The 57,211-nt window shown below is 68.0% G+C and carries 52 protein-coding genes and 1 pseudogene (2 of these 53 running past the window's edge); 24 read left to right on the forward strand and 29 right to left on the reverse strand.

The annotated features are described in order from the left end of the window. A protein-coding gene (locus KEG57_RS12520; protein ID WP_272419882.1) for an acyl-CoA dehydrogenase family protein crosses the window boundary here: on the reverse strand, positions 1–154 show its 5' portion. Its footprint begins 1,016 nt before the window's first position; only the first 154 of its 1,170 coding nucleotides appear in the window; the start codon lies at positions 152–154; its stop codon lies off the left edge, out of view. A 192-nt stretch (positions 155–346) separates the two neighbouring features. Here KEG57_RS12520 and KEG57_RS12525 point away from each other — a divergent pair, with 192 nt between their 5' ends. Together KEG57_RS12525 and KEG57_RS12530 are read left to right on the forward strand one after the other, a co-directional pair. Beyond that, a complete protein-coding gene (locus KEG57_RS12525) occupies positions 347–1,363 on the forward strand; it encodes an ATP-grasp domain-containing protein (RefSeq protein ID WP_272458493.1) in 1,017 nt (338 codons plus the stop codon). Then, complete coding sequence (locus KEG57_RS12530) at positions 1,360–2,118, forward strand: enoyl-CoA hydratase/isomerase family protein (protein WP_272458494.1); 759 nt, start codon at positions 1,360–1,362, stop codon at positions 2,116–2,118. Before KEG57_RS12525 ends, KEG57_RS12530 begins: the two co-directional genes overlap by 4 nt. Before the next feature lie 4 nt (positions 2,119–2,122). Here the strand turns inward: KEG57_RS12530 and KEG57_RS12535 are convergent, their stop codons facing one another. After that, on the reverse strand, positions 2,123–3,880 hold the full coding sequence (locus KEG57_RS12535) for a WD40 repeat domain-containing protein (protein ID WP_272419879.1): 1,758 nt from the start codon (positions 3,878–3,880) through the stop codon (positions 2,123–2,125). 235 nt (positions 3,881–4,115) lie between these two features. Between KEG57_RS12535 and KEG57_RS12540 the strand changes: the two genes are divergently transcribed. Next, the gene (locus KEG57_RS12540) at positions 4,116–5,285 is read left to right on the forward strand and encodes an STAS domain-containing protein (protein WP_272419878.1); all 1,170 of its coding nucleotides are present in this window, start codon (positions 4,116–4,118) and stop codon (positions 5,283–5,285) included. 60 nt (positions 5,286–5,345) lie between these two features. Next, a complete protein-coding gene (locus tag KEG57_RS12545) occupies positions 5,346–6,497 on the forward strand; it encodes an STAS domain-containing protein (RefSeq protein WP_272458495.1) in 1,152 nt (383 codons plus the stop codon). 522 nt (positions 6,498–7,019) lie between these two features. On the opposite strand, the gene KEG57_RS12550 is transcribed toward KEG57_RS12545, so the two are convergent. The 5 genes from KEG57_RS12550 to KEG57_RS12570 all read right to left on the reverse strand — a co-directional run bounded on the left by KEG57_RS12550 (position 7,020) and on the right by KEG57_RS12570 (position 10,694). Beyond that, positions 7,020–7,475, reverse strand: a complete 456-nt coding sequence (locus tag KEG57_RS12550; protein ID WP_272419876.1) for a hypothetical protein — start codon at positions 7,473–7,475, stop codon at positions 7,020–7,022. Between the two features lie 186 nt (positions 7,476–7,661). Then, on the reverse strand, positions 7,662–8,126 hold the full coding sequence (locus KEG57_RS12555; protein WP_272419875.1) for an SUKH-3 domain-containing protein: 465 nt from the start codon (positions 8,124–8,126) through the stop codon (positions 7,662–7,664). Positions 8,127–8,400: 274 nt separating this feature from the next. Further along, positions 8,401–8,976, reverse strand: a complete 576-nt coding sequence (locus KEG57_RS12560) for a hypothetical protein (RefSeq protein ID WP_272419874.1) — start codon at positions 8,974–8,976, stop codon at positions 8,401–8,403. 7 nt (positions 8,977–8,983) lie between these two features. Continuing rightward, a complete protein-coding gene (locus KEG57_RS12565; RefSeq protein ID WP_272419873.1) occupies positions 8,984–9,724 on the reverse strand; it encodes a hypothetical protein in 741 nt (246 codons plus the stop codon). A gap of 211 nt (positions 9,725–9,935) precedes the next feature. Next, positions 9,936–10,694, reverse strand: coding sequence for a hypothetical protein (locus KEG57_RS12570; protein ID WP_272419872.1), 759 nt, complete (start codon positions 10,692–10,694; stop codon positions 9,936–9,938). Between the two features lie 307 nt (positions 10,695–11,001). Between KEG57_RS12570 and KEG57_RS12575 the strand changes: the two genes are divergently transcribed. Continuing rightward, positions 11,002–11,553: a hypothetical protein gene (locus KEG57_RS12575; protein ID WP_272419871.1), complete on the forward strand. Its 552-nt coding sequence runs from the start codon at positions 11,002–11,004 to the stop codon at positions 11,551–11,553. A gap of 50 nt (positions 11,554–11,603) precedes the next feature. Continuing rightward, positions 11,604–12,485, forward strand: a complete 882-nt coding sequence (locus tag KEG57_RS12580) for a DUF6968 family protein (RefSeq protein WP_272419870.1) — start codon at positions 11,604–11,606, stop codon at positions 12,483–12,485. A gap of 21 nt (positions 12,486–12,506) precedes the next feature. Here the strand turns inward: KEG57_RS12580 and KEG57_RS12585 are convergent, their stop codons facing one another. The 3 genes from KEG57_RS12585 to KEG57_RS12595 form a co-directional block, all read right to left on the reverse strand. Further along, a complete protein-coding gene (locus tag KEG57_RS12585) occupies positions 12,507–13,541 on the reverse strand; it encodes an SDR family NAD(P)-dependent oxidoreductase (protein ID WP_272458496.1) in 1,035 nt (344 codons plus the stop codon). 77 nt (positions 13,542–13,618) lie between these two features. Next, positions 13,619–15,145, reverse strand: a complete 1,527-nt coding sequence (locus KEG57_RS12590; protein WP_272419868.1) for a mechanosensitive ion channel family protein — start codon at positions 15,143–15,145, stop codon at positions 13,619–13,621. Between the two features lie 32 nt (positions 15,146–15,177). After that, a complete protein-coding gene (locus KEG57_RS12595) occupies positions 15,178–15,690 on the reverse strand; it encodes a hypothetical protein (RefSeq protein ID WP_272419867.1) in 513 nt (170 codons plus the stop codon). Positions 15,691–15,773: 83 nt separating this feature from the next. Here KEG57_RS12595 and KEG57_RS12600 point away from each other — a divergent pair, with 83 nt between their 5' ends. After that, positions 15,774–16,283, forward strand: a complete 510-nt coding sequence (locus KEG57_RS12600; RefSeq protein ID WP_272419866.1) for a hypothetical protein — start codon at positions 15,774–15,776, stop codon at positions 16,281–16,283. 32 nt (positions 16,284–16,315) lie between these two features. Beyond that, the gene (locus KEG57_RS12605) at positions 16,316–18,646 is read left to right on the forward strand and encodes an ankyrin repeat domain-containing protein (protein ID WP_272419865.1); all 2,331 of its coding nucleotides are present in this window, start codon (positions 16,316–16,318) and stop codon (positions 18,644–18,646) included. Between the two features lie 41 nt (positions 18,647–18,687). Here KEG57_RS12605 and KEG57_RS12610 read toward each other — a convergent pair whose 3' ends face one another. From KEG57_RS12610 to KEG57_RS12630, 5 genes are all read right to left on the reverse strand, one after another. After that, positions 18,688–19,479, reverse strand: coding sequence for a hypothetical protein (locus KEG57_RS12610; RefSeq protein WP_272419864.1), 792 nt, complete (start codon positions 19,477–19,479; stop codon positions 18,688–18,690). A 221-nt stretch (positions 19,480–19,700) separates the two neighbouring features. Continuing rightward, positions 19,701–21,944: an ATP-binding domain-containing protein gene (locus KEG57_RS12615; protein WP_272419863.1), complete on the reverse strand. Its 2,244-nt coding sequence runs from the start codon at positions 21,942–21,944 to the stop codon at positions 19,701–19,703. 195 nt (positions 21,945–22,139) lie between these two features. Next, positions 22,140–22,520, reverse strand: coding sequence for a hypothetical protein (locus KEG57_RS12620; RefSeq protein ID WP_272419862.1), 381 nt, complete (start codon positions 22,518–22,520; stop codon positions 22,140–22,142). Between the two features lie 252 nt (positions 22,521–22,772). Then, a complete protein-coding gene (locus KEG57_RS12625; protein WP_272419861.1) occupies positions 22,773–24,080 on the reverse strand; it encodes a monooxygenase in 1,308 nt (435 codons plus the stop codon). Positions 24,081–24,100: 20 nt separating this feature from the next. Then, on the reverse strand, positions 24,101–24,721 hold the full coding sequence (locus KEG57_RS12630; RefSeq protein ID WP_272419860.1) for a TetR/AcrR family transcriptional regulator: 621 nt from the start codon (positions 24,719–24,721) through the stop codon (positions 24,101–24,103). An 88-nt stretch (positions 24,722–24,809) separates the two neighbouring features. Here KEG57_RS12630 and KEG57_RS12635 point away from each other — a divergent pair, with 88 nt between their 5' ends. Beyond that, a complete protein-coding gene (locus KEG57_RS12635; protein ID WP_272419859.1) occupies positions 24,810–25,589 on the forward strand; it encodes an enoyl-CoA hydratase/isomerase family protein in 780 nt (259 codons plus the stop codon). A gap of 129 nt (positions 25,590–25,718) precedes the next feature. Beyond that, on the forward strand, positions 25,719–26,228 hold the full coding sequence (locus KEG57_RS12640) for a hypothetical protein (protein WP_272419858.1): 510 nt from the start codon (positions 25,719–25,721) through the stop codon (positions 26,226–26,228). A gap of 3 nt (positions 26,229–26,231) precedes the next feature. Here the strand turns inward: KEG57_RS12640 and KEG57_RS12645 are convergent, their stop codons facing one another. Together KEG57_RS12645 and KEG57_RS12650 are read right to left on the reverse strand one after the other, a co-directional pair. Further along, a complete protein-coding gene (locus KEG57_RS12645; RefSeq protein WP_272419857.1) occupies positions 26,232–27,413 on the reverse strand; it encodes a PAS domain-containing protein in 1,182 nt (393 codons plus the stop codon). Between the two features lie 98 nt (positions 27,414–27,511). Beyond that, positions 27,512–29,248, reverse strand: coding sequence for an aldehyde dehydrogenase family protein (locus tag KEG57_RS12650; RefSeq protein WP_272419856.1), 1,737 nt, complete (start codon positions 29,246–29,248; stop codon positions 27,512–27,514). 156 nt (positions 29,249–29,404) lie between these two features. Between KEG57_RS12650 and KEG57_RS12655 the strand changes: the two genes are divergently transcribed. From KEG57_RS12655 to KEG57_RS12665, 3 genes are all read left to right on the forward strand, one after another. Beyond that, positions 29,405–30,619, forward strand: a complete 1,215-nt coding sequence (locus tag KEG57_RS12655; protein WP_272419855.1) for a hypothetical protein — start codon at positions 29,405–29,407, stop codon at positions 30,617–30,619. Positions 30,620–31,107: 488 nt separating this feature from the next. Beyond that, on the forward strand, positions 31,108–31,314 hold the full coding sequence (locus KEG57_RS12660; RefSeq protein WP_272458497.1) for a hypothetical protein: 207 nt from the start codon (positions 31,108–31,110) through the stop codon (positions 31,312–31,314). Positions 31,315–31,330: 16 nt separating this feature from the next. Next, positions 31,331–32,194, forward strand: a complete 864-nt coding sequence (locus tag KEG57_RS12665) for a hypothetical protein (protein ID WP_272419853.1) — start codon at positions 31,331–31,333, stop codon at positions 32,192–32,194. Positions 32,195–32,204: 10 nt separating this feature from the next. Here KEG57_RS12665 and KEG57_RS12670 read toward each other — a convergent pair whose 3' ends face one another. Beyond that, positions 32,205–32,831, reverse strand: coding sequence for a hypothetical protein (locus KEG57_RS12670; protein WP_272419852.1), 627 nt, complete (start codon positions 32,829–32,831; stop codon positions 32,205–32,207). Continuing rightward, the gene (locus KEG57_RS12675; RefSeq protein ID WP_272419851.1) at positions 32,828–33,181 is read right to left on the reverse strand and encodes a hypothetical protein; all 354 of its coding nucleotides are present in this window, start codon (positions 33,179–33,181) and stop codon (positions 32,828–32,830) included. The genes KEG57_RS12670 and KEG57_RS12675 overlap by 4 nt, the downstream gene beginning before the upstream one ends. A gap of 464 nt (positions 33,182–33,645) precedes the next feature. On the opposite strand from KEG57_RS12675, the gene KEG57_RS12680 reads away from it, so the two are divergent. Beyond that, positions 33,646–34,416 (forward strand): hypothetical protein, encoded by a 771-nt coding sequence (locus tag KEG57_RS12680; RefSeq protein WP_272458498.1) that lies wholly within the window; start codon positions 33,646–33,648, stop codon positions 34,414–34,416. A 659-nt stretch (positions 34,417–35,075) separates the two neighbouring features. Next, complete coding sequence (locus KEG57_RS12685; RefSeq protein WP_272419849.1) at positions 35,076–35,948, forward strand: hypothetical protein; 873 nt, start codon at positions 35,076–35,078, stop codon at positions 35,946–35,948. Here KEG57_RS12685 and KEG57_RS12690 read toward each other — a convergent pair. From KEG57_RS12690 to KEG57_RS12700, 3 genes are read right to left on the reverse strand one after another with little or no spacing between them, the layout of a single operon-like run. Further along, on the reverse strand, positions 35,893–36,471 hold the full coding sequence (locus KEG57_RS12690; protein WP_272458499.1) for a DedA family protein: 579 nt from the start codon (positions 36,469–36,471) through the stop codon (positions 35,893–35,895). The genes KEG57_RS12685 and KEG57_RS12690 overlap by 56 nt on opposite strands. Before the next feature lie 23 nt (positions 36,472–36,494). Beyond that, the gene (locus KEG57_RS12695) at positions 36,495–37,316 is read right to left on the reverse strand and encodes a hypothetical protein (protein WP_272458500.1); all 822 of its coding nucleotides are present in this window, start codon (positions 37,314–37,316) and stop codon (positions 36,495–36,497) included. 49 nt (positions 37,317–37,365) lie between these two features. Beyond that, complete coding sequence (locus KEG57_RS12700; RefSeq protein WP_272458501.1) at positions 37,366–38,124, reverse strand: alpha/beta hydrolase; 759 nt, start codon at positions 38,122–38,124, stop codon at positions 37,366–37,368. Positions 38,125–38,242: 118 nt separating this feature from the next. Here KEG57_RS12700 and KEG57_RS12705 point away from each other — a divergent pair, with 118 nt between their 5' ends. The 4 genes from KEG57_RS12705 (at position 38,243) to KEG57_RS12720 (ending at position 45,270) form a co-directional block, all read left to right on the forward strand. Further along, the gene (locus KEG57_RS12705; protein ID WP_272458502.1) at positions 38,243–41,737 is read left to right on the forward strand and encodes a nitric oxide synthase oxygenase; all 3,495 of its coding nucleotides are present in this window, start codon (positions 38,243–38,245) and stop codon (positions 41,735–41,737) included. Positions 41,738–41,970: 233 nt separating this feature from the next. Next, positions 41,971–42,828 (forward strand): response regulator, encoded by an 858-nt coding sequence (locus KEG57_RS12710; RefSeq protein ID WP_272419844.1) that lies wholly within the window; start codon positions 41,971–41,973, stop codon positions 42,826–42,828. Positions 42,829–42,908: 80 nt separating this feature from the next. Further along, a complete protein-coding gene (locus KEG57_RS12715; RefSeq protein ID WP_272419843.1) occupies positions 42,909–43,616 on the forward strand; it encodes a diacylglycerol/polyprenol kinase family protein in 708 nt (235 codons plus the stop codon). A gap of 16 nt (positions 43,617–43,632) precedes the next feature. Continuing rightward, positions 43,633–45,270, forward strand: coding sequence for a glycosyl hydrolase family 28-related protein (locus KEG57_RS12720; RefSeq protein ID WP_272419842.1), 1,638 nt, complete (start codon positions 43,633–43,635; stop codon positions 45,268–45,270). An 81-nt stretch (positions 45,271–45,351) separates the two neighbouring features. Here KEG57_RS12720 and KEG57_RS56065 read toward each other — a convergent pair. The 3 genes and pseudogenes from KEG57_RS56065 to KEG57_RS12735 form a co-directional block, all read right to left on the reverse strand. After that, a pseudogene (locus KEG57_RS56065) lies at positions 45,352–45,546 on the reverse strand (methyl-accepting chemotaxis protein); the annotation flags it as partial. Positions 45,547–45,640: 94 nt separating this feature from the next. Further along, positions 45,641–45,949: a CHASE3 domain-containing protein gene (locus KEG57_RS12730; RefSeq protein WP_443689957.1), complete on the reverse strand. Its 309-nt coding sequence runs from the start codon at positions 45,947–45,949 to the stop codon at positions 45,641–45,643. 147 nt (positions 45,950–46,096) lie between these two features. After that, positions 46,097–46,693 (reverse strand): DUF4382 domain-containing protein, encoded by a 597-nt coding sequence (locus KEG57_RS12735; RefSeq protein WP_272419841.1) that lies wholly within the window; start codon positions 46,691–46,693, stop codon positions 46,097–46,099. A 196-nt stretch (positions 46,694–46,889) separates the two neighbouring features. On the opposite strand from KEG57_RS12735, the gene KEG57_RS12740 reads away from it, so the two are divergent. Next, the gene (locus KEG57_RS12740) at positions 46,890–47,675 is read left to right on the forward strand and encodes a CBS domain-containing protein (protein WP_272419840.1); all 786 of its coding nucleotides are present in this window, start codon (positions 46,890–46,892) and stop codon (positions 47,673–47,675) included. On the opposite strand, the gene KEG57_RS12745 is transcribed toward KEG57_RS12740, so the two are convergent. Then, a complete protein-coding gene (locus KEG57_RS12745) occupies positions 47,676–48,227 on the reverse strand; it encodes a CAP domain-containing protein (protein WP_272419839.1) in 552 nt (183 codons plus the stop codon). Then, the gene (locus tag KEG57_RS12750) at positions 48,224–49,933 is read right to left on the reverse strand and encodes a radical SAM protein (protein WP_272419838.1); all 1,710 of its coding nucleotides are present in this window, start codon (positions 49,931–49,933) and stop codon (positions 48,224–48,226) included. The genes KEG57_RS12745 and KEG57_RS12750 overlap by 4 nt, the downstream gene beginning before the upstream one ends. Before the next feature lie 156 nt (positions 49,934–50,089). Between KEG57_RS12750 and KEG57_RS12755 the strand changes: the two genes are divergently transcribed. Genes KEG57_RS12755 through KEG57_RS12765 form a run of 3 tightly spaced genes read left to right on the forward strand, consistent with a single transcriptional unit; the run spans position 50,090 to position 54,137 of the window. Next, complete coding sequence (locus KEG57_RS12755; protein WP_272419837.1) at positions 50,090–51,757, forward strand: DUF1592 domain-containing protein; 1,668 nt, start codon at positions 50,090–50,092, stop codon at positions 51,755–51,757. Beyond that, entirely contained in the window at positions 51,754–53,109 is a 1,356-nt protein-coding gene (locus KEG57_RS12760; RefSeq protein WP_272419836.1) for a DUF1552 domain-containing protein, read from the forward strand. The genes KEG57_RS12755 and KEG57_RS12760 overlap by 4 nt, the downstream gene beginning before the upstream one ends. Before the next feature lie 29 nt (positions 53,110–53,138). After that, on the forward strand, positions 53,139–54,137 hold the full coding sequence (locus tag KEG57_RS12765; RefSeq protein ID WP_272419835.1) for a hypothetical protein: 999 nt from the start codon (positions 53,139–53,141) through the stop codon (positions 54,135–54,137). Positions 54,138–54,140: 3 nt separating this feature from the next. Here KEG57_RS12765 and KEG57_RS12770 read toward each other — a convergent pair whose 3' ends face one another. Together KEG57_RS12770 and KEG57_RS12775 are read right to left on the reverse strand one after the other, a co-directional pair. Next, a complete protein-coding gene (locus tag KEG57_RS12770; RefSeq protein ID WP_272419834.1) occupies positions 54,141–55,175 on the reverse strand; it encodes a CapA family protein in 1,035 nt (344 codons plus the stop codon). Positions 55,176–55,227: 52 nt separating this feature from the next. Continuing rightward, on the reverse strand, positions 55,228–56,295 hold the full coding sequence (locus KEG57_RS12775; RefSeq protein ID WP_272419833.1) for a hypothetical protein: 1,068 nt from the start codon (positions 56,293–56,295) through the stop codon (positions 55,228–55,230). 149 nt (positions 56,296–56,444) lie between these two features. Between KEG57_RS12775 and KEG57_RS12780 the strand changes: the two genes are divergently transcribed. Continuing rightward, positions 56,445–57,211: the 5' portion of a hypothetical protein gene (locus KEG57_RS12780; RefSeq protein WP_272419832.1), read on the forward strand. It continues 475 nt past the right edge of the window; only the first 767 of its 1,242 coding nucleotides appear in the window; its start codon is at positions 56,445–56,447; its stop codon lies beyond the right edge, outside the window.

The raw sequence follows: 57,211 nt of genomic DNA on the forward strand, positions 1-57,211 counted from the left end.
CCAGGATGCCGAGCTCACCGGCGCGCTTGAACACCCAATTCGGGAAGCACTCCTCCGCCTCCCATTCCTCCGCGTGTGGCGCGAGCTCCTTCTCGGCGAACGCGCGGACGGTCTTCCGGAACTGCTCGTGCTCCTCGGTGAAGGGCTGCCACATGGCCACGGTCTCCTCGTTGTTGCCGGCCAGAGGGGCGCTCCTACCCCACGATTTCCCGGCGTTTCGAGAATGATTCGTACACGAAACATTCGCGAGCGCAAGAGGAAGAAATGTGAGGCTGTATCCAGGGCTGCGAAGCCGAGGGAACCGCGCGCCCCCGTCCCCAAGCTCTGCTAGCCTCGGTCCCCCCGGATGCGGTTCCTCCTCCTCTCGCGTAACGCCAATCTCTATTCGACCAGCCGGATCGTCCTGGCCGCCCGCGCGCGTGGCCACGAGGTCACGGTCATCGACCCGCTCGACCTGCAGATCGTCGTCTCCAAGGGCCGATCGAGCCTGCTCCACGAGGGAAACCCCGTGCCCCGGTTCGACCTCGTGATCCCCCGCATCGGCGCGAGCATCACGAACTACGGCCTCGCCGTGGTGCGCCAGTTCGACCTCATGGGCGTGCCCGTGCTGAACAGCGCCGTCTCCATCGCCCGGAGCCGCGACAAGCTGCGCGCGCTGCAGCTTTTGAACCGCAAAAACATCGACGTCCCCGCGACGATCTGCGCCAGAAGCCCCGCCGGCGTCGATTCGGCCCTCGCCCTCGTCGGCTGTCCCGCGATCGTCAAGCTCCAGCAGGGCACGCAGGGCATCGGCACCATGATCGCCGAGACCCCTCAGGCCGTGCACTCGCTCCTAGAGACGCTCTGGGCCATGGGCCAGGACATCGTGCTGCAGGAGTACGTCCGCGAATCGAAGGGCCGCGACATCCGCATCATCGTGGTCGGCGGCAAGGTCGTCGCCTCGATGCGCAGGGTCGCCAAGCCCGGCGAATTCCGCTCGAACCTGCACCGCGGCGGCAAGGGCGACAAGGTCAAGCTCCAGCCCGCCTACCGCAACGCGGCCATCCGCGCGGTCAAGGTGATGGGCCTCGAGGTCGCCGGCGTCGACATGCTCGAATCGAAGAAGAAGCCGAAGATCCTCGAGATCAACAGCTCCCCGGGGCTCGAAGGCATCGAGCGCGCGAGCGGCATCGACGTGGCCTCGGCCATCATCGAGCACGCCGAGAAGTACGCCCTGACGCACGGGCGCATCTCGCAACGCGAGGTCGATCTGCGCATCACGAACGTCATCCACGACGAGCGCATGCCGCCCCGGCGCATGCCGCCCATCCCCGCTCGCTTGAACGGCCGCATGAACGGCCGCGTCCGCGGAGCGCCGTCTTGAGCCTGCGGATCGAGCCCACGGGCGACGCGCTCGTCCTCTCGATCGACCGTCCGAAGACCAAGAACGCCCTCGACCGGGACCTCACGCGCCGCCTCGCCGAGGCGGTCCGCACGGCCGAGGCCGACCCTCGGGTCCGCGGCATCGTGCTCACGGCGACGGGCGAAGAGACGTTTGCCTCGGGCGGGGATCTCCACGAGATCGCCCGCGCCGTGCGGGAAGGCGCCGGCCCGTCCGGCGTGCTCGACATGTACGAGGACCTCGTGGTCCTGGAGACGTGCGAGCTACCCGTCGTGGCCGCGGTGCAAGGCGACGTTTACGGCGGCGGCTGCGAGCTCCTGCTCCTCTGCGACATGGTGCTCGTCGAGGCCCACACCTCGCTCGCGTTCCGGCACGCCCGCATGGGCCTCTCGCCGGCCTGGGGCGGGCTCACGCGGCTCGTCGAGCGCGTGGGGCCGATCGAGGCGCCGCGGCTCTTGTTCTCGGCCGAGAAGATCGGCGCCGAAGAGGCCGCGCGGATCGGGCTCGTGAACGAGGTCGTGCCGAAAGGAACGTCGCGCGAGCGGGCGCTCGAGCGCATCGGGCGCATCGCCGGGGGCGCACGCGCCGTCATCGCAGCGCAAAAACGCGCGCTCCTGGCCGTCCGCGCGGCGATGCGCGGCGACGCGATCGAGCGCGAGCGGGCCATCTTCGCCGAGGTCTGGGGCGGCCCGGCGCATCAGGCTGCGATCGACGCGTTCTTCCGCCGCCGCGGCTGACCCCTCAAGGGACGTACACGAACCCGCTGCCCCCGCGCCCCACGCGCCAGCGCCTCGTCGCCGCGTCCCAATCGAACGACGTCACGGGTCCGCTGCCTCCGGCCGTGCCCACCTTCCGCGCGCCGCGTGGGCTCGCCGTGATCTCGTAGACCTCGCCCGCGGCGTCGACGTACCCGTGCGTCTTGCCGTCCCGCTTGGCGTAGTGGCCGCCGAGCGAGGCTTCGGCGGGCGTGTCGATCGGCGCCTCGAGCCCGCCGCCGGGCGCGAGGTACACGAGCCGGATCTTGTCCTCCTTCGTGGTCACGAGCGCGCGTGTGCCGTCGTCGAAGGGCAGGATCGACCGCGTGCCGCCCCCCGGAAGCTCCCCGAGAATCTTGGTCTCCACGTCCGGGGCCGGCGCGCCGTGCGTCGCGCGGTGCACCATGCACGTCCCCCCGTCGCAGAGCACGTACACCGTGTCCGCGTCGAGCACGCTCGCCCCGAGCGTCGACGGCGCGGCGTAGTCCGCCGAGCGCAGCGACTCGCCCGAGCGTGGATCCCAGCGGAACAGCGCACGTTGAGGCGCGATGATCACGTCGCCGGAGGGCAGGAGCGCGATGCGGATCTTGAACGAGCCCACGCTGCCCACGAGCGGCCCGAACTGCGGCCCGGCCCGCCCGTCGAGCGCCACGGCGCGCACCTGGAGGTCGTCCACGGCCACGTAGGCCGTGCGCTCCGCCGCGGTTTGTCCCGCGCAGCAGGCGATCTCCACGACGTTCCCGCCGAGCTCGATGGGCGCGCGGATCGACGGGCTGCCGCGCAGGTCGTCGACCCGCCAGAGCATGTTGTCGTCGCCGCCGCCGAGCAGCACCTTCGTGACGGGATCGAAGGCGACGGCCTGCTGATCACGCATCGTGAAGAAGGACCTGCTGCTGCGCCAGCCCTCGACGAGCGGCTCCGAGCTGAACACCTTTCGGCCCTTCGACACGTCGGCGATCGCGAACTCGTCGTCGTCCCCTGCGTACGCGATTTCGGAGGGCCGATCCGGCATGGGGAAGACGTCGTTCACGTCGTCGTCCGTGTCGAACTCGGTCGTCTTGCCCGTGGCGACGTCGAGCAGGGTCACGTCGTCGCTCTCCGAGCCGGACACGACGCGCTGGCCGTCTGCGGAGAACCGGATGCGCACGGGCACGTCGATCGTGGCCGCGGCGAGCTGCTTCAGGCTCGGGTACGCGACGACACGCACGGTGCCGTCGGGGCTCGAATACGCGAAACGTGTCCCGTCCGGCGGCGCGGTGACGTCGATCGCGCGCGTGGAGACGAGGCGCGAGCGTTTGGCGAGGGTCTTCGTGTCGTGCAGCCAGATCCCGGTCGCGCCGGCCACGACGAACGAGGAGCCATCCCCGACGGGCGCCGCGGCCTCGGCCGTGTGCGGCACGAAGACCGTCTTGCCCGCCTGCGCCTGGATCGCGCCGCGGATCGGGACCCGGGCGTCGAGCTGCAAGCTCGGCCGCTTCGCGTCCCCGTGGACGGGCGCTCGTTCGGCCTGCCCCGTCTCGGGCGCGAGCGGCGCGGTCGGCTCTGCCTCCTCGGCCTCGCCACCGCCGCCCACGCCGAGCGAGGGCCCCGTCGAGGGCGGCGACGACCCCGGCCCCGGCAGGCTCTTCATCAGCGACGAGCACAGCCCCATCGGGCAGCCGCAGCACCCTGAAGCGCCGAGCACGAGAGGAAACAGGATCCCGGCCGTGACACGCGCGAGGAGGGTGAGAGCTTGCAAACGCACCCGGACATGAGAGCGAAAGGACGGCCGCGTGGGAAGGGGCCCCGCGAGCGAGGCGTGGAAAGCACGCCCTCACGGCCCCCTGCGGAAGCGGGGAGCCTGCTCCGGCGGACTGCCATTCTCATGACGGATCCATGGCATATTCCTCCGTCACCGAGGTGACATCCGAAGAATGCACATTGCAACATTGCAATGTCGCGCGGGTTGGTGGTACCCACAGAGGATGGCGGGAGAGGTCATGCAGCAGTCGTTTCTCGACGCGTGCCCGGGGATCTATTTCGTGACCAGCGCCGCGGGTGTCATTACAATGGCGAACCGCGAGGCCACGCGCGCCTTCGGCGGCCATGGCGCCGAGGGCCGCTCGCTCCTCGAGAGCGTCCACCCCGAGGATCGTGGCTACGTCGAGGCGCTCTGGACGCGCCTGCCGGAGGACGGTGAGCCGCTCCGCGCCGTGAGCCGGCTCCGGGGGACGGACGGGCATTACCAGGCGTATTCCTTCAGCGCGCGCCGGGCGGCCGAGGGCCCCGAGATTCACGCCGTGCTCCTGCCCGCCGCGCCCGCGGACCCCGCCGCCGTGCCGCGCCCCGAGGCTCCGGAGCTGCTTCTGCGCCGTATCCTCGACAGCCTGGAGCTGGCGGCCTGGATCGCGTATCCGGACGGTCATTGCAGCTTCAATGACGGCAAGAGCCTCGATACGAGCGGCATCGGCCGGGGCTACCACGTCGGCAAGAACATGTTCGATATGTACGCGTCGGATCCCCTCATCCAGGACAACCTCCGGGCCGCGCTCCGAGGCGAGGAGCGCCACTACGTCGTCGAAGCGCTCGGCGCGCTCTGGGAGAACTGGGTCTGGCCCGTGAAGGATGCTCGCGGCGAGGTCGTGGGCCTCATCGGCGTGTCGCTCGACAAGAGCGAATCGAGGCGCGCGATGCAGGAAATGCAAAACAAGCTCGACCTCATCGAACGGCAGCAGGAGGTCATCCGGAACCTCGAAACGCCGATCATCGAGGTCTGGGACCACGTGGTCACGCTCCCCATGGTGGGCGTCGTCGACAGCGAGCGCGCGGCGCGCGTGATGGACGACCTGCTCGCGGCGGTCTCCCGGAAGGGCGCGCGCTACGCGATCCTCGACCTCACCGGCGTCGATATCGTGGACACGGCCACGGCGGCCCACCTCCTCGGCCTCGTGTCCGCCCTGCGCCTGCTCGGCGCCGAGGGCATCATCACGGGCATCCGGCCGAACGTCGCGCAGACCGTGGTGAGCCTGGGGCTCGACCTCTCGCGCATGATCACGTGCGCGAACCTGCGCGAGGGCCTAAGGCTCTGCATCCGGCGCATGCACGCGCTGGCGGGCGCGGAACCTCGCAATGCCGCCCACGGCGCAATCCATTCTCCGTCAACGGGGTGACGCCCCAGAAACCGAAACGCAACATTGCAATGACGCAATGTTTGGTGGTACGCACGAACGATGGCGGGAGAGGTCATGCTGGAGTCATTTCTCGACGCGTGCCCGGGCATCTATTTCGTGACGAACGCCGAGGGCGTCATTTCAATGGCGAACCAGGAGGCCGCGCTCGCGTTCGGCGAACATGCCGCCGAGGGGCGTTCGCTCCTGGAGAGCGTGCACCCCGAGGATCGGGGTAGCTTCCAGGCGCTCTGGACGCGCCTGCCGGACGACGGCAAGGCCCTCCGCGCCGTGAGCAGGCTCCGCGGGACCGACGGGCAATACCAGGCGTACTCCTTCAGCGCGCGCCGGATGAAGCAGAGCCCCGAGATTCACGCCGTGCTCCTCCCCGCCGCGCCGAAACCCCCGCCCAGCGAAAAGGATCCGGAGAAGGTCCTGCGCGTGCTCCTCGACAACCTTGAGCTCGCGGTCACCGTCCTGGATCGAAACGGCGTTTGTACGTGGAATGAGGGCAGGAGCCTGATCACGAGTGGCCTCGGCCCGAACTTCCAGCTCGGCAAGAACCTGCCCGAGGCCTACGCGAACGATCCCGTGATCCGGGAGGGCAGCCTGGGCGCCCTTCGAGGCGAGGACAAGTACTACGTCGTCGAAGCGCACGGCGTCCTCTGGGAAAACTGGTTTGTCCCGGCCAAGGACGAGAACGGCGAGATCATCGGCGCCATCTGCTTGTCGCTCGACAAGAGCGAATCGAAGCGGGCCACGCAGGAGCTGCAAAACAGGATCGATGTGATCGAGCGGCAGCAGGAGGTCATTCGCAATCTGGAGACGCCGATCCTCGAGGTCTGGGACCGCGTGGTCACGCTGCCCATGGTGGGCGTCGTCGACAGCGCCCGCGCGGCGCGGGTGATGGACGACCTGCTCGCGTCGGTCTGCCGGCTCGGCGCGCGTTATGCGATCATCGACCTCACGGGTGTCGACATCGTGGACACGGCGACCGCGGCCCACCTCCTGAACCTCGTGTCCGCCCTTCGCCTGCTCGGCGCCGAGGGCATCATCACGGGCATCCGGCCGAACGTCGCGCAGACCGTGGTGAGCCTGGGGCTCGACCTGTCACGCATGATCACGTGCGCGAACCTGCGCGAGGGCCTGAGGCTTTGCATTCGGCGGATGCATGCACAGGCGCAGGCGGATGCGGCCGTGGGGGCGCTGGTCTGAATGTACTCAGGTGCGCGAGGCAGGAGGTGGGTGGGGGGCCGCTCCGCGTTTCGCGTCGGCACCCACCTCGGGGGTCTGTGACCTCTCCAGACTCGACCCGGAGGACCACCCCCAGGGTGGCTCTCCGCTATGGACTTACCTCGTTGAGCCTGGGAGGGGGTGCTCTCGCTCTGTCTGTCTTGCGAGAAGGACCTGCCTCAGGGTGGCGAGGCTTTATGCAGGGAGGGACGGGCGCCCTCCCCTGGGTGGCTCGGCTCTGTGCTCCCAGAGGCAGGAGCCACCCCCAGGGCCGTCATGCGCAGTGGATTGACAGAGGGCCAGCAGGCACGGGGTGGCTTCGGGGCGGAGGAGCCTGACGGAAACCCCCACGCGGGGCCTCGGCGTTGTGAGGGTCCGGGAGGAAGGACCCTGTCCGGGGTGGGTGGTGGCTTTCGGGAGAGGGGGAGGAGCCTCGAAGGGGATCGACCCGGCGTTGCCATCACACGCCGAGTTCGGACTCGGCCTCGTGCTTGAAGGATTGCTTCATGCGACCTCCCGACAAGGAAGGTACTTGCGGACATCCACCAGCCGTTCATGAGCGAAGACCACCTCGCTCAACCTCAGGTGCACCGAAAGCACCGCAAGGTCCTCGGGTAACGCGCGGGTCGTGATGGGACGAAGGGGGACAGCCATCGCCTCGTACGCATGGAGCATGTCACGCGACACGCGATGAACGTCGCTCCAGTCGTAAACGAAGAACCCACGCTCGGCCATGGCGATGAAGTCATCAGGGCGCTTCACGGTCACCAGGAGTCGACCGGATGAGGTGCTCGGGAGATCCCAAAGCCGCTCCTCGATGTCTTCAACGGCGAGAGCGGCTTGGTCGAGGGCATGCGTCGGGATCGGACCGACCCCCGCCGTGAAGAACGCGCCGATGTTGCCATTTCGATCGGAGGTGATCCACGCGCAGTCGAGGCCGCCCGGATATCGGTGATTCATTTTCCAATCTCCAGCGCGGCGCCTCCAGAACCTCAGCCTTCCGTCGTGCCAGGACCGGGCGCCGCGCCCGCGGGCGCCTCCTCGCTGCCCGCCTTGTCCTTGCTGGGCTTCGTGCTCTCCCATTCGCGGATGGGCCGGAGCATCCCAAAGGAAACCCGCCATCCGTGAAGCCGCATATGACACAGGCTATGCCCCAGCGATATCCCTCGGCAAGCGCCCCACCAAGATGGAGTCCAGCGCGCTATAGATATTGGCCCCAGCCAGTTGAATCCTGTCACCGAGAAGATAGACGCGGCCGACACCATCGATTGCGAGAAACACCTCACCATTGTATGCCTCGCCCAGTGGGAAGAGATCACTCCCCACCGGATCCTGGAAGGCGCCGAACCGGTCCTCTTCGCCGCTCGCAAGCTCCGGGTCCAAGTCGAAGCCCGCCCGGGCGCACTCGAGACCGGGCCCTTGGCAGTCCACACGAATACCGCCAAACTCCTCCAGAGCTTTTTCGGCCGCAACCGACATTCGAAACCCGTTTGGTTTTTCCAACTTTCGCCGCCACAGTGCAACACGCTGCGTATCACTGCGACCTTTGTGCCATCCGGCGGCCACCAGTTGTGCTTCGGTTTCTGCAGACCATTCCAGAGACTTGACCATATCGCCCTCTGTTCCCCCGACTTGATCCCGAACGCCTCCTGAAGCTTCGCACAGCTAGCACACGCCGAAATTGTGGTTCCGTGATTCGGATCCCCAGGCGCTCGCACACGAGCCGCCGTCATGATGGCCCCAGCGGGATTGACGCCAGCCTCGAGAGCCCTCGTGCTGCGTCCTCGTCACGCCCCCCGGGGAGACGCGCCCCTGACGGTTCTCAGGTCGACGGCTCGCCGCCCTTTCGTTGGGCTTCGAGCTTGTCCCGGAGCTCGCCCAGGATTCAGTCTTCTTCCGGGGTGCTGCGGCGCGCCTCGTCGATCCGACGCGTCCTCTTCCCCGGGATTTGTTCGCCCCTTCGTTGGGCCAGGAGCTCGTCACGGAGCTTCCGCAGAGATTCGAGGTGGTATTCGTAGAACTCCGTGGAGCTCTGCGTCGCCCTTGCTTCTTCGAGCCCTCGCTGAAGCTCGGCGATGAGCGGCAAAAGCACGGCGAGCCCCTCCTCGGGGTTCTCGTCGTACGCGCAGCAATTCGCATAATACCAGGTCATCCTGCATTCGAGGTCAATATCCGTGAAACCGAGGAGAACGCGAGCGTTCCAAGCATCCCGACAGGTCTGGAAGGGGGGGCGCTTCGATTCTGTCAGTCTGATGATATCTTCCGCGATGCGGCGCTTTATTTCGAGCACACCGAACTCACTGTCGCCCATGCGCGCCACGAACTCCGCCTCGAGCCGACAGTAGTCTTCAACGGCCTCGGCGAAGCTGCGAGTCCGCTTCAAAGATTTAACCAAGAGAGCGCCGCTCACTTTTGCGAACTCCTGGAAAATCTGCTCAATTCTTTCGTCTTCCGTCGTCATGTTCGTCCTACCGCGGCCATCCGGGCAACCAATACTCGCAGGATCCCTTGCCGCGCGTCAGCGGAATAGATTTGGGCCACTCTTTCTCCCCTCTACACTTGTCGAAGCACATCTTGCATCTCGTTTCTCCAATGACGCTACCCGGTCTGTCCGCCAGGGGCTTGTTCAGGCAGGCGTTCAGGTGCTCTTGACACGGGTCGTCGTCATCCGGATCGTCCCTCTTTCGAACCGTCTCCACAATATCCGCCTTGCTGACCTCCAGCGAAGCGGCACACACGATGATGACGGCGGGGCCCACTTCGATGATGAGGTCGGCGAGGGCGACCGCCACGACCACGAGCACCCCGGGGTGCCCGACGAGCCCACCCTCGGCCGGCGTCTGCCCGTTCGCAGGTGCGGGCGATGCGGGCAGGCGCAGCTTGCGCAGCCGGAGCAGATCCTCCGGGACCGTCATGGCGCGCAGCGCGATCCGCATGCATCCCGCGAGATCCGCGTGGGGCACGCCCTTCGACACCACATCGACCACGCGGCCCTCTTCGTCGACCCTCACCGCGACGTCGAACACGTAGTACCCCCGGGGAAGGTCGCCACCGAACTCATCGACGCACTCTCGCAGGCGCTCCGCGGTGGCGTCCGGCACGCGCGGGCCCTCGCTCGCTTCCGGGTATCTGATCTTGGCCCCGCAGCCGAGCGGCACGAGCGCTGTCGTCGCGCAGCCGAGGAGCCCAAGGGAGAGGAGGGTTCGCACACGCCGGGACGTCATTGCCGGAATGTGACCAAGAACCCCAGTTTCTGTCAATGCGTCGAGTATCCACCCCCACAGTGCGTGCGCCCCCGCAGCGAGCGAAGCTGAGGGTGCGCGTATGCGGGGAGGGTATGCGGGAGGGGGGAACTCGCCCAGCACAGGCACGAACGCGTATCAACGCGTAACGAGCCGGACGCGTGGCGCCTTCAGAAGCTCAGCCTTCGCCCGTGCCAGGCCCGGACGCCGCGCCTTCGGGCGCCTCCTCGCTGTCCGCCTTGTCCTTGCTGGGCTTCGTGCTCTCCCATTCGCGGATGGGCCGCAGCAATGCGTCGGCGCGCGCGGCCGTCTCGGGCTTGCCGCGCTTGACCGTGCCTGCCACCTGGATCACGTACGCGCGAATCGAATCGAGCAGCGTGTCCTTGCTCTCGCGTACCTCCGGCGCCTCCTCCGGGACGTCCGTCGTACCGATGACGGCTCCATATACGGCCTGCATCTGCTTGAGCAGCCCGAGGACCGGCGCCGCGCCAATGGCGTCGATCTGTGTTCCGAGCCCCTCGCGGTCAATGGTCGCAAGCTTGGTCTCGACCGCCGCCCACTCCTCTTTCACCTTCAGGTTCACGAACCTCCGGCCATCGGCGAAGACGCGATCCATGAGGACCTGCGCGTCCTCCCCCTGCGGCAAGAACTCCGCGAGCGAGGCCCACGCCGCGCAGATATCGTGGAAGGCGCCGCCGACCTTGTCCACGCGGCGATCCGCTTCCTTGACCGTGACGAGGCCGCCGGGGGTCTTCGCGACGGCCTGATGGACGACGATGCGATCCGCGACGATCTGAGCGACGGCCTCCGTCACGCTCGCAGGAAGGTCGTTGTACTTGGATGCGGCCGATTCGACGGCGCTCGCGAGAGCGATGGCGCCATTCGAATCAACACGGGGGAGCTGGACGAGATCAACGGGAGTGAATGTACGGGACATAGGTGCCGCAGCGTACGAGCCCCGGGCGGCCCATGTCCAGCCGTTTCAGACCGGCGGCTCCTCGTTGTTTGATGCCCGTCGGACGTGAGGGTAGACACGCGCCACGTTGACAGAATCCGACATGTCTGATCGCCTTTGGTGGTGACGCCTCCACGCCTGCGTAACCTGCTCTCGTTTGGGCTCCTCAGTTGCGCAACGGCGGCGCTCGTGCCGCTCGGCTGCGGGGCCACGGTCAGACCACTGGCGCAGCAGGACGACCGCCCGCGTGTGCCGGACGCCACCGCGGAGCGCCTGCGTGAATGCGTCGATGAGTTCGGTGGCGACCTTCGCGGGGGGGTACTACACGTTCGACGTCGCGGTGAAGGTCGATGAAGAGGGCCGCGTAGTCGATGTGGAGGCGAAGGGCGTGCCCCACGCGGATCTCGCAGGGTGCACGCGGATCGCGCTGCGAGGCATGACCGTCCCGGAGGACCTGCTCAGGCTGCGCAAGCTGCGCCTGTCCGCGTCGCCCGCTCCTGCGAACGGCCAGACGCCGGCCGAGCGTGGGCTCGCCGGGCACCCCGCGGTGCTCGTGGTCGTTGCGGTCGCCCTCGCCGACCTCGTCATCGAAGTGGGTCCCATCCTCATCGTGGTGGCCGCGTCGGTGGAGATCGGGAAGGGTGATATCGCGGAGGTGGCTCGGAAGAGGCCCAAGCCGAACTTGAACCGCTGCCTCGACGCTGCCGCGGGGGGCGGTGCGCTGTGGGACGAGTTCTGCCGAGCGATCCCCGACGACATCGATCGTGCGGTATGTTGGAGCGAAGTGAATGAGAGCGAGCAGCACAAGCGCGGCTGGTGCAGGAAGAAATTCGGAAAATGATAGTATCCAAGCCTGAAAATACCACCTCAAAAACCAAACGAACACGCTGGATGGCCGAGCGCCGCCTCGAGCGACGTGATGCCGTCGGAGGCATCGTCGTGGTCCGCGTCGGTTTTCCTGAATGGCCCCCTGGCGCCGAGGAGTGGAGATGCCCCTTCAGGATCTTGGGATTGGGTGATGACTCGATCCAGCTTGCTCGCAGCGTCGACTCGATAGCCGCCATCCAAAATGCCATACGGGGCATTTACCGGAAGCTCGTGCAGAGCGGTGTTCCGCTTCGACGGGAGGGGTTTGATGACGATGACGAAAATGACACTGGGTTTTCCCTGGAAGCGGACAGAGGTTGGGGCCTCGCGTTTACACAACGTATCGAACAGATGATCCTCGACGAAGAGGCGAAGCTCCCCGGGCCCACGCGCGAGCGCCAGAAGCGGAAGGCTCGCCGCAAGGCGCCGGCGAAGCCGCGAATGAGAACCATATCCGACGCCGAACGACCACGCTGGATAGCCGAGCGCAAACTTGTGCGATGTGATACCGTCGGTAGCATCATCATGGTCCGGCTCAGTTATCCTGAATCATACGCTGACGAGAATGTGTGGAAATGTGCATTTACATTCGAGGGACTGGACGACGATTTGATTTACTTTAGCCACGGCGACGATTCGATGGGGGCGCTCCAAAAGGCCTTGAGGGGCATTCGTTCCAAGCTCGTGCAGAGCGGAGTTCCGCTTCGATGGGCGTTGTCGGGGCTCGAGGAGAATGACATTGGATTTTCCATGGAAGCGGACAGAGGTCATGGCCTCGCGTTTACGCGCCGTATCGAGCAAATGATCCTCGACGAAGAAGAAAAGTACCTCCAGCGCTCCATGCGCGAGCGCCAGGAGCACCGCGAGGCCCGCCGCAAGGCGCGGGCGAAGCCGCAACCGAAATGACGCACGACGGAGCACGGCCTTTCAGACCGGCGGCTCCTCGTTGTTCTCCCGCGCCGCCCGATCCCCGAGCTCCAGGAGGAACGACCCCGGCAGCGTCGAATTGATCTCGCGGCCCCGCCACCGCTCCTCGCTATGGCCCGGCGGCGGCAAGAGGCGCGCGATCGCCGTGGAAATCACCCCGAACAGCCGCGGCGCCAGGCCATGCAGCACCGGCAAGATCCGCCCCACGAGCCCGAGGTGCACCTCCCTTTGCCCTTCCCGCGCCGCGCGCACGATACGCTCGGCCGCGATCTTCCCATCAATCGAGAACAGCGGCAGCGACGACAGCACGCTGAACCAGGCGAACTCCTCCCTTTGCCGCCCGAGGAACTCCGCATTGTAGAACGAGCCCGTCCGCATCGGACCCGGCACCACCGTCGTCACCTTCGTCCCGCGCGCGCGGAGCTCGGCGGCGAGCGCCTCCGAAAAACCCACCATCGCGAATTTCGAGGCCGTGTAGCCGATCATGTGCGGCAGCGGCACGCGGCCGCCGACCGAGGTCACGTTCACGATCCGCGCGTCCGGCCCGAGGTGCGGGAGCGCCGCGAACGTCATGTGCGCCGCGCTCCAGAAATTCGAGCGCATCGCTTCATCGAGCTTCGCCGCGTCGATCATGTCGAGCGGGGCCACCTGGATCACGCCCGCATTGTTCACGAGCACGTCGATCCGCCCGAACCGCGAAACCACGCTGTCGACGAACGCGGCCGCTTCGGCCGGATCCCCGAGGTCCCGCGCCTCGCCGAGCACGTCCGCTCCGTGCCGGCTGAGCAAAAGCTTCGTCGCGCGGTCCACGGCGTCCCCATCTCGCCCGCAAATGGCCACGCGCGCCCCCTGCCGGACGAGCTCCTCGGCCATGAGCAGCCCGAGCCCCCGCGACCCGCCGGTCACGACCGCGACCTTGCCTCGCAGGCTAATGGCGCGCGCCCGACGAGCGAGCCAGCCGAACGACAAACCCAGCACCGCCAATCCGGCCAGCGCGGTACCCCCCGACATGCGCCCGTGTAGAAATCGCGCCACGGCTCCCTCCCTGGCTTTCGAGGGGCAAACCGCGTACCACGACGAACAGGCGACCGGGCCCGACGTCCAGCAGAATGTTATAGTTGAAAAAACTGCCGGATCTTGGCAAGCAGCGCCGAGCTCTTCGCGTCGGCCTCGGCCCGCGAGCTCCTCGATGCGCGCGCGGAAAGGTTCTCTTCCAGGGCGATCTGGCGATCGACGAGGGCGCGCGTGATCTGCTCGAGGAGGCGGGGATCCGCGGCGAGCACCTCCTGGAAGGCGCCTTTGCTCACCTCGACGAGCTCGCAGTCCGTCGTCGCTTTCACCGTGGCGGCGCGCTTCTCGCCCGTCATGAGCGACATTTCCCCGAAGAATTGCCCGGGGCCGAGACGGGCCACCTCGGCGACGCTCCCGCCCTCGCCGCGGCCCACGATCACCGCGAGCTCGCCCTTCTGCACGATGAAGAGCTCGCTGCCCATCTCGCCCTGCCGGATGACCGCCTCGCCGGGCATGAAATGGCACGTGCGCGAGAGCGCCGCGAGCCGCTCCAGCGATGCCTCGGGCAGCGGCTCGAGGAAATGAACCGCCCCGAGCGCCGCCATTCGCCGCGTCGCGTCCTGCTTCGTCTCCTCCGCGCGCGACTCCGCCGTCACCGCGTGCGTGTGCACCGTCCGCATCGGGTACGGAATCGAGATGCCGGCGCGCTTGAACGCGTACCAGATCCGGTGCCGGACCATGGAGTCGATCCGATCGCGCAGCGCGAAATCCTCGATGAAGTAGTTGACCACGTACTGGATGCCGCTGTCGGCGAAGTCGCGCGTCTGCGCCGTGGGCGCCGGTTGCGTGAGGATGCCGGGGACTTCATGCACCGCTTCGAGCAAGGCCTCCTCGACGCGGCGCGGGGAAACCTCGTAAGGCGCCTGCACCGTCACCGTGCGTCGCGCGATGTTCGTCGGCTTCGTGAAATTGCGGATCGTCGTCTTCGCGAGCACGCCGTTCGGGATGACGAGCTCGACCTGCTCCAGCGTTAGCACCGTCGTCGCGCGCCAGTTGATCTCGACCACCCGGCCGATGAGCTTCGGATCGCCGTCGATCCCGATCCAATCGCCGACCTCGAACGGCGTCTGCGCCTGGATCGCGAGCCCGGCGAAGAGGTTGCCCAGGGTCTCCTGCAAGGACAAGCCGATCACGGCCGTGAGCAGGGCGGACGTCGTGAGCAAGGAGCCGGGCTCGACGCCCACTTCGCGGAGGACGATCGCGACCGCCCCGAGGAAGACGAGCCCCTGCACGATGTCGCGGATGATCCGCGGCAGCGGCTTCGACAGCCGCGCACTGACGACCACGTCGACGACCAGCACGAAGATCGCGCGGGCCAGCGACATGAGCAGGAAAAACAGGCCGAGGACCTCGAGCCCGCGGTTGATCTTTCCTTCCGGCAGAGGCAGCCGGACGAGCACGGTCAAGGCGTGCAGCCCGAGCAGGACGAGCGGCGTGCGCAGCGTGGCTTTTCGCTCGGCGCGCGGCAGGGCGAGCGCGCAGAGCAGGAGCACCGCCGCGCCGATGCCAATGCCGATCGCGCCCGCGCCGAGGGTTTGCAGGATATGCTGTGGGGGTTCGGTGCTCATGGCTTGCAAGAAAGTTCAGGTTGACGGCGCCCTCAGGGGCAGCCCTGGCCCGCGCCGTCGCAATCGTTGAAACAGGACTGGCAAACGAGGCAGCTCGCGGTCTCGTTGTAGAGCGCGATCCCGTCGGGGAACGTATCCAGGCACTTGTCGAAGCAGATCTGGTCCTGGCAGCTCGGGAGGCAATTCAGGAGACCCTCACACGACGGGGTCGCGAGGCACTTCGTCCAGAGCCCGTTGCAGATCGAGTTCGTCCCGCACTCGATACAGAACGGGCAATCGCCCTGGTTGTCACAGCTCATGGGGCCGGTCGCGGAGCTGCTCACGACGCTCGGGCCGGAGCCAGGACCAGGGCCCGGGCCGACGCTCGACACCATGGGGCCGGGACCCACGCTCGTAATGGGCCCCGGGCCGTCGGACGAGGACTGGCTCGTCCCGCCGGCACCGCCCGCTCCCTCGCCAGGCGTGTCCACGACGACCTTGGCGCCACAACCCGCGGCGAACGCGAGCCCGAGGGCGACCATCGAAAGAGCGACGGCTTGCTTCATCGCGCGCAGCATACATCCACTCCGCCGGGAGCCAGCAGGATCTTTCTTCCCCTGGGCCCCGGTTCGAGGCATGAATGGGGGCGATGGGCGAGGCCCTCTCCCGCGTCCTGGATCCTGCCGCGCTCGACGCCTGCGACAAGCCACGCGGGCGGCTCGTGATCGAGGTGCCCCGCGGCTGGGCGGGCGCCGTGATCGAGGTCGTGATCCCCGCGCGCGTCGCCTGCGCCCGCTGCGACGGCGGCGGCTGCGACGGGTGCGGCCGGCGTGGCGGCCATCGTGTCCCGGGAGATCCGACGACACGCCGCGTGCGCGTGCGCTTGCCGAGCGAGCTCGAGAGCGGCGTCGTGCTGCGGATCCTGCGGCCCTTCGGCGAAGACGGCGCGGGGATCGCGCAGCTCCACCTCGAAGCGCGCGCGGGCGCCGCCGCGAGCGAGGGCGTCACGTGGTGCGAGCCCGCCATGACGGACGCGCCGCGCATCGAGCCAGCCGCGCCGCGTGCCAGCGCTTCGCCGCTCGACACCTGGAGGGCCGCGACGTACGCGACGATCGCCGTCGCGCTCGCCGCGCTCGTCGCGTTCGCCGTCGGCCGCTGACATCCGCGCCGAGCGGCGTGTACGATGCCGCCATGTTGCTCGCCTTCGGCACGCGCGCGCGCGCGTTCGCCTCGTGGTCTTCGCTCGTCCTCGCGGCGGGGCTCGTCGTCGCTTGCGACAAACCCGCGGCCGGCCCGCCGTCCCCGGATGCTTCCGCGTCGGCCTCCGCGTCCGCGCCCGCGCCCATCGCCAAGCCCCGGGAGCCGCGGACGGGCGAGTACGACCAGCCGCGCCGCGTCCTCGCGCGCATGCAGGGCAACCTCGAACGCGTGGTCGACGGAAAAGAGCCCGTGAAACTGCCTGCCGGCGTGGAGGCGCACCCGTTCGAAGCGCTCGTCGGGGCGTACAAGGCCGTGCTCGACGGCGATGCGAGCGCGGCGGACAAACTCGCCGCGGTGGCGAAGGAGGCGCAATCGAAGCTCGACGCGCTCGTGGGCGGCTCGAACGACGCCAAACCCAAAGACGGCAGCAATGCCGATTATGTGCGCCGCGTCGGGGCGATCGCCGCGGCGAAAGCCGAGGGGCCCGAGGGGACGATGATCCGGCTCGTGGCCACGATGCGGCTCGTCGACGCCGCGCTCGTCCTCGCGAACGGGGAGGACTTCCAGAACGCCGATTACAACCTCTTCAAGCGGTACGAGGGGGTCGTCCTCCGGGAGACGGACCGGTTCCGCGACGGCGATTGGCTGCGCCTGCCCTGCCGCACGATCCTCGGCCGTCGCGCCCTCGTCGAGGCGGCCGCGAAGCGCCTCGAAAAGGCCGCGGGTCCGGTTCTCGGCTGCCCGACGCCCAAAGGCCGGGAGCTCGATTTCGACCTGATGGAGCGTTTTGCGAAGGACCCAGCGGGGACCGTGGCGGACGTGCTCCCCAAGAAACCCGAGCCGCCGAAGGAAACGCCCGCCGCCGCCGATCCGGCGGTGCCCGCCGAGCCCTGGGATCGCGGCGACGCGATCGTGTTCATGGGAGAAAAACCCGACGCGGCGGAGAAGCCGCTCGAAGCGGCGTCGAAGAAGGACGCCGTGGGCAAGCTCGATTACGCGCTCTTCTTGCACGCGTTTCGACCGCAATCGGCGGCGCGTGACGCGAAGATCAAAAAGCTGCTCGGCGAGGTCGAGAAAGCGAGCCGCGCCGCCGCGAAGAAAAACCAGGACGAGGTCGTCCTGGAAGACAGCTCCATCGACCTCCGCGCCTACGATGGCACGGACGAGAGCTTGCTCGGCATCCTCCGGGTCGCCTCCTCGACCGAGGCCGCGAATACGACGTCGGCGTTTTATGCCATCCCCTGCGCCGTGCTCCTCGCGCGGCCGAAGATCCTCGAAGCGACGACGCCGCTCTTCGGAGGCAACCGCGACAATTTCCTCCCGCGCTCGGGCTGCGCCTGGGGACGCGGCTTCGTGCGGGGCTTCCCCGACCGGGAGCTCGCAGCGTACACGGAGGCGACCGTCGAGGCCGACGGCAATTTCTACGTCAATCACGGGGGCACGATGCGCTTCGCGCTGGCAGCCGCGCTCAAGCAGAGAGAGGAGACGATGCGGGTCGCCCCGAAGGAATTCCTCGACAAACCCGAGCCGGCCATGGCGCCTTACGAGACCTGGTCGTACATGACGCCCGAGAGCCGCGTCATCTTCGGCCGGCTCTCCCACCTCGCCGAGGCCCTGGAGAAGAAGCTCGTCGCGCATTACCAGACCCGGGGGCTCGACGAGAAGCAGGCGAAACACGCCGCGCACGTGGGACTTTTCGAGGTCGTCTGGGGCGCCTCGTGCGGCGACGCGCCGCCGCCCCGCTCCTTGCGCAAGCTCGTCGCGGATGGCGCGCCGGCCGCGGAGATCCGCGCGTTCATCGAGAAGGGCGAGCACAAGGACGCGGCGCGCCTCGCGCCGTTCGACAAATGCGCGGCAAACACGGGCCGGGATCCGCTCCTCCACATGGCGGTGCTCGATCCGGCTGCACTGCCGGTCCTGTTGGAGATCTCGGCCGAACCCGGCAAGGAGAAAGAGCTCGATCTCGAGGTCGATCCGAACGAGCGGAATGATTTTGGAAAAACCCCGCTCATGGCGGCCGCGCAGCAGGACCGCGTGGAGTCCGCGCGTATCCTGCTCCAGCGCGGCGCGCTCGTGGACGATACGACGTTCAGGTGGGGTTCTTTCAGAATCGCACACGACGCGCGCACGGCGCTCATGTACGCGGCCGCGCGCGGGTCGCTGCCGATGATCCGGCTGTTGCTCGACGCGGGCGCCGACAAATACGCGGCCGATACGAAAGGGCTGCGCGCCGTGGATTACCTGGTCGGCCACGGGCCGGTGCCGGCGAACAGCGTCCTTTCGCCGGCGGAGCTTGCCGAGGCGGTGAAGCTGCTTTTCTGAGGGAACGATTCAGGGGGGATTTGACTGGATCTGTCCGGGGCTCAGAAGAGGCGCGCGCGCACCCCCAAGTTACCTGTCGTCGCCTGGCCCGTCAGATACCACGAGTCCGTGATACGATCGCAGTGAATTTTATCGGCTCCGCTATCCAAGCTTCCGATGATCCTGGTCAAGCCGCAAGAGTATCCCTTCGTCGACCCCACATACTGTGCAAGATCGTCGGTGCCCCAGGAAACTTCACCGCTGTACGAGGGGACGGATACGCACCGCGCGCCAGCTCGGAGGGCAGGTCCGCCGGTTTTGCCTGTCATGTACCAATCCCCGCCCGACACATAGAGGTGGACCCATTCGCTGCCGTTATTGAACCCTCCCTGAATGCGGGTGAGAAAGCACACGCGACCGGTCGCAGTGCCCATGTGTTTCGGGTAGTTGTCGACTGCCGAGTCCCAGGTGTATTCCCCCGTGTAGGTGCCAGCGGCAGCGTACGCGCAGCTCGCCCAGGCGCCCACCCCCGTCTGCGCCGAGTCCACATCCAAGTACCAGGAGCCGCCGCTCGTGTAGACTCGGACACGCTCCGTAAGCCCCGCAAAGTTGCCCTTTATACCCGTCAAAAAGCAGACGCGGTCCGACGTGGGGCCCAGGCCCACCACAGGTTGCCCCTGCGCCAACCCCACTTCTCCCGTGGATTGAAGTTCCTCGCTGGCCGTGCCCGTGTCTTCCGTCGTGTCCTCGTGCCCGACTGCCAGTTCGGCGGCGAGCTCATCATCCATAGCCTCCACCACGCATCCAGAAGTACCCAGGAGCAGCACACACGCGAGATGGTACGAAAGTTTCATCGTATTTCTTGGCCTTCGAGTTCGAGCTTGGTTCGTGCGACAGGTGCGCGAGTTTCCGCGATCCCAAGAGGGATCGCGGAGTTCATCGCTTCGCACGTGTTCCCAAGTAACACGTCACCTGGGAATCAAAAAATACGCATTTATGCGTAGAAGCCCCAACACGAGCCCCCTCGTCCGCAACGCTGGTTACACCGTTCAGCTCACCAAACCAACGCGGCACCTCATTGCGAAGGCAAAATCGGCGAGGGCTCCCCGGGCGACAGGATCCACACCCGCCGCATCGCACGCGTCACGGCCACGTGGAGCGCCCGTCGATGATCCGGGGCGTCGGGCCAAACCTTCGCGCTCGCATCCGGGACGATGACGTAATCGAATTCGAGGCCTTTCACCTCGGACACCTCCGTCACCTCGATCCCCGGCCCGAACGAAAAGTCCCCGTCCCGCACGAGTCGGCACGGCATGCCCCGGGCGACGGCCTCGTGCACGGCCCGCGCAGAAGGCTCGTCGCGCGCGATGATCGCCACCGACGCATACGGATCGTCGGCGCGCAATTGCCGGAGCGCCTCGCAAAGGACCGCCGCGGCGTGCCCCTCGCCGGGTACGATCGTCCGCAGCACATCCGCGCCCTCCCGCGGCGCGCGCGGCACCTCGGCAGGCGCCTCCGCGCCGAGGATCACGTGGGCAAACTCCACGACGGGCCGCGGCGAGCGGTACGACGTCTCCAAAAACGCCGGCTCGCTCCGCACGGAAAGCGCCTCCATCACGGCCTCCCACGAGCGGAAATGGCCCGACCGATCGATTCGTTGCGCCGCGTCCCCGGCCACGGTCACGCTGCCCTGCGGATCGAGCGCCCGCCCAATCACGCGGAGCTCGATCGGCGCGAGCTCCTGGGCCTCGTCGAGCACGATGTGCGCATACCGGGAGAGCGTGCCGGCCTTCGTCGCGCCCGCGCCCGTCCGGCGGTAGAGCAATTCGAAGAGGATCGCATAATCCTCCACGTCCACCGTGCCCGACGTCTCCTCGGGCGTGCCAGCATCGAGCGTCCGCCCATCGAGCGTGGCGAGCCGGTCCGCGTCCACGTGCGCATACGCCTCCTCGCTCGTCATCGCGAGCTGCTGCTTCGTGTGCGCCGCGACCTGCTCGACGATCCCCGCCGGCAGATCACCCTCCGACGCCTCGACGGCACGCGCGAGCAACGCCCGATCCCCCACGAGCCTCCGGTGATCGCCCCGCACCCGCGCGAGTTTGTCCTGCTCCTCGGCGAGCGCCTCGCAGAGGAGCCGCCCTTTCTCGCCGGGCGTTTCCCTCGCCAAACCCGCCTCGATCGCCTGCAGCCGTTCCCGCAGGATCGGCTCATTCCGCGCTTCGAGTTCCTTCCGCAGCGCACCGCGGAAGCCGAGCAGGCGGTCGAGCTTGCGCGCGAGGGCGCTCGTGTCCTCGTCGATCAGCCGATCGATCGCCGCAAAAAGCGCCGGGTGACGTTTCAAGCGGCACGCGGCGAACGGCGGATCCGGCGGCTCGTGGTGCGGGAGCCACGAGAACACGCGGCGCGCCTCGGCGCGAATCCAGTCCTCGAATGTGCGGACAAGCACGCCCTCCACCGCGAGTCCTTCGAGAATCCGCTCGGACAGACGACGGAGCCCTGGCTCGGGGACGAGCACGAGCATACGTTTGGCCGGAAAGACATCCGGAAACCGCCGACGCAACGCGGCCACGCGGTGGAGCGCCACCGTGGTTTTTCCCGAGCCGGCCGAGCCGAGCACGAGCAGCGGCGCGCATGGCTCCCGATCGACCAGGGCCTGCTGCTCGGCATCAAGCGTGATGAACGGATTGCGGGTCTCCGGCGTCCGTCGCGGGGACGTGGGGTCCACGAGCCGGGGAGCCCATGCGCGCGGCTCGAAGCGCCACGTGTCGCCCTCGCGCAGCAGCACGCCGCCCGGGACGGTGATGCTCGCGAGCGCGCCGCCCTCGAACGTGAGGAGCCGCCGCTCTTCAACCTTGCCCTCGATGATGCGGCCGTCCACCTCGATCTCGTAGTCCTCGCCCTCCTCGCACGAGAAAAACACCTCGGCGATCGGCGATTTCCGCCATTCCACGATGGTGACGCCGCGCTTGCCGTCGAGCAGCGGCGCCGCGCCGAGCATCACGTCGCGCGTCCGACCCGCCACGCGGACACGCAGATGCGCAAAATAAGGCGCCGCCGGATCCGGGAAACGATCCTCGCGCGCCCGCTCCAGCCGAGCCTGCTCCTCGTGCATTTGCGCGAGCAATGCGGGCCTGTCCTCCTCGCCGGCCGTGTTCCATGCGTCCCGGAGCGCGCGCAGGCCTTCCCCGTCCGGCCGTGCGCCGCGGCGAGGGCCTCGCGCCTCTGCGAGGGCCTCACGTGTCCTCGCGAGGAGCCTTAGCTCCTCGGCAACGACGGACCCGGGTTCGCTGGAAATGGGCCGTTCGCCCGTACCTTCCATGCTCCCTCCCGCCGGGTGACGAAAAGGTCACCGGCGAGGCGGAAACTACGGGTTAGGCCCGGTTCCAGCAAGACTTGAAAAGAAGAATGTTTTTGCTAGGATATATGTCGTCGGCGAGGGGGCACGCCGCGAGCCGCGGAAGCCGCGAGCGTCACGCGCCGACGTGCCCCCTGCCGAAGCCCACCTCGCGCCGAGCTACGGCTTCGGGGGGTAATCGGGGTAGTCAGGATATTCAGGGGGCTTGGGGGGGACCGGTTGCCCCGGGCATGCGCCCAGCGTGTCGCCGTGAGCCAGGTGCGCGGGCACGGCGTGGTCGTCGACGCACAGGGTAATGTCTTGGAACTGCGGCACGACGTGGCAGATGAGCACCTTATTGTTGCTGGGCGGCCCGCACGATTCGACCGGAGGAATCGGCTCCGGCTTGTCGGGCTTGTCCGGCAGCTCGGGCTTGGCTTCGACGCTCAACGGCTGCGAATCCGTGAATTCGAGCGACATGATGTCGTCGCGATCGGCCACGCAGCCGATCGCAAAAAGACAGCAAGCGACCGACACCATCCCGAGCTTCGCAAAACCCATGGCGTGACTCCTGTGTGGAACCTCGAGCACCCTTCGAGGCCCCCAAGTGACAATCCATTTCGCGGCGGAAGTTAGGCGCGATTAACGCCGCGAACCCTTCGAGGATCCCTTAGAATCGTTTGGAGTCAAGCGAATGAATAGAGATCCCCGAGGTCGGAACCATCCGGCAATGGCGGCCGTCGTCTGCTCGGGATGATCAGGGAGCCTGCGATCGCCGTAGCTCCCCGTAGGGCATCGCGCGTCCAGGTAGGGTCATTCGCTGACGTAGACCGTTCCGAGACACATTTCGTCGTTCGTCCCCTCGCCCCAATTTATGTCGTACATCTCGGTGTTGTCCCAGGTGCACTTCAGATGAAGTTGATCGCCCGGCTCGAAGCGAGTGGGCGCTTTCAACGCATACGACCCCTGCCAGTGGAAATTCCAGGATGGGATGTCAACCAGGCATTCCTCCGCATCACCCCGCACGACCCGGAGCGAGCCGCTCTTGCCGCGCGTGTGCATGTGCACGCCACCCGTGTAGATGTTGACGGGTGTGTTCGACGGCAGGGCGCCGCCCGTGGCGATATTCAAATACGGCGACGGATCGGCCATGACCTCGTGCATGACGTCGCTCGTGTGCGCGGGGATCGTCATGGTCTGCTGCGTGACCCAGGAGATCTTCGTGAACGGCATGATCGCGGCCTTCTTCTCCACGGTCTTGTCCGTTCGCACGAGGAGCTTCGTCTGATCCGGCACCGCCGCCGCCGCCGAGGTGTTGTAATGCATCTGCACGATGAGCTTCGATCCCGGGGGAATCTCGATCCCCGTGCCCGCCGGATAATCGGCGCCGGTGCTGCCGGGCACCCACGCGCCGACCCAGCCCGCCGACGAAGGACCGCCGCCGGGGCCGCCGTAGCAGGTCCAGCCGACGCCCGGCTCGGCGTCGTCGAGCGCCTGGAAATCCGCGAGGTTGTCGGGCTTCGCCACGAACGCGATCACGTGATGGACGATCGACCTCTCCCCCGGCTCGACGCCCATGCCCGTGATGTACGTCGTCTCCTCCGCGGGCCAGTCGACGAAGAAGCAATGGTAATCGTCGGGCGAGACCTTCGGGGTGTACGCCTCGGGGATGGGCAATTCGAGGTCGACGCGGGAGAGCGTCTGCGCGGTGTCCTCGACCGGCACGGGCGCGTCCGCCGGGTTGCCCTCGGGCGCCCCGTCCGCGATCCAGCGCGAGATCGTGTCGATTTGCTCGTCCGTGAGCGACCTGTTGCCGAGGTACTCGTTGCAATCGTTGTCCGCGGGCCAGGGCGGCATCGTTTTCGCCACGATGGCGGCCTCGACGGCGCCGCGCATCGCGTGCACCTCCTCGTACGTCGTGAGCGCGAACGGGCCGACGCCGCCCTCCGCGTGGCATTTGCCGCATTTCGTATCGACGAGCGGCTTGATGTCGCGATGGTACGTCAGGGCTCCCGCCGCGGGCGTACCCGGGCCGCCGCTACTCCCGCCATTCGTGCAGCCCGCCAAAGCACCGAGCGCCACGAGCACACACGCGATCCGAACACCGTCGAAAGCAAGCATGTTCTCCTCCTTCACCGCGCCTAATTCCGCGCCGCGCGCTCGAGCATTCCCTCGAGCTCGATCCGCACGGCGCAGGTCGCCTCGTCCACCGAGAGCTCCTGGTTCCTCCGAAGCTCCTCCCACATCGAAAAACTCGCCGCCGCCGCGAGCCCCGCGAGCAAGACCGCCCGCGTCTCCTCGGGCGCCGCCTCGATCTCGGCCTCGAACACCGCGCGAATGGCGGCCCGATGCATGCGCGCCGCCTCGCGGAGCTGCCCCGCGAGGAATGCCAGGTCGTGCGCGAAAAGCACGGCCGCGCGGCGCACGGGCGCGACGTGCTCGTGGAACCGACCCACCCCCTCGGCGACGGCCCGCGCCCGCTCCGCCGCCGTTCCGTCCCGCGGTAGCTTCGGCCAGAGCGGCATGACCGTCTCCATCCGCCGCCGCGCCGCGCACGCGAGCAGATCGTCGAGGTCGGTGAAATGGTTCCAGATCGCCCGCCGCGACACCCCCGCGCGCTCGGCGATTTGCTCGCCCGAAGGACGCAAGACGCCCTCCCCGAGCAGCGCGAGCAGTGCCTCCACGATCGCCTCCCGCGTGCGCTCGGCGCGCGCGTGGCGCCCATCGGCCGGCGTCTGCGTGGCGGGCTCCTTGGTGTGCATCGCGACGATGACTCTACCTATCTGCACTCCGAGTGCAAGTAGTTTTTTTGCACACCAAGTGCATGTTCTATCGTGTTAGAGGGCTCGCATGCCCGACGTCCACCTCGAACGCGACGGCGCCGTCGCCACGCTCGTCCTCGACGACGTTCGCCGAAAAAACGCCATGAGCCCCGAGCTCGGGGACGCGCTCGCCGCGCGCGTGCGCGAGATCGCGCGTGACGCGTCCGTCCGCGCCGTCGTGCTCGCGGGCGCGGGAGACGCATTCTCCGCGGGCGGCGACCTCGCCATGCTGGAGCGCCTGCGCGCCGCGAGCTTCGCGGAGGCGCGGGCCTTCATGCTCGGGTTTTACCACCGGTATCTGTCGATCACGGAGCTCGACGTGCCCGTGGTCGCGGCCGTGCGAGGGCCGGCGATCGGCGCGGGGCTCTGCGTCGCGCTCGCGGCCGACCTCGTGGTCGTCGACGAGGACAGCCGGCTCGCGGTGAATTTCGCGTCGCTCGGCCTGCACCCGGGCATGGGCGCGACGTACCTCGTGCCGCGCCGCGTGGGCGCCGAACGCGCCGCGGAGCTCCTGCTCACCGGCCGCCGCTTCACGGGCCGCGACGCCGCGGCCTGGGGCATGGCCCTCGAAGCGCTCCCCGGCGATCGCGTGCGCCCCCGCGCCGCGGAGCTCGCCGCCCAGATCGCGGAATCCGCCCCGCTCGTGGTGCGCGCGCTCAAGCGCTCCCTCGGCATCGACCGCGGCGCGCTCGCCCATGCCCTCGACCGCGAGGCTTACGAGCAGGCCGTGAGTTACGCGAGCGAGGATCTCGGCGAAGGTCTCCGCGCCGCCAGCGAAAAAAGAAAACCGGCATTCTCCGGTCGCTGATTCCGCGATTCTCGCGGTTCCCTCGAATCGATCCGAGCCGCACGGACGGCCGCCCTCTTGCATGGCCGGATGGACAATGCCACCGGACGGAACACGCACGTCCGTTCCATTCGACAAGGGGGAAACATCATGAAACGTACGCTGGGAGCGGCTCTCGCCGTGCTCTCGGGCGCCGCCGTCGCGCTCTGCGCCGGCCAGGCGGCAGCCATGAATCTCTCCATCGACGACGCGACGATCGACGAATTCGGCGACCTCTCGCTCGATATCTCCGAGATCTTCCTGCCTCAGCGCTCCGAGGTCGGCTACATCGGATCGGCCCGCGCGCTGGCCACGTTCGTGTGCGTCGATCACCGCGGCCAGCCCCTCGGCGGGCCGCGCGGCCAGCGCATCGCGAGCATTCCGGTCGACGACGCGCGGCTCGCCCGCGCCGATGTCCGCGGCAACGTGCGCACGACGCTCACGCTGCGCGTCCAGGATCACATGCCCGAAATCGATTGTCCGGGCCGCTCGTACGCGCAGCTCGCCCGCATCCAGTACACGAACATCCTCGTCCAGCGGCCGGGTGCATTCACCACGGGGCGCACCGTGTCGCGGGATTTCATTCCGACGGTGCGGGTGCGGATCGACCGCGGGCGTTGACGATCACCGCTTCGCGCCCACCGCCCGCGCCGGCACGCGCATGCTGGCGCGAAGCGCGGCGCGCAGGTCCGGCCACGTGCGCGCGCCGCCGAGGTCGGCCGAAAGCGAAACGAGCGCCTGCGCCACCTTCGGCTGCATGCCCGAGAGCGCGCCCTCCGCGCCGAGGAGCTGCACGGCTCGCAGGATCCGCACGATGTGCTCGGCCACGGCCCCGTCGACCTCCTCCACGGCCGTGAGATCGATGATCACGTGCTGGCTCTGCGTCCGCACCACGGTATCGAGCAATCCCTGCATGATCCGCTCGGCGCGCTGATCGTCGAGTTTGCCCACCACGGGGAGCGTGATCACGCCGTCCCAGACCTCGATGATCGGCAGCGAGAGGTGCTGGATCTGCTCCTTTTGCTCGGCGATCACGCGGAGCTTCGCCTCGAGCTCCTGCTTGGCCAGCATGCGCACGGTCACGTCCGTGATGAACCCTTCGAGCGCGAGGAACACGCCCGACGTATCGAACACGCCGCGCCCCTGCTCCTCCACCCACCGCGCCTCGCCCGATTTCGTGCGGATCCGGTACTTGAGATGGTAGGGCGCGCGCGCGTCGATCGCGGCCTGCACATCTCTCCAGACGCCGCCCCGGTCCTCCGGGTGGATCAGGTCGCCCCAGGAGACCTTCGCATTCTCGAGCATCTCGTCGACGCCGTACCCGCAGACGGCCTCGCATCCCGCGCTCACGAACTCCATGCTCCAATGCGAATCGTTGCGACACCGGTAGGCCATCCCCGGGAGGTTGCCGAGGAGCGTGCCGAGAAACCGCTCTCGCTCCCGCGCCTCCGCCTCCGCGCGCCAGAGCGCGGTCACGTCGTGCGCGACAATGCGAAAAACCCGATGCTCGGGGAAGGTGACGCCGCGCCATTCGAGCCAGCGGAGCTCTCCCTCGGGCCGCACGAGCGGGAGATCAAACGTGACGACCTCCCGCGCCGCCCCGCGCGCGAGCGCCGCCGATACCTCCGCGCGGGCATCGGGCGCGAAGAGCGCGACGAGGCCCGCGGCCTGGAGTTCGTCCTCGCTCCGCCCGGCGACCTGACAAAACGCCGGGTTCGCGGCCCCGATCGCTCCGTCGAAATCGACCTCGAGGCAAGGAGCGGACTGGAACCGGAAAAAACGCTCGGCGCTGGGATCTCGATGCATCGTCGTGCAAAACGCAAGCGCGTCCGAGATCCATCAGAACCGTGGGGTCGGCCCGGGTCAAGACCAACCTGGGAGAAATCGTGCACGAAGAGGAAACGTCAACCGCGGAGTGCCGCCATTGCGACGGCCGGAATACGCCCCCATCCGGGCCGGGCATAATACCGGAGGAGCCGCTCCGCCGTGACGGCCATGTTGCGGTGATCGTAGAAGAAGGGAGGCCGCGGGAACGTCTTGAGCGGACCCCGGAGGACGGCCTTCTCGATACGCCCGAGCATGACCGTGTTGTGGACGAAGCCGATGCCGCTCTTCACGTCGGCGAGCGTCACGCTCGGATGACCGCCCCACGGGGCCGTGACGGTCCCGTACACGAGCCCGGGCCAGTGATTCACGGCGACGGCACCATAACGGAGCTCGTCGATGGCGCGCTCGAGCGCGGCGGAGGCGACGGGATCGTCCTCCAAAATGCTCGGACAAACGATCGACGCGGAGAGCGTGCCCCAGAGGGTGTCGTTGCAGAAACGCGTCGCGGCGGCGAGGAACTCGGCCGGGTCGTCGGAGCCGACCGAAACCTCGCTGACGATGCCGCAGAAGGGCTCGGTGGAAAAGAGGGGCTCGCGCGCATCCGCGGGGTCGAGGTCGGTGATCATCGTCCAGGGCAAGACACCGGGGCTCGCCTCGCCGATGAAACGCACGCGGTCGTGCCCCTTCACGAGCGAGGCGTGACGCTGCTCCGCGCCCGGGTAATACGCTTTCCGCGGGCGCACCTCGCCGAGGGCTTGCTGGAGCTTGTCGAGGAACAGATCCCGCTGCGCCCAGCCGCGGGCGAGGACGAGCATCTTCGCGGCGTTGCAGTTGAACGAGGCGTTGTTGACGATCTGCGTGGCGATGCTGCGCGCCTGGAACCAGAGCTCGTCCTCGGCGTAGAGGTAGGGCACGACGACGACGGGGCTCACGTTGCCGAGCTCCGAGGTGATCGGCTTCTTCAGGACGGGATCGTTCGCCGCCCGCCGCGCGTCCTGCTCCGGCCCGGGTTTGCCCCAGACGATGATGTCGTGCGTGTGCTGCGAGCCCGTGATGTGCACGTGCGAGACCAGGCGGTGCGACGCGAGGTAGCTGCCGACCTCCGGCCCGCCGTGCACGATCCGCACGAACCCGCGCGAGATCAGGGGCGCGAGCATGTCCTCGAGGATCGGGCCGAGGTAAGCGTTGACCGGGCTCGTCTTGAGGAGGACGACGCGGCCCTCGTTGAAGAGCGTGTGCAGCGTATCCATCGGCCCGATGCTCGCGACGTTGCCGGCCCCGAGCACGAGGGAGATGCCGCCCTCGGGATCGGCTTGCCGGTAAAACGTGGCCTGCTCGGCGCGGACATCGGCGCGGCGCACGCCTCGTTCGAGGTGCACGTCGCAGGTGAACCCGGAGAGCAACGCGCCGTCCGCGCCGCGCATCGGGAAGACGCGGACCTTCGTGCGGCCGTTCTCTTCACGGACCGCGCGGAAGGGCAAGCGGGGCGCGCCGCGCGTGGCGATCTGGTCGAGGGCGTCGGCGAGGGCGGCGACGTTGCTGGCGATGGTGCAGGGGCCGGCGAGCCACTCCTCGCCGGCGATGGGGGCGGCGGCGTCGATGCCTTTTTCGTGGCAGCTCGCCTGGACCATTCGCAGGGCGGAGGCCTCGACGCGGGGCAGGACCTCCTCGCGGAGGAGCCGGGCCTTGTCCCGCGGGGGCAAACGCGCGAAGGCGCGGGCGCTGTCGCCGAGCTCGGCGAGGGCGCGGTCGAGGTCTGCGTGGTTCGGCTCCACGCGGGACAGAGGGCGGTCTTCGGCGACGCTGACGGTCATGGGGGTGGCGAGGGTAGCCCAGACGGCGGAGGGATTCGACAGGGGGCTTGGGGGCGGAGCTCCGATCTCGGAGCGGAGCCCCCAAACGTCGACGACGCGCTGGAGCGTTGCTTGTGTCGTGGCGCGCGGGGCGCGGCTCCGGTACATTCGCAGACGATGGCACTTCGTTCTTCGCCCTGGATCTTGCTCGCGACGGTCACGACGGCGCTCAGCGTGACCGCGGCCGCGCCGGCGCAGCAGCCCGCCCCCACCGCGCCGGCCCCGACCGCGCTCCCGACGCCTCCGCCGCAGCAGGCCGCGCCGCCGCAGCAAGGCACGCCGCCCCAGCAGGGACAAGCGCCGCAGCAAGGACAAGCGCCGCAACAGGGCGCGCCTCCGCAAGGGCAACCGCCGCAGGGCACACCGCCGCAGCAGCCGGGCTACCCGCCGCAGCAGCCGGGGTATCCTCCGCAGCAACCGGGATATCCTCCGCAATATCCCCAAGGGTATCCGCAGCAACAGCCGGGCTACCCGCAGCAGCAACCGGGATATCCGCAACAATATCCGCAGGGGTATCCGCAGCAACAGCCGGGCTACCCGCAGCAGCAACCGGGATATCCGCAACAGCAACCCGGCTACCCGCAGCAGCAACCCGGCTACCCGCAGCAGCAACCCGGTTACCCGCAACAGCAACCGGGGTATCCCCAACAGCAACCGGGATATCCGCAGCAAGGGTATCCGCAGGGGTATCCGCAGGGGTATCCGCAAGGGTATCCGCAAGGGTATCCGCCGCCGCAAGGGTATCCGAACGCGGCGGGCGCGGGCACGGGCACGGGCCCGACGCCTCCGCCTCCGCCGCCGCCCCCGAAATGCTGTCGCTGGTCGGCCCGCGTGAATCCGTTCGATTTGCTCTTCCGGCGCCTGAGCTTCGAGGCGGAGGTGGCCGTCTGGGGCCCCATCGCGCTGCAAATCTCGCCGACGTGGATCTGGGGTTCGCCGACGGAAAACCTCGACGCGAGCGGCTGGGCCCTCGCCGGCGATGTCGGCGTGTATTTCGAGGGCAAGGCGCTGCGCGGCTTCTGGCTGAAGGGCCACGTCGGCTACGAGAGCTTCGACGCGACCGTGACGCACCCGCAGCTCACGAACGTGAGCGCGACGCAAAACGTGAGCTCGATGATTCTGGGCGGCATGATCGGCAACACCACGGTATTCACGCGCGACGGCGGATTCTCGCTGTCCGGCGGCATTGGCATCGGCGTGGCGCTGGCCGATCCGGTCACGGTGATTGCGGAGTCGAAGGATCCCCGCTTCCCGAGCGTGGGGGTGACGTTTTACGATAAAGAAGGGGCGATTCAGATTTTGGGGACGTTCGGGCTTGGCGTGACGTTCTGATCATTGCGGGGTGAAATCGGGCATGCCGGAGGCCTTGCTCGGTTCCACCCCGTAGCGCGGCGATGACGGGAGCGCGACGGCCACCTTGGCCGCACGGGGGCGGCGCCTTGCAATACTTGCAAGGCGAAAACCGCCCCTGATACGTTTCCCCCGTGACGAACCTTCCTCCCTGTCGCGTTCACCGATGGATGAACTGGATGCCTGCCCGGATCGTTCGGGCAGCGGTTCGGCGAGCATCCGTGATCACGGCCGGTGCCATGGCGGCGTCCGCCCTCGCGGGCTGCACGTTCGGGGACGTGCCGGAGGAAGCACAGCCCAGCTTGGGGCCCTGGTTCGATGACAACTGCGTCCCTGTGGAGTGCTTGGTCGAGTGTTGCCAGGGGTGGAACTACTCCGAGAAACCGCTCCTCCACGGGGGACAGGTGTATGGCCCTCCGTGCGACGAAGTCCGCCAAAAGAATGCCACCTACTCGGAGTATGTTTATCTGATGCAGCAGTTTCAAAATTATTGCAGTCGGGATTTCGTCTACTTCGAATCGGGGTATTGCCATGTCATCGATCCACCTGACGTGGTCAAAGAATTCAGCCCCGATGGCCAGATCGTGTACGCGGGGTTGAACTTCTTGGTCTGCCCAAAGCGGGGACAGTATGCGGCGCACCCCATGGACGATGTGGAGATCATCCTCCAAGAGTGAGGGGCGTGGGCTGATCATGCTCGTGCGCCTCCTCGCGATCTCCGGCATCGTTTCCACCTTCATCTGCCCCGCGGAGGTGTTCGCCCAGGAGGGCCCCTGCGCGCCCCCCGAGTCCTTTCAGGGGTACTGGGGCGCCGGGCAGGTGCAAGTTAGAGAGCGCGTGGCGGGGATTCCGGTCCTCGCCACGTCGCGTTTTTCATACAGGCAGATGCGGTACTCTCCCTGCGCCAGCGGGACGCCCGTGCTCCCTCCTGGGGTCGGCGAAGCGAGCATCAGTGTGGGTATCCCTCTCTTCGACAACCGGCGTGGCGGGTGGATCCTGCAAATGGCCGCCCGCGGGCAAGGCTCGCAGAGGCCGAGCGAGCCCGTGAGCGGCATCGTCACGGGCGCCCCTGCCACGGCCGGCCACCTCAATCTCTGGGAGACGCCGCTGCCGTTGATCCAGCTCACTGGGGCGGCGTCTGCAGCCATCCTGCCGTGGTCCCGGGACGTTCCCCTGTCGATTGCGTATCTCGGCGGTATACGGGTCTACGCCGTTTACCTGAAACACGCGCAGGCGAACCTGGGGTTCATGGTCGGCGGTACCAACGTCAGCGTCGACATCGTACCCTCGTTCGCGTTCCGGGGGAGCGATCTGACGATAAGGCGTTACAGGATGGCGATCGGCTTCGAGCTCCGCTCACCCATCACGTTCTCTTCTGGCCCGGTACCTCTTCAGTGGCGGCTCTGGGGTGCCTTGACCCTCGCGCTCGAAAAGCTCGACGAAGGCAGGACCGACCGTGTCCGCGGAGCACAGACGCAGCCGCCTTCCTCCGACCTGGTTCGTTCTCCCCCCGAAGCAGCCCCGCCCGCCCAGACGGCCTGGGAGATGACGTTGTGATCGCGTTCGCTCATTCCTTGGGCAGCGCCCAGATGCGACGGCACTCGCGGCGTGTCCATTGCATGCCTTCGACCAAGTTTTTCTTGCTCTGAGCGTCGTGCTCGATGAGGGATTCGTAAATTCTTGCCGATTCACTTCGCGTCAGCTCGTCTTCGTCCAGATGGGCAGGAAACTCATCGAACTCAGCGCACTTGTCGAGGCTGTTGAGAAGGTACTCTCCAATCCCCGGAGGGTCCGCGCACAACGTGCCGTGTGCCAGGACGTGATAGAAGTTGATGTGATCGCCGATGGTCCCGCAAACATAAGCATTCTGCAAAGTCTCTCGCACCCTGCATTCCTGGACCTCTCGCCGTAGAGCCTCGACCTTGGCCACCTCCTCCGGCGCGGCGTCTTGCGTCACAGCGACAGGCGGAGCGATCTGCTCCTTCGCGAGCCGTCGCAATTCCTTTCGACACGCCGCGATCTCTTTCTTCGCCTCCTTCGCGGAGACAGGCTCCGCGCTCTTCGATCGGGCCGGCGGCCTTCGCTCTCGGGTCGCCCAACCGACCAGCACGCCCCCGCCGAACACGAGGGCGACCACGGTCAGCCCGACGAGGAGACGCACGACGAGGCCGGCACGCTCGGGACGCTCGTTCACAGGGGAACCTCGTTGGGCTTCCGCTGCTTCGACCAATCCACCCCCGGAGGGTACTTCGGGGGCGTCTCGGTACACGTGAAGACGAACTCTTTCAGACGGCGGAGCAGCTCTTCCTCCGTGAGCGTCCGATGGATCCGGACCGCCTCCGCGACGAGGCTCGATTGCTCCTTCGTGAGCTCGTCGGCGCGAACGTCGGGGGGAACGTCTGCGAACGCGGCGCAACGCTCGAAGTTCTCCTCGACGAGATCCGCGGCCCGCGACTTGGGCCCGCACATCAAGCCATCCTTGGGCAAGGCCATCAACGCATGGAATTGACGGGCCGCGGCGACGCAGACCTCCGCGCTGGTCAAGAACGCGCGCCTCTTGCATTGCGAGAGCTCCCCTCCCAGCGCCTCGACGGTGGCGGGCTTCTCGGCCGCGTCTCGGTTCGCTGCCTCGGGAGGAGCCGCGGCGTCCGAGGGGGTCGCTCGTGCTTGCGAATGGGCCGCCAGTTTTTCTTGACACGCCGAAAGCTCTGCCCGCGTCGCGCGATCCGCAGGCCGTTCCGCTGGGTCCTTCGAGGAAACTGATGGGGTTCGTTCCGGAAGCGACCTGCCGACGAAAATGCCAGCACCGAAGACACAAACGAACAGAACGGCCGCTGCTATGAAAGCAAGCCGGGGACGCGGTTTCTTGGCACGATCCATCGTGTATTCGATCTCTTGTCATCCTAGTCCTCGGCCAGCACCTGTCCAGAGGGCTGCCGTGAACCGCACGCGTCTGCGCGCGAACACCCCCCTTCCCCCTGCCCGCCATGTGTGTTAAGCGGGCTCACATGTCCCAATCTTCCCTCGATCCCGCCCTTTACGCCCGCGCCCCGATCATGACCCTCGAGGGCGGTATCACCTTGTGCCGCGTCCTCGCGGAAGCTTGCCCCGCGGGGATGCCTTCCTCGGTGAACAAGGCCGCCAAGCGGCTCGTCGATACGGCCGAGGCCGCGCAGGTCGCGCATACGGCGCGCAAGAAGGCGCTCGGCAAGGGCACGGACGAGGATTCGCGGCCCATCGACCGTGCGGGCGACAATTCGTGGAGCGCGCTGCGCGGGCGGCTCCAGTCCTATACGTTGCTCCCCGAGGCCACGTATCCGGACGCGCGACGCTCGAATGAGATCCTCGCGAATCTGTTCGGCGAAGGCGGCCTCTCGTTCCTGACCGAGTCCTACCCGGAGCAATATGCCATCGCCGAGTCCGTGCTCCGGCGCATCGACGGCGAGGGATTCGCGACCGATATCGACCGGATCGCGGGCAAGGAGTTCCTCGACAACGTGCGCACGCAGCACGTCGCATATGGCAAGATGGTCGCGGGTCTCCTCCAGCGCGAAACGGCGCTGACCGAGGACCTCGGCGAGCACGTGCGCGCCATGGGGGAAGAGCTCGTCGATTACGCGACGAAGGTGCTCGCCACGGTGGAGCGAGACGAGCCGGCGACAATCACGCGGGCCCGGACGGCGCTGCGGCCGATCGACGCGTTCCGGGAGGCCACGCAGAAGCGGCCTTCGGGGGGAAACGCGGTCCAAGAGGCCGGAGGGTCTGCCGCGAACGGGTGAAGGCAACACGCGGCAGCCGATCGGCATGTCCGAAGCCCCCGCAAGGGGCGCGAGGAGGCCGATCGGGTGGGTGGCGCAGCTTCGATGGCGTTCCCGGGAGGCCGCGAGGTCCCCGGAACCGGGCTGAACGGGTTGCGGAGAGCCCGAACGGGCTGTTTGCGGCGGTTGCGGCCTACCCGGGTAGGCCATTTGGCTTGCCAGATCACAAAGTGGGGCGGTAGAACCTGCTTGTATCCTGGAGAAGCCTGGGGGTAGCCTTACAGCCCGAGGTGGGGCATGGGGAACATCGGGCAACGTGTGCGTGGCGGCGTCGCGGGGGTCGTGGCAGTTTTGGTCGTGCTCAGCTTCCTCCCTGGCGCCCATGCACTGGTTGAGAACGGACGAGCACCGGCTGCGTTGCAGGCCGACCCGCCGGTGGTCGCAGAGACCTGGGCTGAGCTTGTACAGCCGGACGTTCGGGTTGCCTGCGCCATGACGGACGGTTGTCAATCCGACCCGACCCCGGAACAATGCAAACGCGCGCACAGCGATTGCGCTTACGCATGCTACAAGCATGCCTGTATCAAAGAGGGGCGCGAGTGCGATCGTTGTCGAACCTGTTGCTCGACGCAACTCGACCGATGCCTCAACGAAAAGAAAGCTGACTTTGGGGGTTGCCAGTGATCGGTCACATCAACGCGCGACCAGCGAAGGATCTCCTTTGGCTGCGTCGTCTCTTCGTGGTCTTTGCGGTGCTGACGACCGGCTCGGCAGCTCGCTCGTATTGGGTGAATCGCGGGAATTTCGACCATTTCGATCTACTTTATAGCGCGACACTCCTTCCGCTGGCATGGGGCGCGTGCGTGGTCGCATGGCGTGGCCTCTGGTCGGCGTTCGTCCTGCTTGCGGTCGTATACAAGTCGATCAGTGCGTTCGGCGCGTTCGTGTACTTCCTCGACATGGCACTTCCCAGCTCGATGTTTCACTCGAGCAACCACCCCGAGTACCTTGCCTGGAACTTCGCGAGCCTGGCGCTCTCCGAAGCGATCCTCATCTACCTCTGTCGGAAGTATCCTCCCGACGTCCATGGGTTCGCCCCCCGAGAGTCCGTCGGCCCAGCGCTCAGGGTGCTGCAAGGGGGCTTCCTCCTCGTAGCCATCGCCATGACGCTCGACATCGCGCCCACGGTGGGTAGGCACATGACCCAGGAAGGCACCCACGACCACAACTGTGCCTGGGTGTTTGCGGATTTGTCGATGGTGGTCTTGCTGGGCTACGCCGGTATCGCAGGACTGCGGAACAACTGGCGAGCCTTCGTGTCGATGGGCCTCATCGGTCAGACCCTCACGGCATTCACGAATTTCACGCATCTGAAAAGCGACTACGAAGACGCTTACGGCACCGCCTACGCCCCCATCGACCTCTCCCGCAACCTCCCCGTCTTCGCCTTCGCGCTCTTCAGCGTCGTCTACCTCGCCCTGCGCTTCCCGCCCCGCCTCACCGCCCCCGCGACGCCCTCTGCCTCCGCTGCACCCTCTCCCGCAGCAGATTGAACCCGAACACCGAAATCGCCGCGAGCACCGCGCCCATCGCCAGCCGCTCGTCCCACGCGTGGAGCTTTCCCCACGCCGCCTCGACCGCTTGCCCGAACAGATACCCGAGCCCTGTGACGATCACGGCCCAGAGCGCCGCCGACATCACGTTCAGCACGAGGAAACGGGTCATCGGAATCCGGCTCAGGGCGATCGCGACCGGCGCCACGTTGCGGAGACCATAAAGGAAGCGGAACCCGAACATGAAGAGCACCGGGTGCCGCTCCAGGAGCGACGTCGCCCGCGCGATGTGCGGCCCGAGCTTCGGTCGCCGATCCACGAAGGATCGCCCATAACGCCTGCCGAGGAAATACGCGGACTGGTCCCCCAGGACGGACCCGACGAACGCCGTCAGCATGACGAGCGAATACCGAAGATGCCCCTGGTGGGCCGCAAAGCCCCCGAGGATCGCCACCGTCTCCCCCTCGAAGAACGTGCCGATCAGCACGGCGACGTACCCGTACGTCTCGATCAGATGTTCCACGTCCCCCCCGTGGCGTCACCCGCTCAGAACACGATGCGCCCCATTTGAAGCCGCACGCCCGCCGATTTCGGCGTCGCTTGCACGAGCTTGATCTCCGTCTTGTTCAAAAGGACGAGCGTGATCCCCGTCGCCACCATCGCCGCGCCCACGCCGAGCGTGACGAAGCCGCCCGTCGTGAGCGCTCTGTTTTCCCCCTGGGTCACCTTTCCCTCGTTGTTCAGCGTCGCGCCATCGGCGCTGTACCCAATGCCCAGCATGATCGCGCCGCCGAGGACGGCCGCGCCCCCGAAGCCGCCGAAAAGAAAGCCGAGCTGCCTGCCGAAGAAGCTCCCGCCGTTCACGTGCGCCACGACGTCGCCGCCCACGTTCGACAGGACAAATCCCCGCGACGGCACCATTCCGTCGGCGCCGAAGAAAAAGACCTGATCCTTGCGCCCGTCCACGATGCGGTCGCAAGGCGCCTCGCATGCCGTGCGCACGAAGATCCCCTCGCCCGCCCGGTCCGAGACCACCCCCGAGATGCGGAGGAGCTTCACCCCCGGCCGATCCGCCTCGATGTGAATGCGCGGCGTGCCTTTTCCCGGCTCCTGCGCGGGCTCTTTGGCCGGCTCCGCCGCGGGCGGCGGCGCAGGAGGCGGCGGCTCTTCGGGTTTGGCAATGCCGGACGGCGGCGCCGTGGGCTCGGCGGCCTCGGGCACCTTCGGCGACGCCGGGTCCTGCCCCGGCGTGGGCGGGGCGCCGGGCGGCGCCGCGGGCGCATCGGGCGGGCCCGGGACGGCCTGGGCAAACGCGGACGGCGCGAAGGCAAGGGCGACGAGGACGGAGGCAAGGCAGGCAGAGCGCATGAGGCTCTCCGATACTGGCGAAAGGCGCCTCCGGCAAGGGGAAATACGATCAGCGGCGCCACTTCCGGCCGAAGAGGAATCGAATCGCGCCGGGCGCCCGCCGCCGCCAGTGCTTTTCGTTGTGGGCACCGCGCTTTGCTGCGACGAACTTGAGCGAATACGGATCGTAGCCTCGCTCGACGAACTTGTGCGCGAGGCGCTCGGCCGCCCGCAAGAGGCCGCCGCCCGCTTCCAGCGCGCCCGCGTCGAGGTAAATGCGCGAGACGCGCGGGCGCGGCTGCGAATCGATCCAGTCGAAGATCGCGCCGTGCCCGATCTGCAGCGACGGCGACATGCTCATCGCCAGGCCGAACCGATCGGGCGCGCGGAGGTGCACGTAAAGCGCGGCGAGGCCGCCCATCGAGGAGCCACCGACGCCCGTGTCGGCCGGATCCGTGGATACACCGAAATGATGTTCGATCTGGGGCCCGAGCCCGCCGCGCATCCAGTCGAGCAAGAGCTCGAGCCTTCCGGGACCACTTTTCGTGGGGAACGGCGAGAGCTCCTCGATGCGCTCGTGCCCGCCGTGGTCGATGCCCACGATGACGGGCACGCGCTCGCCGCGGGCCGCGAGCCGCGCGCCGACCTCGTGCAGGTGCCAGCCGCCGACGAACGAGGGTTCGTCGTGAAAGAGGTTCTGCCCGTCGAAAAGGTAGAGCACGGGCGGCTTGCCCGGCGTGCGTCGCGGCGGGACGTACACGCGCACATGGCGCGCCGAAAGGCCGGGGACGTGAAACGGGCCGAGGAGATGAACGGTAGGTGCGGACATGAGGTAATCGAGATCGCGCGTACAGGACACACATGCGCCGCGCGAGGGCGCGGTGTTGTTCCACATTTTCGGCGGTCTTGCGAGGCCGCGCGCATGGATGGTAAGGGACGTATCGATAATGAGCCATGAAATCGAAGGCTTGATCCGCGAGGCCGGCCTGCTCGAAGGCCTCGGGCAGGAGGCGACGAGCGCCCTGCTCGAGCGGATCGTCGTCCAGCGGTACGAATCCGGCGCGCAGATCGTGCGGGAGGGTGAAATCGGGGACGCGGCCTTCGTCCTGGTCGAGGGCATTTGCCAGGTCTTCGGCGCACGGCCGGGCGGAGGCGTGATCCGCCTCGCGCGCCTCGAACCCGGCGCACTCTTCGGCGAGCAAGCTCTGCTCGGCCGCGCAGGCGGGCGAAGGGCGGCCACCGTGCGCGCGACGGGCCCCGTTGCCGTGGCCCGTATCGCCGCCCAGGATTTCCGCAATGCCTTGCCGACCGACCACCCCCGCCGCGAGGCCCTCGTGCGCCTCGGCGAATCGCAGCTCCGCGACCGGCTCGTGCAGCAGTCGAGCCTGTTTCGAGCGCTGCGTGAGCTTGGGGGGGCCGAGGGCCTCGAACAGGACGGTCTCGGCGCCACGCTCGTCACGTACGAGCGCGGCGAGGCGCTTTTTTATCAGGGCGAGCCTGCCGACGCCGTATACGTCGTCATCTCGGGGGCCGTGGGTGTTTATGCCGAGAAAGGCGGGCGCCCGCAGCTCCTCTCACGCGTCGAGGCCGGCCATTGCGTCGGCGAGCGGGGCCTTTTGCGCCGCGAGGCCCGCTCCGCCACCGCCCTCGCCGACGAACCGGTCACGGCGTTCCGCGTCCCGGGCGATCGATTCCTCGCGATCCTCGAACGATCCGCCGAGCTGCGGGAGTATTTCGACAGCCTGGAGAGCGTGTACGAACTGCCCCACCGCGGATTCGTCACCATCTTCGCGGGCCGGTTCCTGGGCAAACCCTGCATCACCTCGCTGTATCACCTGCCCCGCGGCCGCCACGCCGTCGCCTCCCACGTCCCGGGCGAGGAGCTGCACCACCTCGCCGTCAGCGAGCCGGGGCTCGAAGGCCCGCCCGACGAGCGCGGCAAATATCGGTTCATCGACGCGCGCCGCGGCCTCGAACGCGAAATCGTGGTCACGCCCGACGACGGCCGCATCCTCTCGTTCACCGCCCGCGGCGATTGGGTCGATCTGCCAAAACTCTTCGCGCTCGCCCTCGAAGGCGGCTCGCTTTCGCCGTGGCAATGCGCAGCGTTCACCGAGACGGGCTCCATCGACCTCGAATCGCCGCCCTCGCTCCGCCCCGACGACGAGATCGTCTGCACCTGCATGCGCGTGCGCCGGCGCGATCTCCGCCGCGCCATCCTCGCCGGCTGCAATACGCCCGAGGCCATCCGCGACCGCACGCGCGCCGGCAGCGCGTGCGGCGCGTGCCTGCCCCGCATCGCCGACATGCTCGGCAAGAGTGCCTGGACCTCGGCCGAGATCGTCTCCGCCATCGATGTTTGTCCGGGCGTGCGCGCCTTCCGCCTCGTCCCTCGCGACGGCGAGGTCGTCCACGCCGAGCCGGGCCAGCACATCGTCATCCAGGCCGAGATCGACGGCCGCTTCATCGAGCGGCCCTACACGCTCTCGGCGCCCACGTCGAGCGGCCATTACGAGATCACGGTCAAGCGGCTCCCGGGCGGCGTGTTTTCCACCTGGCTCTTCGAGCGCCGCCCCGAGGACGCGCTCATCCGCATCTCGGCACCCGGCGGCCATTTCACGATGCCGCCGAACGATCGCCCGGTCGTGTATCTCGTCGCCGGCATCGGCGTGACGCCCGCAATCGCCGCGTGCCGCGCGATCCGCAAAACTGGAGGCTCCCGCCGCGTCCACGTCGATTACTCGGCGCACAGCCCCGCCTCGGCCCCTTATGCCGACGAGCTCCACGCGCTCGCCGCCGCGAGCCCGAACGTCACGGCGCGCATTCGATTCACCGAGGTCTGGGGCCGGCTCGGCGCCGCCGAGGTCGCTTCGCTCGTCGACGCCCATCCCGACGCCGAATGGTTCCTCTGCGGCCCGATTCCCTATCTCCGCGCGATGAGCCAGCTCCTGCTCGAACAGGGCGTGCTCGATACGCACCTCCACATCGAGGAATTCATCGCGGGCAACGTCGTCGTCGCGCAGCCCGGCCGCAGGCCTTCCTTGCTCGCGCCCGCGACCATCGTGCCCCCCTCCGTGCACGTGCCGCCGCTGCATCTGCCGCCTTCCTTTCCCGCGAGCCTGCTCCCGAAACCCCCGCCGGCCGTCAATATCTCTTATGCGCCGGGCTCCTCCGCGCCCCCCGCCGCGCCGCCTCCCGTGAGGCCGCCGAGCGTCCCCCCGCCGCCCTCGTCGGTGCCGGCTTCCTCCAAATCACGCACGGACGGCGTTTGTCCTTTCGCACACGGCACCCACCGCGAGGATGGGATCGGCGTCATTCCACCGGTCGTCGCGGGACAGGATACGGGCGTCGCCGAGGAGGCGCGGGCCTATCTCGCCCAGTTTTACCGGGAAAAGGGCGCGCCGCGGGCCTTCGAGGTGCGATGGGCCCAGGTCTCCGCCGAGCTCGAACGAACGGGTACCTACGTCCAGACCTACGACGAGCTCTCTTTCGGCGCAAAGCTCGCCTGGCGCAACGCCACCCGTTGCATCGGTCGCCTCTTCTGGAACGGGCTCGAAGTGCGCGACATGCGCCATCTCACGGACGAAGACGAGATCCTCTCGGCCCTCGTCGAGCACATCGAGCTCGCCACGCACGGCGGGAATCTGCGCGCCATGATGACCGTGCTCGCCCCCGCGAATCGCGCGGGCGAGGGTCCACGCATCTGGAACGGCCAGCTTCTGCGATATGCGGGCTACCCGAACCCGGATGGCACCATCACCGGCGATCCGGCGAACGTCGAGCTCACCACGAAGGCGCTCGAGCTCGGCTGGAAAGGCGGCCCGCGCACACGCTTCGACCTCTTGCCGCTGATCGTAAAGTTCCCCGGCCGCGAGCCGCGGTGGATGGAGATCCCGCGGCGTGTCGTGCGCGAGGTGCCGCTCGTGCACCCGGATCTCCCGTGGTTCGCCTCGCTGGGGCTCCGCTGGTACGCGCTTCCGGCCGTGTCCGAGCTGCTGCTCGACATCGGCGGCGTGAAGTACCCGGCCGCGCCTTTCAACGGCTGGTACATGGCGACCGAGATCGGCGCGCGTAACTTCAGCGACCCCTATCGCTACAACATGCTCCCCGCGATCGCCGAGCGGCTCGGCCTCGACACGCAGCGCGCCTCCTCGCTCTGGCGCGATCGCGCGCAGGTCGAGCTCGTGCGGGCCGTGGTTCACTCGTTCGAGCGCGCAGGCGTCAAGATCGTCGACCACCACACGGCCGCCGAGGACTTCGTGCAGTTTGCCCAGGCCGAGCAGGGCCAGGGCCGCTGCGTGCACATGCGCTGGAGCTGGATCGTCCCGCCCATCGGCGGCAGCGCGACGTCGGTGTTCCACATGGATGAAGACCACCACCCCGACGTCATGCTCAAGCCGAACCTCTTCTATCAGCCGAAGGCCTGGGCGCCGCCCAGTTGATCCTCCGCCATTACGGACGACGAATTTCTGACGGGGACATGCGTCATCGCACTGGCATGATGCCACAAATCAGCACTATTCCGGCGTAAGAGGGGGTTACCCTACGGAATTCTCAATGGAGTAGCGTAGTTTTCCTGCCTATTGTTTCGTAGACGTGTCGAGACAGACTATGCAACGGGCGAAAACCATGTAGGCTGCTTGCTGGGATACGATTCACCGGGAGGTCCGCTTCAATGGCTCCGCACGTCCTTCTCGTCGATGACAGCACCACGGTTCGCATGGTCATCGCGGCGGAGCTCCGCGAGGCGGGTTTCCGGGTCACACCCGTCCCCACGCTGGATGCCGCGCGCCGCGCGTTCGCGCAGTACCGCGAGCGTGACCCGTTCGACCTCGCCATCCTCGACGTGCTCCTGCCCGATGGCGACGGGATCGACCTTCTGCGCGAGATCCGTCGTGATCCGGCGCTCGAACGCCTGCCGGTCATGATCCTCTCGAGCGACGCGCGGTTCGGTTCGCGACTGCGTGGCCTTGGCGTGGGCGCCGACGATTTCGTGGGCAAACCCCATTCGAAATCGTTCCTCATCAGCCGCGCCCACATCCTCACGGGCAATCCGCAGGCGGAGGCGGCCCCGCGCGCCTGGCGTGTGCTCGTCGTCGACGCCGACGCCGGCTTGCGCGAGGCGCTCGAGAAGGTCCTGCGCATCGGCCACGGCTGCGACGTCGTCTCGCTGGAGAGCGTCGACCAGGCCGCGCAGTTCCTCGACCTCGAAGGCGCGGGCGTCGACGGCGCCGTGGTCGACCGGCGATGTTTCCTCCGCGTGCTCGGCCTCCTCCGCTCGAAGCAACCGAACGGCGTGCCCATGATCGTGCTCGACGATTCCCCCTCGGCCACCTGGCCGCCCGTGGCGGCGGCAAAGCGCAATTCGGCCGTCGCTGCCGCGCTGGTCATGCCTCGCACGATCGAGCCGAGCACCGTGGCCGAAGTCATGATGCACAGGCTGGTCGAGGATGCCCCGTCTTCCGTGTCGTCGAGCAGCAAAATTCCGATCACCACCATTGACGCCGTGCGTCGACTCGCGCGAGGCGCCTGAACCATTGGTGGGTTCACCCTCACCGAAATGACAGAAAGCTGAAACTCGTGGGCGAGGGTGGCGGGTAGCCTTCGTTTGCCTTGTCCAAGTCCACCGTCGATCCGACCGCGCTCGACATCGAGCTTCCTGCGGTGCCTTTTCCCTCGGTGCCTGCGCCGGCGCCCATGCCGCCCGCCCGGCCCGAAAACTGGACGCGCAGCCTCTTCCACGTCGCCTCAGCGTTGCTTGCGCTCGTCATGCTCCGCATCGTGCCGAGCCGCGGGTGGCTGATCGCTGCGAGCGTATCGCTGGCCGTGTGGGCCTGGTCCTGCGAGATCGCAAGGCGCCTGAGTCCGGCCGTCAACGAGCGGCTCATGCGGTTCTTCGCGCGCGTCGCGCACCCGATGGAGCGGCACCGGGTCAACTCGTCCACGTGGTACCTCACGGCCCTGGTCGGCCTGTCGATCTTCGCGCCCTTCCAGGCGGCCGAGCTCGGCGTCGTGGTCCTCGGCCTCGCCGATCCGGCAGCGGGCTTCATCGGTCGGCGCATCGGGCGCACGAAGATCCTTGCGAACCGCTCGCTCGAAGGCACGCTCGGCTTCTTCGCCGTCGGCACGCTCGCCGCGCTCGCAACGCTCACCGCCTTCCACGGTCTGCCGCTCCCCGCGATGTTGCTCATCGCCTCCGCGGGCGCGGCCGCAGGCGCAATCGCCGAGCTCGTCTCCTCACGCCTCGACGACAACTTCACGATCCCCGTCACGGTCGCGATCGCCGCCTCCATCGCGGGCGCGTTCGTCCCGGCGTCCTGATCTATCCTGGGCGCCCATGCGCCCGCTCCTCGGCTTGCTCGCCTTCCTCCCTTGCCTCGCCGCGTGCAGCGACGAGCCGCCCGGCGCCGACGCGCCGCCCGCGCCCGACGCGGGCACCGACGCAGGCCCGGCCTCCTTCCGCAGCGCTCTCTACCCCGAGGACTGGACGCCCTCCTTCACGGACGCCGAGGGCCACTTCCTCCACGACTTCTCCTACGCGGGCTACCACCACGCCGAAGCCCCGCCCGGCGCGCCCGCGGCCGCGCCGACCTTCGACGTCGTCACGCACGGCGCCGATCCCACCGGACAGACCGACGCGACCTTGGCCGTGCAAGCCGCCATCGACGAGGCCGCGGCCCAAGGCGGCGGGATCGTCACGTTCCCCGAGGGGCTCTATCGGATCGACGACAAGCTCGTCGTCGCCGCGTCGGGCGTCGTGCTGCGCGGCGCGGGCCCTGCGAAGTCGCGGCTCCACTTCACGCGATCGGCGGGCATGAGCTACGACGCGCACCTCGCCTTCGTGGGCAAGGCCGAGCCGAACCTCGAGCTCCCGCTCGCCGCCGACGCGATCTCGCGCGCCGACGTCGTCGAGGTCGAAAACGCCGAGGACCTCGCGCCCGGCGACGACGTCCTCCTCGGCTTTGTCATCACGCCCGCCTTCATCGAGGAGCACGGCATGACGGGCACGTGGACGGCCTTCAACGACACGTGGCAGCCCTTCTTCCGCCGCACCGTCGTCGCCGTCGACAAGGCCCAGACGCCGCACCGGATCACGCTCGACGCGCCGCTCCGATACCCGGCGAAGCTGCGCGACGGGGCGAGCCTGCGCCGCGTCACGGGCCTCATCCGCGAGTGCGGCGTCGAGTCGCTCGGCGTGTCGAACGCCGTCTCCTGGGCCGAGGCCTGGGCCGAGTCGCAGGTGCACGCGATCGACCTCCGGCGCGTCGTCGACTGCTGGATCAAGGACGTCGCCTCGTTCCCCTCGCCCACGGCGCCCGCCGAGGGCCCGGGCAGCGGCGCGCACCTCGCCTCGGGCGGCATCCTCCTCGAAGAGGCCACGCGCGTCACCGTCGACCACGTCTCGCTCGGCCTCGCCCAGAACCGCGGCGGCGGCGGCAATGGTTATCTCCTGGAGATCCGGCGCTCGAACGAGATCCTCGTCGCGGACAGCGAGGGCGACGGCGGCCGGCACAACTTCATCCAGAACTGGGGCTTCGGCACGACGGGCTGCGTCTTCTTGCGCGGAAAGAGCCGCAACGGGAAATCGCTCACCGACATGAACGACGCCTCGGGCTTCACGGGTTTGTCCGAGTTCCACCACTCGCTCGCCACCGCGAACCTCATCGACGCTTCGACCTTCGACGACGGCTTCTCCATCGTGAACCGCGGCGACGAGAGCACGGGCGCCGGGCACACGGGCACCGAGAACGTGCTCTGGAACAACCGCGGCAAGGGCGCGCTCCGCTCGCTCCAGTTCGGCACGGGGTATGTCATTGGGACCGAGGGCCTCTACGTCACCACCGCGTCGCCGCTGCCCATGGCCGAAGGCACGATGCCCGTCGACTGGGTCGAGGCCCTCGACGAGGGCGACACGCTCGACCCGCCCTCGCTCTACGAAGATCAGCTCCGCCGCCGCCGCGCCCGACTTCGCTAGGCCGGAGCTCGCGCCCACGTCCGCGAACCTGCGCGTGCTCGCCTCGACCGCCTTCGCGCCGTTTTCCGTGGCCATGACGGTCGCGTTCGTCGCGCCTCGCACCTGCTCGACCAGGTGCTTCTCGTCCGCGACCACGCCGAAGCGCCGCCCTGCGTCACCCGCGCCCGCGGCCTCGATCGTCGCGTTGATGGCGAGGTTGTTCGTCTGCTCGGCGAGCTCGCGGATGATGTCCACGATGCCCCCGATCTCCTGCGATCGCTGGTTCAAGCCGAGCATGTGCGTCACGACCAGATCGACCTGCTTGCGCGTCCCCTCGACGGTCTCGCGCTCTCGGCGATCTGACGCGACGTGACAGTGAGCTCGCGGATCGTCACCGACACCTGCTGCGAGGTCGCGACCTGCTCGTTCGTCGAGCTCGCTTGTTGGGTCGCTGCGGTCTCCTTATGATCATCTCGTCGATGTGCCGGCGGATGGTGTCCATCGTGCGCTTGCCGTTGCCGGTCGCGACCACCTTTGCCGCCGCCTCGAGCCCTTCGCGCCTGCGGAGATCGATGACGCTCGCGAGGTAGCTCTTCTGCCGCGCCACCAGCGGACGCAGGTCCACAAGGCGCTGGCGCTGATTATCGAGGGTCAGGCGCGCGACCTCGGCGATGTCGCCGTCGACGACCTGGCTCGCCATTTGGTACGGCTCGAGAAATCGCGGTCAGGACCTCACGGTACACGCTCGGTGTCGAAATGCGCCGTAAAAATGTTTCCGATTGGCAGGTCGGGGTGGGGCGAATCTCGCGTTGTGCGTCGGCGTGTACCGGGACACACCTTTTCGAGATCAGGAGTCGTCGTCTTCGTGGGTGACGCTCTTCAAGGCGAGCACCGGCGTGAGGCGGAAGTTGCAGGCGGAGACCTCCTCGATCGATTCCTCTGCGATGAAATCGACGACAATCGTGGTGCGCCCGCCGCGCGCGACCTCGATGGGCTCGGCGCTCTCCGCGATCTTCAAGGTCGCCTCGGTCACGCCGGAGGTATCGAGCGCGCAGGTCGTCCCGTCCTTCAGGATCACCTGGTTCTTCCCTGCGGCGTCGATTTCCAGGCGAATGCCCCGCACATCGCCTCCCACCTCGACCTCGCCGAGCGGCGCCGTCACGCCATCCCGCAACGACAGCAAATCAAACGTGCCGGCGTTTTCGTTCACCGTCGTCCACTTCCCTTCCCGCTCGCGGCCCGCGCGGGCGTCGTGTGCACCCCCGCCGTGGCAGGAATGGCCACTCTGCACATCGACTTTTCCGAACGATACCTCAATTTTTTCGATCGAGTTCAGGGTCACCGGAGCATCCGTGAGTTCGATCGCGACCGTGCTCCCGCCACCACAGGCCGCGAGCGCGACCGACGTCACCGCGAGGAGCCCCAAGGAACGAAACGAAACCATACGCGCCTCCTTTTGCAAACGAGCCTACGCAGGATTCATGACGGTCGTGTAAAGTTTCATGAAGAATCCGTGTTCGTCTCTTGCCGGCGGAACGCAACCGTTGCACGCATCACGCAAAGGTTGCACAAAGGGGCTCGACAAGCGGGACGTGGGCCCTGTATATGACTTGGCAAACGTCTTGCCAGGCGCCGCCACCATGACCACGCCCTTTCTCGTCTCGACGCTGATGAAATCCCCCGTGCTGTCGGTGACTCCCGACACGCTCGTGGATGAGGCTTACCTCTTGCTCGCGTCGCGACGCATCTCGTCGGCGCCCGTCGTCGATGGAACGGGCAAAGCGCTGGGCGTCGTCTCGCTAACGGATCTCCTGCGCATCGGCCGCCTGCAACCGGCCTCGCTCGCGGGCATCCAGCCGATCGACCTGCCCACCGAACCCGTCTCGGATCACATGCACAAGGGCGTCATCACGGTCTCGCCGAACGCGCCCGTGACGGCGGCGGCGCGTGTCATGGCCGACGAGCGCGTGCATCGCGTGTACGTCGAGCAGGAGGGCAAACTCGTCGGCGTCTTCAGCATCGAAGAGGTGCTCTCCTCCGTGCGCGCGCTCCGCCTCGAAGGGTCGATTGGCGAGGTGATGACGAAGCCCGTGATCTCGCTCCCCGTCACGGCCACGATTGCCGAGGCGACCTCGCGGCTCGATCGCGCGCACGTGACGGGCCTCGTGATCGTCGACGAATATCGTCACCCGGTCGGCGTCTTCACGCAGGTCGAGGCCCTCGCGGCGCGCAGCTTCGATCCCTCGACGAAGGTCGAGGACGTGATGAACTACGGCATCCTCACGCAGCACGTGAAGACGCCGCTCTACCGCGCGGCGGCGCACGCCTTCGAATCGCGCGCGCGCCGCGTGCTCGTGCTCGAGAACGGCGAGCTCGTCGGCGTGATCACGGGCCTCGATTTTGCCCGTGTCCTCGCCGCGACCTGATCAATACGGCTTCTGCCCGATGTAATTGCCGGGCGGATCGTAGTTGCAGACCCAGAACTCCCAATCTCCCCCGCCGAGCGGCGAGCCCTTGCTGCATTTCGCCATGCCGCAGCCGAGCTTCGTCGTCTTCGCCCAGACCACCTGGGTGTAATGGCCGCACACGGCCGAACACTCGTTCGACGAGTAAATGTAATCGGCCTTCTCGGCCACCCAGTTCGAGACGACCTGCTCCGCGGTCGAGCTGTTGGAGCTGGCGTAGAGATTCTCGCCGTAGTCGTTCGAGCTGTGCTCCCAGACGCAGTTCTCCGCGTACGCCTGCGCGACGGCGGCGAGCTCCGGCGACCAGACGAGAGGCGGCAGCGGCTCCGGGGCCGGCGGATCGACGGACGCGCGCGCCGCGTTGTGGGCCTCGGTGATCCCTTGCATCGAGGCCGGCTCGCCGCCATTCGTGTTGCCGCTACTGTCGCCGGATCCTTCGTCGTCGGAGCAGCCCGCGGCCGCCACGAGGAAAGAAACGAGGACGAGCCCATAGAAAGGTGAAAAGCGCTTCATGGGCCGATCGTTGCATGACGCGCCGCCGGGGCGCAAGCCACCTCGGGGCACGCGCGCCGGATCGGCGCGGGGGTCCTGGAAAGCGCTGCACGACGCAGGTCCTGCATCACCTCTCCGTTCCAGAGCGAAACGAGCGGCGAAGACGCGAGGGATCCGATCGCGGGCGCCTCGTACGCCACGGGATGCACGGTGCCGTCCGGGTCGATGCACGCCTGCTCCCATTCCATGCGACACGTCAGGAAGCGTGCGCGATTGGCGAAATCGTCGGCCGCGCGGAAAACACGCAACGCGGGGTCGTCGCCGGCGGCGCAGGGGCAATCGCCGCGGGGATCGAGGTGGTCCACGAGCACGACCCCCGCGGGCGCGAGGATCGAGCCGAGCGCACGGACGGCCCGCGAGATCCGCTCGCCCCGCGGATCGATCCATTCGACCTGCGCTCGCGGCGTGCACGGAAACACCTCCTCGACCTTCAACCAATCGACCCCGAGCGAAGCGGCGAGCCTTCCGAGCGCGGGCAATTCGTCCACGTTCGAAGCAGTCACGACCGCCGAGATCCCGATCCGCACGTCGACCCCGCGCGCAGCGCGACGCCGCAGCATTCCCTCGATGTTCTTCACGATCGTCGCGAACCGCCCGCCGATCCGGAGCCCGTCGCTCGTCGCCGCGGTCGCGCCGTCGAGCGAAATCGAGAGGCTCGTCAGGCCGAGATCACAGAGCGCGTCGAACCGCCCCTCGTCGAGCAACATTCCATTCGACAGCAAATGCACGTCCGTGCGGCCCGGACGACCTGCGCGCGCCCTCTGGATCGTCGCGAGCACCTCCGGAAACATGGGCGCCACGATCGCCTCGCCGCCGTGCACGAAGCCCACGTAATCGGCCGCGGCGAACGGCTCCCGCAGCGCGTCGAGAAGCCACGGCTGCATCGTCCGTGCGCTCCCGCTCCGCGTCTTCTCCGGCGCGTCCGTGATGCAATGGGCACAACGCAGGTTGCACCGCTCGGTCACGGTGACGTAAAGCCGTACCGGGAGCGGCGCGACCACGCGCCCCGCGCGAAACGCATCCCCGGACGCTTCCGGCCCCGCATTCCCCTCGATCGAAATGCCCGCCGCTCCCTCCCCACGCCCCGCGCCCTTCGGCGCCTCAGGCCGCGCAATCAAAAACCATTGCCCCGCCCCACCCGCGCGCCCGACGAGCCGCCCCGATTCCAATCGAAACACGTACGCCACGCGCCGCGCCGACGCCGGCAGCCGCGCCTCGAACACGACGTGCTCGTCCTCCTCCGCCGCAACCCGCATCGCCTCTTCGCGCGCCCCTGCGCCCTCGTCCCACCGCACGACGAGGCCCTCTCCGTGCCCACGACGCAGCGCCGAGCGAATGCAAAGCCGCCCGTCCTCCTCCACAGCCACGAACGGGCTCACCGGCGCGTGCAGGATCGGCTCCTCCGCGCCGCCCACGACGAGCACGTTGTTCCGCAGCCCGCCCCGCGACCGCGTCCGCGGATTCTCCGGATCGAGCTCCCAGCGCGCGCCCTCGACGTGCAGCTTGTACTCGTACACCCCGATCGCGGCCTCGATCGTCACCTCGAACGACCCGTCGCCGCGCCGCGCCATGGGCGTCGGGCGAAACGCCGACCATTCCCCGCAGAGCGAAACGAACGCCGCGGGCCGCTCGGGCCGGTAGAAGAACGTCACGGAAACGGAAACCACTTGGCCACCATACGCGAATCTGCGCCGCGCGGCAGGCCCCTCCGACCTCGCGGGACTTCTTCACCTGGAACGTCTCCGCGCCCCGGAAGCCTGGACAACGGCCCTCTCTTGTCTCTTCCCTGCCCGCCGGCTCCGCTGTACCCTTCGCCGAAGGCCATGGTCCAAAGACGTCCGCATCCTGGGCGATCCCGAGCGCGGTGGCTCGGGTTTTTCGCCCCAATCGCCGTCCTCGGCGCTTCGCTCACCGCATGCGTCGGCGTCATCGGCGACGCGGACGAGGATACGACCGAACAAGAGTCGCTCGTCCTCGCCGCGCCCGCGCTCCCCCGCCTCACGGCCGCGCAGTACCGCAATACGCTCGTCGAGCTGTTTGGCGCGAGCATGCCCCAGGCGCCGCTCGAGGACGACACGAAGCCGTTCCTCTTCTACAACATCGGCGCATCGAGCACGACGCTCTCCGAGTTCGGCGTCCAGCAGTACGAGGAGTCCGCCGACGCCATCACGCGTCATGCGTTCGCCGACCCGGCCCGGCGCGCGGCGTTCGTCGGCTGCGAGCCCGCCGCGCCCGGCGATGCCTGCGTCGAGGGCTTCCTGCGTCGTTTCGGCCGACGCGTCTTCCGGCGCCCGCTCACGAACGAGGAGGTCGCTCGCTGGGTCTCCGTCTCGCAGACGCTCGCGGATCCGAGCGCGTGGGAGGGCCTGCGCCTCGCGGTCTCAGGCCTGCTCCAGTCCCCGCATTTCGTTTATCGTGTCGAGGTCGGCGCCCCCGACGATGCTTCCCCCGGACGGCGCAAGCTCACGGGCTACGAAATGGCCACGCGCCTCTCGTTCCTCCTCTGGAACCAGGGCCCCGACGACGCGCTCCTCGACGCCGCCGAAAAGGGCGAGCTCGACAAACCCGAGGGCATCGCCGCGGCGGCCGAGCGCCTGCTCGACGATCCCCGCGCGCGCTCGGCCATGCAGGCGTTTTTCCGGCAATACCTCGACCTCGGCCGCCTCGACGGCATCCAGCGCGACCCGGCTGCGTATCCGTACTTCACGCCCACCATCAAGGACGCCATGCGCCGCGAGGTCGAAATGCTCGTCGAGGACGTCGTCTTCGAAAGCCGCGGCGACGCGCGCAGCATCTTCAGCACCCGCAAGACCTTCGTGAACGCGGACCTCGCGGCGCTGTACGGCATCGAGGCCCCCGGCGCGAGCGTGGACACGTTCGTCCCGGTGGAGCTGCCCGCGGATAGCCCGCGCGCGGGCATCCTCACGCTCGGCGCATTCCTCACCATGAATGCCCACGAAACCCGCACCTCGCCCACGGCGCGTGGCAAATACGTCCGCGAGCGTGTTTTTTGCCTCGAAGTCCCGGCGCCGCCTCCGGGCGTCGACACGACCCTCGATCCGCCGATGGGCGAACCCAAAACGGTCCGCGAGCAAATGGAGGCGCACCGCACGAACCCCGCCTGCGCCGCGTGCCACACCTTCATGGACCCGCCCGGCTTCCTCTTCGAGCATTTCGACTCGTCGGGGTATTACCGCACCGTCTTCGAGGGCGACTTGCCGATCGATTCCTCCGGCGACCTCGACGGCAAACCCCTCGCGAACGCGCGCGAGCTCGCGACGGTCCTCGAAACCGAGCCCCGCGTCGGCCGTTGCATGGTCCAGCAGCTTTATCGCCACGCGCAGGGCCGCATCGAGACGAAGGGCGAGCGCCTCGCGCTCGAAGACCTCGCCTCGCGCTTCGCCGGCGCATCCTTCGATTTCCGCACCCTTTTGATCGAGCTCGTCGCCCACGACGCGTTCCGTTACATCGGCGAAGAGGAGAGCCCGTGAAGACCACGCCCCTTTCCCGACGAACCTTTCTCCGGGGCGCCGTGGGCGGCACGGCCGTCGCACTCGCCTTGCCCACCCTCGAAGCGATGCTCGGCGCGCGCGGCGCTGAAGCCGCGTCCACGGGGCCGATCTTCGGCATCTTCTTCTGGGGCGGCGGTTTGCCCTGGCACGACGGCCACGGCGCGCCCCAGGCCGGCCATCCCGACATCTGGACGCCCTCCGCGACCGGCAAGGATTACGCGCCGAGCGAGCTCCTCGCGCCCCTCGCGCCATACCAGCCGAGCGTCGTCACGGGATTGACCCCGCACACGGCGGTGCCGGATACCCCGCCGGGCCAGAGCGACGGCCATATGCGTGGCTTCATGGTCTCGATGACCGGCGATCGCGTACGCCCCGAGGGATTCGATCACCCCTCGCACACGCTCACCGCGCTCCGCCCCACGCTCGACCAGTACGTCGCGAAACACCCGGCCTTTTACGGCCCGGAAAGCCCGCGCTTCCGCTCCCTCATCCTCGGCGCGAGCACCGCGCGCTTCCACGATTACGGCCACTGGAACGCGATCTCGTACAATGGCCCCGACGACCTGAACCCGCCGATCCTCGATCCCGGCCAGCTCTACGATCTCCTGTTCGGCGTGGCGGCGGATACGGCCGGCTTGAAGCGCCGGGCGCTCCTGCTCGACGCGGTCATGGAGGACGCGAAGCGCCTCTCGAACCGCGTCGGCGCGGCTGACAAGCAACGCATCGAGGCGCACCTCGAACACCTGAATGCCGTCAAGAACCGCCTCGACTTCTCGGGCGAGGCTTGCGCGCCCCCGGGCAAACCCGCGCCGAACGAAGACCTCATTGCGAAGACCGAAATCATGGGCTCGCTCCTCGCCTCGGCGCTCGCCTGCAACATGACGCGCGTCTTCTCGTTCATGCTGAGCTCCCCCGCGACGACCCACGTCTTCTCGAACCTCGGCGTGCCCAACGATTTTCACGCCACGGTCCACGAGGGCACCTGGGAGCACGCGCGCGCGGGCATCCAGTATCAAATGCAGGCCTTCGCGGCGTTCCTCGGCCGGCTCCAGGCCGTCGTCGAGCCGACGGGCGGCACACTGCTCGATCGCGCGCTCGTCTTTGGCCTCTCCGAATACGGCGAAGGCTATCAGCACAGCGTCGCCGAGATGCCCTGCGTCCTCGCGGGCGGCGCCAATGGTAAGATTCGCCGCAACGTCCACGTCCGCGATCCCGGCGGCAATTACAGCAAGGCCCACGTCACCATGCTGCGCGGCGTCGGCCTGGAGACGCCGAGCTTCGGCTGGAACGGCGGCGAAACCTCCGAAGCCTTCGGCGACATCCTCGTGTGAGGCGCGTGCCATTGCGTTCCCATCACCCCTTGTCTCTCCAAACCCTCGGCGCCGCGGCGTCGCTCCTCGCGTGCTCGCTCCTCGTCCCGCGGTTGGCGGTCGCCGCCCAGCCCACGGGATACCTCGACAACGCGGGATGCGATTCCATCGCGGGCTGGGCCCAGGATCCCGACGTCCCGAACCAGCCCATCGACGTCCACGTCTATTACGGCGTCCCCGCGGGCACGCCTGGCGCGCCTGCCATTGCCGTCCGCGCGAACGTCCACCGCGACGATCTCTGCGCTGCGATCGGCTCGTGCGAGCACGGCTTCTTCGCCCCCTCCCCGCTCGCGCTGCACGACGGCAATGCTCGCGACGTCTACGCCTATGGCATCGACACCGGCGGCGAGGGCAATCCGGTGCTCGGCAACAGCCCCCGCACGCTCCAGTGCCCGCCCGCCGCGCAATCCGGCGTGCGCCGCAAGGTCGTCGGCGCCCCCACGTACGACGCCTGGCGATTCTCTTCGTTCTGGGACCTCTTGCCCCTGCCCGCCGCGGACGCCGACCTCCTTCCGGAGGGCCCGGATATCCCTGACAAACCCGAGCTCATCCAGGCCGACGACGGCACTGGACAAACCTGGCTCGTCGACGGCGGCGTGCGCCGGCTCGTCTCGCCGGGCGTCGCGGCGACCTGGCGCTTCGACCTCGGCAAGGCTTCCGTGCGCCCCGCGGCCGAGGTGGTTGCCCTCGTCGAGGGAACGCCGCTGCGCCCGCGGCCCGTGCTTTTTCTTCGTGGCGCGCTTTATCTCGTGGACGACCCGCAACCCGTCGTCCCCGGCGGCGCGAGCTCCTCGTCGTCGGGCGCCGGCGGCGCGGGCGGCGGCTGGGGCGAGGGCGGCGAAGGCGGCGCGGGCGGCGAATCGACACCGGACAAACCTTCCAGCGGCGCATGCACGATGGGCGCGCCCGGCGGCGCCGATGCCTCCGGGTTTTTCCTGCCCGTCCTCGGCGCCCTCGCATTCGCCGCGCGGCGCAGACGGCGAACGTAACGCCTACTCTCCGGCCATCGGCGGCAACGGCCGCGGACCCGGCGGATCGAGCGACGGCTCCTCGCTCGGCTCCCCCACGAAACGAGGCGCGCCGCGATCGTCGATCGCAACCCGCAAGAATCGATGTCCGGTGATCCCCTTCCGGGTCACGTCGAGCTCCACGAGCGTCCCCGTACGGCTCCCCGGCCGCGTCATCCCCGAAAACACGAAATTCCCGATCCCGTGCGCGATGAGCCGCCCGCGATATCGCTCCGCCGGCTGCACCACGTGCGCGTGCGCTGCGATGACCGCGTCCGCGCCGGCGTCGATGAGCGCGCGGCTCGCCTCGCGCTGATACTTCGAGGGCGTGAGCGCGTATTCGATCCCCCAGTGCACGAATACAATCACCACGTCGGCGCGCTCCCGCGCCCGCTCCACGTCCTGCCGCGACCGGGGCGCACCTCGATCCACGTGACCGATCAGCGCGATTCGCACCCCGGCGACCTCACGCACCACGAATGCTTCGCGCGCGGGGCTCGCCTGCGTCGTCCCGAAATGGCCCAAACCCGCGGAATCGAGGCGCTCGAGCATCTCGAAATACCCCGCCTCCGACATGTCGAGCGTGTGGTTGTTCGCCACCGACACCATATCGAAGCCCGCATCCAGAAGCAGACGCGGCGCCGAAAGCGGCGCCACCAGCGGCTCGGGGATCGCGGCCTCCCCCTGCGACGTGACCACGCATTCGAGGTTCCCCACGAGAAGATCGTACGACCGCAGCCGCTCGGCCACGTGCGCGAAAGGAAACCCCGACTCCTCACCTTTCTTGATCACCGCCGCGACCCCACCCGCCATCGACACGTCGCCCACGAAAGCGACGGTCGCGCGCGGCATGTCCGCTGCGGGCGGCGTTTCGAGGGAAACGGGCGGCGGCGCGGGCCGCGGCATCGCGCTCGCGAGGGGAACGGGACGACCCGGCGCCCCCGACGCGCCGCTCGAAAACCACGCCGCCGCGAGCACGAGCCCGAGGAGCGTCAGAGCCGAGGCGCGGCGCGCTTGCATTCAGGGGAAAGCCTACACCATCCCCCCGGTCGCGCGAAACATTCTGGAGCGCTCACACCGCGAGGACGTCCCGCAGATCGAGCCCCGGGATCACCTCCGCGTGCTCGTGCACGAGCCGCCGAACGCCCTCGGCCAGCACCTCCTCGATCTTGCTGCGCACGAGCCCCGGGACGATCGAGGCCTCGGACGCCGGATCCTTGGCCGCGAGCGCGATCCCCGCGTCGAGCGCCACCTCGTACCCGGCGAAACGCACGACCCCCGCGACCACGCGCACCAGCGATTCGAGCCCCGCGACTTCCTCGAGCGTCCCGCGCAACCTGAGCCGCGACAGCGTCACGGCCCCGCCGCGATCGATACGAATGCACCCGAGCTCCACGAGGGGGCTCCCGCCTTGAACGACCGAGAGCGCCTCGCTCGTGATCGTGATCGATTGCAGGTTCGCGGCGCGGACGCGCTCCGCGTTCGAGCTCCCGGCGGCGATCCGCGCGAGGTTTCCGCTCCCCTTGATTTCCACGTGGATCGCCCCGCCGGCCGCGACCGAGAGCCCCGTCCCGTTCTGTTCGTGCACGAACGGCTCGCGCAGCGCGAGCGTCGCCTCGGCCGCGGGATCGCCGAGATCCGCGACCGATACGTCCGACGCGCCGCTCGAAGGCGTTTTGCGGAAATTGTCGGCGATCGCTTCGAGCGTCGCGAGCGCGGCCTCGTCCCGCATCGGATCGTAACCTGGACTCGCCATCTTCGTGCCGGAGAGGCCCGCGGCGATGATCTCCACGATCTGCTTTTTGGCCTCGCCCGTGAAATCCAGGAGCCCCTCGCCGGGGCCATCGATCGGCGAGACCCACGCCTCGATGCGCGCGTCCGTAAACCGCACGTCCGCGCCCCCGAACAGCATGTTCTTCGCGGGCCACAATGCGTCGACCACGACCGGCGGATCACAGCGCAAGGTCAGCCGATCCTGCGCGATCTTGAGCCGCACGCGGCTCGCGAGCTCGGTCCGGAGCTCGCGGATCCACGTCCGGCTGAGGTTCTTGCCGCGGGGCAGCGTGAAGGACAAACCAATGTCACGCAGCTCCACCACCGGGGGAAGCTGCCCGAGCAGTGCACTCGTCGGGTCCGACATGTCGCCCCTCCCCATGCCCACGTACGATGTCGCGAGACCGATGAACTTTTTACCGCGACCGGGCACCGATGGCAAGCACCGTCTCGGGCAACAATTCTTCACGTTCCGGGAGTTGACTTTGTGACCGCCGGTCACTAACACGGACAGCCATGAATCTTCGCAACTTCTTATTGAGGACCGCCATCTCGTCCCTCACCCTCGCCGTGCCGGCCCTCGTGGGCTGTGGCGGCTCGGAGCCCGCGGAGCCCGCGGAGCCCGGGCAGGAAGAGCTGCTCGCGCCCCCGGAAGCGGGCAAGGGCGTCCAGTTCAAGATGGTGACGAAGCTCGACCCCGGCACCGAGGGCGAGCATTGCATGTTCGTGAAGGCGCCCGCCGAGGGGCTCTACGTGAACCGTGACGAGGTGCGTTTCACGAAGGGCAGCCACCACTTCCTGCTCTACCAGACGACCTACGAAGACATTCCGACCAAGAAAGACGACGGCACGGTCGTCGACACGAGCGGCGTGTTCGACTGCTCCGACGGCGCCACGAATGGCTGGGCCGTGGAGAAGCTCATCGGGGGCTCGCAGAACGGCGAGGGCGAGGCCTTCTTGAAGTTCCCCGAGGGGGTGGCCATGAAGGTGCGCCCCGGCGCGGTGCTCCTCATGAACGCGCATTACATCAACGCCACGATGAACGTCATCGAGCCCGAGGTCCGGATCAACCTCTACTCGGTCCCCGAGGCGGAGGTGACGACGGAGGGCGACGTCCTCTTCCTCTACAACCCCTTCATCCACGTCGCTCCCATGGGCGAGGGTCGCGCGCGCATGCGCTGTCCGGTGCACAAGGACATCACGATCGTGAACATCCAGTCCCACATGCACGCGCGTGGCGTCGACTATTCCGCGTCGCTCGTGGGGCAGGCGGAGCCCTTCTA

The sequence above is a fragment of the Polyangium jinanense genome (genome assembly GCF_028435365.1).

Coding starts and splice junctions, on each gene's coding strand:
- KEG57_RS12745 (WP_272419839.1), bottom strand. CDS start 48,227: ATGAAGCGCTTTTCACCTTTCTATGGGCTCGTCCTCGTTTCTTTCCTC.
- KEG57_RS12710 (WP_272419844.1), top strand. CDS start 41,971: ATGGCTCCGCACGTCCTTCTCGTCGATGACAGCACCACGGTTCGCATG.
- KEG57_RS12575 (WP_272419871.1), top strand. CDS start 11,002: ATGAGTTCGGTGGCGACCTTCGCGGGGGGGTACTACACGTTCGACGTC.
- KEG57_RS12635 (WP_272419859.1), top strand. CDS start 24,810: ATGCCCGACGTCCACCTCGAACGCGACGGCGCCGTCGCCACGCTCGTC.
- KEG57_RS12735 (WP_272419841.1), bottom strand. CDS start 46,693: ATGGTTTCGTTTCGTTCCTTGGGGCTCCTCGCGGTGACGTCGGTCGCG.
- KEG57_RS12700 (WP_272458501.1), bottom strand. CDS start 38,124: ATGTCCGCACCTACCGTTCATCTCCTCGGCCCGTTTCACGTCCCCGGC.
- KEG57_RS12640 (WP_272419858.1), top strand. CDS start 25,719: ATGAAACGTACGCTGGGAGCGGCTCTCGCCGTGCTCTCGGGCGCCGCC.
- KEG57_RS12755 (WP_272419837.1), top strand. CDS start 50,090: ATGGTCCAAAGACGTCCGCATCCTGGGCGATCCCGAGCGCGGTGGCTC.
- KEG57_RS12665 (WP_272419853.1), top strand. CDS start 31,331: ATGCTCGTGCGCCTCCTCGCGATCTCCGGCATCGTTTCCACCTTCATC.
- KEG57_RS12540 (WP_272419878.1), top strand. CDS start 4,116: ATGCAGCAGTCGTTTCTCGACGCGTGCCCGGGGATCTATTTCGTGACC.
- KEG57_RS12630 (WP_272419860.1), bottom strand. CDS start 24,721: ATGCACACCAAGGAGCCCGCCACGCAGACGCCGGCCGATGGGCGCCAC.
- KEG57_RS12560 (WP_272419874.1), bottom strand. CDS start 8,976: ATGACGACGGAAGACGAAAGAATTGAGCAGATTTTCCAGGAGTTCGCA.
- KEG57_RS12555 (WP_272419875.1), bottom strand. CDS start 8,126: ATGGTCAAGTCTCTGGAATGGTCTGCAGAAACCGAAGCACAACTGGTG.
- KEG57_RS12625 (WP_272419861.1), bottom strand. CDS start 24,080: ATGCTTGCTTTCGACGGTGTTCGGATCGCGTGTGTGCTCGTGGCGCTC.
- KEG57_RS12595 (WP_272419867.1), bottom strand. CDS start 15,690: ATGAAGCAAGCCGTCGCTCTTTCGATGGTCGCCCTCGGGCTCGCGTTC.
- KEG57_RS12650 (WP_272419856.1), bottom strand. CDS start 29,248: ATGACCGTCAGCGTCGCCGAAGACCGCCCTCTGTCCCGCGTGGAGCCG.
- KEG57_RS12525 (WP_272458493.1), top strand. CDS start 347: ATGCGGTTCCTCCTCCTCTCGCGTAACGCCAATCTCTATTCGACCAGC.
- KEG57_RS12655 (WP_272419855.1), top strand. CDS start 29,405: ATGGCACTTCGTTCTTCGCCCTGGATCTTGCTCGCGACGGTCACGACG.
- KEG57_RS12600 (WP_272419866.1), top strand. CDS start 15,774: ATGGGCGAGGCCCTCTCCCGCGTCCTGGATCCTGCCGCGCTCGACGCC.
- KEG57_RS12645 (WP_272419857.1), bottom strand. CDS start 27,413: ATGCATCGAGATCCCAGCGCCGAGCGTTTTTTCCGGTTCCAGTCCGCT.
- KEG57_RS12720 (WP_272419842.1), top strand. CDS start 43,633: ATGCGCCCGCTCCTCGGCTTGCTCGCCTTCCTCCCTTGCCTCGCCGCG.
- KEG57_RS12775 (WP_272419833.1), bottom strand. CDS start 56,295: ATGTCGGACCCGACGAGTGCACTGCTCGGGCAGCTTCCCCCGGTGGTG.
- KEG57_RS12705 (WP_272458502.1), top strand. CDS start 38,243: ATGAGCCATGAAATCGAAGGCTTGATCCGCGAGGCCGGCCTGCTCGAA.
- KEG57_RS12570 (WP_272419872.1), bottom strand. CDS start 10,694: ATGTCCCGTACATTCACTCCCGTTGATCTCGTCCAGCTCCCCCGTGTT.
- KEG57_RS12695 (WP_272458500.1), bottom strand. CDS start 37,316: ATGCGCTCTGCCTGCCTTGCCTCCGTCCTCGTCGCCCTTGCCTTCGCG.
- KEG57_RS12610 (WP_272419864.1), bottom strand. CDS start 19,479: ATGAAACTTTCGTACCATCTCGCGTGTGTGCTGCTCCTGGGTACTTCT.
- KEG57_RS12730 (WP_443689957.1), bottom strand. CDS start 45,949: ATGGCGAGCCAGGTCGTCGACGGCGACATCGCCGAGGTCGCGCGCCTG.
- KEG57_RS12580 (WP_272419870.1), top strand. CDS start 11,604: ATGGCCGAGCGCCGCCTCGAGCGACGTGATGCCGTCGGAGGCATCGTC.
- KEG57_RS12615 (WP_272419863.1), bottom strand. CDS start 21,944: ATGGAAGGTACGGGCGAACGGCCCATTTCCAGCGAACCCGGGTCCGTC.
- KEG57_RS12770 (WP_272419834.1), bottom strand. CDS start 55,175: ATGCAAGCGCGCCGCGCCTCGGCTCTGACGCTCCTCGGGCTCGTGCTC.
- KEG57_RS12590 (WP_272419868.1), bottom strand. CDS start 15,145: ATGAGCACCGAACCCCCACAGCATATCCTGCAAACCCTCGGCGCGGGC.
- KEG57_RS12660 (WP_272458497.1), top strand. CDS start 31,108: ATGCAGCAGTTTCAAAATTATTGCAGTCGGGATTTCGTCTACTTCGAA.
- KEG57_RS12680 (WP_272458498.1), top strand. CDS start 33,646: ATGTCCCAATCTTCCCTCGATCCCGCCCTTTACGCCCGCGCCCCGATC.
- KEG57_RS12550 (WP_272419876.1), bottom strand. CDS start 7,475: ATGAATCACCGATATCCGGGCGGCCTCGACTGCGCGTGGATCACCTCC.
- KEG57_RS12545 (WP_272458495.1), top strand. CDS start 5,346: ATGGCGGGAGAGGTCATGCTGGAGTCATTTCTCGACGCGTGCCCGGGC.
- KEG57_RS12620 (WP_272419862.1), bottom strand. CDS start 22,520: ATGGGTTTTGCGAAGCTCGGGATGGTGTCGGTCGCTTGCTGTCTTTTT.
- KEG57_RS12740 (WP_272419840.1), top strand. CDS start 46,890: ATGACCACGCCCTTTCTCGTCTCGACGCTGATGAAATCCCCCGTGCTG.
- KEG57_RS12605 (WP_272419865.1), top strand. CDS start 16,316: ATGTTGCTCGCCTTCGGCACGCGCGCGCGCGCGTTCGCCTCGTGGTCT.